Origin of the sequence: Streptomyces lusitanus, from assembly GCF_042647945.1 — a bacterium.
Lineage (GTDB): Bacteria > Actinomycetota > Actinomycetes > Streptomycetales > Streptomycetaceae > Streptomyces > Streptomyces pseudogriseolus.
The window spans coordinates 245420-289708 of sequence record NZ_JBHRWL010000018.1; the positions used below are offsets into that span (position 1 = coordinate 245420).

General features: G+C 72.8%; 35 protein-coding genes (1 of these 35 running past the window's edge). 19 read left to right on the forward strand and 16 right to left on the reverse strand.

Going from position 1 to position 44289, the window contains the following annotated elements; genetic code table 11:
* Positions 1 to 374, forward strand: the 3' portion of a protein-coding gene (locus ACFOSY_RS25285; RefSeq protein ID WP_394310831.1) for a CGNR zinc finger domain-containing protein. Its footprint begins 133 nt before the window's first position; the window shows 374 of its 507 coding nt (coding positions 134–507); its start codon lies off the left edge, out of view; the stop codon is at positions 372 to 374.
* A gap of 102 nt (positions 375 to 476) precedes the next feature.
* Here the strand turns inward: ACFOSY_RS25285 and ACFOSY_RS25290 are convergent, their stop codons facing one another.
* Positions 477 to 1820, reverse strand: coding sequence for a UDP-glucose dehydrogenase family protein (locus ACFOSY_RS25290; protein WP_394310833.1), 1344 nt, complete (start codon positions 1818 to 1820; stop codon positions 477 to 479).
* A 195-nt stretch (positions 1821 to 2015) separates the two neighbouring features.
* On the opposite strand from ACFOSY_RS25290, the gene ACFOSY_RS25295 reads away from it, so the two are divergent.
* Positions 2016 to 3173 (forward strand): acyl-CoA dehydrogenase, encoded by a 1158-nt coding sequence (locus ACFOSY_RS25295; protein WP_031022064.1) that lies wholly within the window; start codon positions 2016 to 2018, stop codon positions 3171 to 3173.
* Between the two features lie 82 nt (positions 3174 to 3255).
* On the opposite strand, the gene ACFOSY_RS25300 is transcribed toward ACFOSY_RS25295, so the two are convergent.
* Both ACFOSY_RS25300 and ACFOSY_RS25305 read right to left on the reverse strand, forming a co-directional pair.
* A complete protein-coding gene (locus ACFOSY_RS25300) occupies positions 3256 to 3900 on the reverse strand; it encodes a dihydrofolate reductase family protein (protein ID WP_394310835.1) in 645 nt (214 codons plus the stop codon).
* 95 nt (positions 3901 to 3995) lie between these two features.
* Positions 3996 to 5159, reverse strand: coding sequence for a phospholipase D-like domain-containing protein (locus tag ACFOSY_RS25305; RefSeq protein WP_394310837.1), 1164 nt, complete (start codon positions 5157 to 5159; stop codon positions 3996 to 3998).
* A 181-nt stretch (positions 5160 to 5340) separates the two neighbouring features.
* Here ACFOSY_RS25305 and ACFOSY_RS25310 point away from each other — a divergent pair, with 181 nt between their 5' ends.
* Complete coding sequence (locus ACFOSY_RS25310) at positions 5341 to 5706, forward strand: four-helix bundle copper-binding protein (RefSeq protein ID WP_394310839.1); 366 nt, start codon at positions 5341 to 5343, stop codon at positions 5704 to 5706.
* Between the two features lie 82 nt (positions 5707 to 5788).
* Here the strand turns inward: ACFOSY_RS25310 and ACFOSY_RS25315 are convergent, their stop codons facing one another.
* Positions 5789 to 7045 (reverse strand): LCP family protein, encoded by a 1257-nt coding sequence (locus tag ACFOSY_RS25315; protein ID WP_394310841.1) that lies wholly within the window; start codon positions 7043 to 7045, stop codon positions 5789 to 5791.
* 119 nt (positions 7046 to 7164) lie between these two features.
* Here ACFOSY_RS25315 and ACFOSY_RS25320 point away from each other — a divergent pair, with 119 nt between their 5' ends.
* On the forward strand, positions 7165 to 7722 hold the full coding sequence (locus ACFOSY_RS25320) for an acyl-CoA thioesterase (protein WP_189408736.1): 558 nt from the start codon (positions 7165 to 7167) through the stop codon (positions 7720 to 7722).
* Positions 7723 to 7993: 271 nt separating this feature from the next.
* Here the strand turns inward: ACFOSY_RS25320 and ACFOSY_RS25325 are convergent, their stop codons facing one another.
* The gene (locus ACFOSY_RS25325) at positions 7994 to 9472 is read right to left on the reverse strand and encodes an LCP family protein (protein ID WP_449343586.1); all 1479 of its coding nucleotides are present in this window, start codon (positions 9470 to 9472) and stop codon (positions 7994 to 7996) included.
* A 128-nt stretch (positions 9473 to 9600) separates the two neighbouring features.
* Here ACFOSY_RS25325 and ACFOSY_RS25330 point away from each other — a divergent pair, with 128 nt between their 5' ends.
* Complete coding sequence (locus ACFOSY_RS25330) at positions 9601 to 10641, forward strand: glycosyltransferase family 2 protein (RefSeq protein ID WP_394310845.1); 1041 nt, start codon at positions 9601 to 9603, stop codon at positions 10639 to 10641.
* A gap of 66 nt (positions 10642 to 10707) precedes the next feature.
* Here the strand turns inward: ACFOSY_RS25330 and ACFOSY_RS25335 are convergent, their stop codons facing one another.
* The 5 genes from ACFOSY_RS25335 to ACFOSY_RS25355 form a co-directional block, all read right to left on the reverse strand.
* Entirely contained in the window at positions 10708 to 12300 is a 1593-nt protein-coding gene (locus ACFOSY_RS25335; protein ID WP_394310848.1) for an LCP family protein, read from the reverse strand.
* Positions 12301 to 12450: 150 nt separating this feature from the next.
* Positions 12451 to 14097 (reverse strand): LCP family protein, encoded by a 1647-nt coding sequence (locus ACFOSY_RS25340; protein WP_394310850.1) that lies wholly within the window; start codon positions 14095 to 14097, stop codon positions 12451 to 12453.
* 97 nt (positions 14098 to 14194) lie between these two features.
* Positions 14195 to 15955, reverse strand: a complete 1761-nt coding sequence (locus ACFOSY_RS25345) for an LCP family protein (protein ID WP_394310853.1) — start codon at positions 15953 to 15955, stop codon at positions 14195 to 14197.
* Between the two features lie 243 nt (positions 15956 to 16198).
* A complete protein-coding gene (locus tag ACFOSY_RS25350) occupies positions 16199 to 17407 on the reverse strand; it encodes an LCP family protein (protein ID WP_394310855.1) in 1209 nt (402 codons plus the stop codon).
* Between the two features lie 278 nt (positions 17408 to 17685).
* Entirely contained in the window at positions 17686 to 18447 is a 762-nt protein-coding gene (locus tag ACFOSY_RS25355) for a TIGR03089 family protein (RefSeq protein ID WP_394310857.1), read from the reverse strand.
* Positions 18448 to 18587: 140 nt separating this feature from the next.
* Between ACFOSY_RS25355 and ACFOSY_RS25360 the strand changes: the two genes are divergently transcribed.
* Positions 18588 to 20066, forward strand: coding sequence for a peptidoglycan recognition protein family protein (locus ACFOSY_RS25360; protein WP_394310859.1), 1479 nt, complete (start codon positions 18588 to 18590; stop codon positions 20064 to 20066).
* A gap of 395 nt (positions 20067 to 20461) precedes the next feature.
* On the opposite strand, the gene ACFOSY_RS25365 is transcribed toward ACFOSY_RS25360, so the two are convergent.
* From ACFOSY_RS25365 to ACFOSY_RS25380, 4 genes are read right to left on the reverse strand one after another with little or no spacing between them, the layout of a single operon-like run.
* Positions 20462 to 21466, reverse strand: coding sequence for a DNA-3-methyladenine glycosylase family protein (locus tag ACFOSY_RS25365; protein WP_394310861.1), 1005 nt, complete (start codon positions 21464 to 21466; stop codon positions 20462 to 20464).
* 50 nt (positions 21467 to 21516) lie between these two features.
* Entirely contained in the window at positions 21517 to 22824 is a 1308-nt protein-coding gene (locus tag ACFOSY_RS25370; protein WP_394310864.1) for a coenzyme F420-0:L-glutamate ligase, read from the reverse strand.
* Positions 22821 to 23780, reverse strand: coding sequence for a 2-phospho-L-lactate transferase (cofD, locus tag ACFOSY_RS25375; protein ID WP_394310866.1), 960 nt, complete (start codon positions 23778 to 23780; stop codon positions 22821 to 22823). The genes ACFOSY_RS25370 and cofD overlap by 4 nt, the downstream gene beginning before the upstream one ends.
* A 41-nt stretch (positions 23781 to 23821) precedes the next feature.
* Positions 23822 to 24355 (reverse strand): cysteine dioxygenase, encoded by a 534-nt coding sequence (locus ACFOSY_RS25380; protein ID WP_394310868.1) that lies wholly within the window; start codon positions 24353 to 24355, stop codon positions 23822 to 23824.
* A gap of 723 nt (positions 24356 to 25078) precedes the next feature.
* Here ACFOSY_RS25380 and ACFOSY_RS25385 point away from each other — a divergent pair.
* The 3 genes from ACFOSY_RS25385 (at position 25079) to ACFOSY_RS25395 (ending at position 30929) form a co-directional block, all read left to right on the forward strand.
* Entirely contained in the window at positions 25079 to 25342 is a 264-nt protein-coding gene (locus ACFOSY_RS25385) for a WhiB family transcriptional regulator (RefSeq protein ID WP_006134669.1), read from the forward strand.
* A gap of 278 nt (positions 25343 to 25620) precedes the next feature.
* Complete coding sequence (locus ACFOSY_RS25390; protein ID WP_394310871.1) at positions 25621 to 29313, forward strand: glycosyltransferase family 2 protein; 3693 nt, start codon at positions 25621 to 25623, stop codon at positions 29311 to 29313.
* On the forward strand, positions 29310 to 30929 hold the full coding sequence (locus ACFOSY_RS25395) for a DUF5719 family protein (RefSeq protein WP_394310873.1): 1620 nt from the start codon (positions 29310 to 29312) through the stop codon (positions 30927 to 30929). Before ACFOSY_RS25390 ends, ACFOSY_RS25395 begins: the two co-directional genes overlap by 4 nt.
* A gap of 19 nt (positions 30930 to 30948) precedes the next feature.
* On the opposite strand, the gene ACFOSY_RS25400 is transcribed toward ACFOSY_RS25395, so the two are convergent.
* On the reverse strand, positions 30949 to 31329 hold the full coding sequence (locus ACFOSY_RS25400; RefSeq protein WP_394310875.1) for a metallopeptidase family protein: 381 nt from the start codon (positions 31327 to 31329) through the stop codon (positions 30949 to 30951).
* Positions 31330 to 31681: 352 nt separating this feature from the next.
* On the opposite strand from ACFOSY_RS25400, the gene ACFOSY_RS25405 reads away from it, so the two are divergent.
* The 9 genes from ACFOSY_RS25405 (at position 31682) to ACFOSY_RS25445 (ending at position 41620) form a co-directional block, all read left to right on the forward strand.
* On the forward strand, positions 31682 to 32104 hold the full coding sequence (locus ACFOSY_RS25405; protein ID WP_006134663.1) for a DUF3499 domain-containing protein: 423 nt from the start codon (positions 31682 to 31684) through the stop codon (positions 32102 to 32104).
* Between the two features lie 129 nt (positions 32105 to 32233).
* A complete protein-coding gene (locus ACFOSY_RS25410) occupies positions 32234 to 33850 on the forward strand; it encodes an L-lactate permease (RefSeq protein WP_394310877.1) in 1617 nt (538 codons plus the stop codon).
* A gap of 72 nt (positions 33851 to 33922) precedes the next feature.
* Positions 33923 to 35287, forward strand: a complete 1365-nt coding sequence (locus tag ACFOSY_RS25415; RefSeq protein WP_394310879.1) for a phosphomannomutase/phosphoglucomutase — start codon at positions 33923 to 33925, stop codon at positions 35285 to 35287.
* A 116-nt stretch (positions 35288 to 35403) separates the two neighbouring features.
* A complete protein-coding gene (locus ACFOSY_RS25420; RefSeq protein ID WP_006134660.1) occupies positions 35404 to 35574 on the forward strand; it encodes a Trm112 family protein in 171 nt (56 codons plus the stop codon).
* Positions 35575 to 35638: 64 nt separating this feature from the next.
* The gene (locus ACFOSY_RS25425) at positions 35639 to 36757 is read left to right on the forward strand and encodes an SIS domain-containing protein (protein ID WP_394310882.1); all 1119 of its coding nucleotides are present in this window, start codon (positions 35639 to 35641) and stop codon (positions 36755 to 36757) included.
* A gap of 99 nt (positions 36758 to 36856) precedes the next feature.
* The gene (gene manA, locus ACFOSY_RS25430) at positions 36857 to 38008 is read left to right on the forward strand and encodes a mannose-6-phosphate isomerase, class I (protein WP_394310884.1); all 1152 of its coding nucleotides are present in this window, start codon (positions 36857 to 36859) and stop codon (positions 38006 to 38008) included.
* Between the two features lie 142 nt (positions 38009 to 38150).
* Positions 38151 to 39131, forward strand: coding sequence for a cation diffusion facilitator family transporter (locus tag ACFOSY_RS25435; RefSeq protein ID WP_394310887.1), 981 nt, complete (start codon positions 38151 to 38153; stop codon positions 39129 to 39131).
* Positions 39132 to 39431: 300 nt separating this feature from the next.
* Positions 39432 to 40889, forward strand: a complete 1458-nt coding sequence (gene ahcY / locus ACFOSY_RS25440) for an adenosylhomocysteinase (protein WP_394310889.1) — start codon at positions 39432 to 39434, stop codon at positions 40887 to 40889.
* Positions 40890 to 41005: 116 nt separating this feature from the next.
* The gene (locus ACFOSY_RS25445) at positions 41006 to 41620 is read left to right on the forward strand and encodes a hypothetical protein (protein WP_394310892.1); all 615 of its coding nucleotides are present in this window, start codon (positions 41006 to 41008) and stop codon (positions 41618 to 41620) included.
* Between the two features lie 20 nt (positions 41621 to 41640).
* Here ACFOSY_RS25445 and ACFOSY_RS25450 read toward each other — a convergent pair whose 3' ends face one another.
* On the reverse strand, positions 41641 to 42576 hold the full coding sequence (locus tag ACFOSY_RS25450) for an RDD family protein (protein ID WP_394310894.1): 936 nt from the start codon (positions 42574 to 42576) through the stop codon (positions 41641 to 41643).
* Between the two features lie 133 nt (positions 42577 to 42709).
* Here ACFOSY_RS25450 and ACFOSY_RS25455 point away from each other — a divergent pair, with 133 nt between their 5' ends.
* Positions 42710 to 43717, forward strand: coding sequence for a stage II sporulation protein M (locus tag ACFOSY_RS25455; protein WP_394310896.1), 1008 nt, complete (start codon positions 42710 to 42712; stop codon positions 43715 to 43717).
* Positions 43718 to 44289: the final 572 nt, after the last annotated feature.

Here is a 44289-nt window from a genome sequence, read left to right on the forward strand (position 1 = left end):
CCGTCGACGACGCCCGCGAGCTGCGCGAGTCGCTGCGGGCCACCCTGCTCGCGCACGCGGGCCACCCCGCCCACCGTCCGGTCGTCCCGCTCGGCGAGCTGCTCGCCCGCGCGCCCCTGGTGGTCACGGTCGACCCCGCCGACGGCTCCGCCGCCCTCGCACCGGTCGACGAGGGGCCCCTGCTCTCCCGGGTCGCCGCCGCCGTCGCCGAGGCGCTCACGGCCGGCACCTGGCAGCGCCTCAAGGCCTGCGAGTCCCCCGACTGCCACTGGGCCTACTACGACCGCAGCCCCGGCGGACGCGGCCGCTGGTGCTCCATGCAGGTGTGCGGGGCCCGCGCGAAGATGCGCCGGTACCGGGCGAAGCGGGGGTAGTCACGGCACGCCCGCGCCGGTTGGGGCAGAATGCGACACGACGCCGGTTCGGCCGACTGAGCCTCGGCCGAACCGGCGTCACCCGTGCGCGACAGGCGCGCCTCAGGCCCCGGGGCGGCCCATCGCCCGGAACCGCCAGCCGGCCCGCCGCCACGCCTCCGCGTCGAGCGCGTTGCGCCCGTCGAGCACCACCCGCTCGGCCACCGCCTCGCCCAGCTCCGCCGGGTCCAGCTCGCGGAACTCCCGCCACTCCGTCAGATGCAGCACCACATGGGCGCCGCGCACCGCCTCCAGCGCCGAGTCGGCGTACCCGAGCGTCGGGAACACACGGCGGGCGTTGTCCATGCCCTTCGGGTCGTACACGGTGACCTGGCCGCCCTGGAGGTGGATCTGCCCGGCCACGTTCAGCGCGGGCGAGTCACGGACGTCGTCCGAGTCCGGCTTGAACGTCGCGCCCAGCACCGCCACGCGCTTGCCGAGGAACGCCCCGCCGCCCAGCTCCTGCCGGGTCAGTTCCACCATCCGCCCGCGCTGGCGCATGTTGATCGAGTCGATCTCGCGCAGGAACGTCAGCGCCTGGTCCGCGCCCAGCTCACCGGCGCGCGCCATGAACGCCCGGATGTCCTTCGGCAGACACCCGCCGCCGAAGCCGATGCCGGCGCGCAGGAACTTCCGGCCGATCCGGTCGTCGTAGCCGATCGCCTCGGCCAGCTTGGCGACGTCGCCGCCGGTGGCCTCGCACAGCTCCGCCATCGCGTTGATGAACGAGATCTTGGTGGCGAGGAAGGAGTTCGCGGACGTCTTCACCAGCTCCGCCGTCGGGAAGTCCGTCACCACGAAGGGCGACCCCTCCTCGACCGGCGTGGCGTACACCTCGCGCAGCAGCTTCTCCGCCCGCTCGCTGCGCACGCCCACCACGATCCGGTCCGGGTGCAGCGTGTCCTGCACCGCGAAGCCCTCGCGCAGGAACTCCGGGTTCCAGGCCAGCTCCGCGTCCGCCCCGGCCGGCGCGTGCTCGGCGAGGTAGGCGGCCAGCCGGTCGGCCGACCCGACGGGCACCGTCGACTTGCCCACGACCAGCGCGGGGCCCTTCAGATGCGGGGCGAGCGAGGCGATCGCCGCGTCGACGTACGACATGTCGCAGGCGTACTCGCCGTGCCGCTGCGGGGTGTTCACACAGACGAAGTGGACGTCGCCGAACTCACCCAGCTCGGCCCAGTCCATGGTGAACCGCAGCCGGCCGGTCGAGCCCTCGATCCCGGCCACGTGCCGGCGCAGCAGCTCCTCGAGTCCCGGCTCGTACATCGGGACCTCGCCGCGCCGCAGCTTGTCGATCTTCTCGGGCACCACGTCCAGGCCCATCACCTCGAAGCCCAGCTCCGCCATGGCCGCGGCGTGGGTCGCGCCGAGATAACCGGTGCCGATCACGGTGATCTTGAGGGCCATGGGGGTGCTCCAGAGGTCTGCGGCAGGCACGTGCGCGCCCGAGCATATCCGGGGCGCCCGCACGCCCCTCGCCCGGTCGTTCGCCCGCTGTCGCTCAGCTCACCTATCCACGAGCATGGCCGAAGGCCTAAAATTTGAGTTACTTAACGGTAGTTAGCGTGACCACCATCGCAGTGTTCTGGAGCGTGAGAGACCTTGGCCGGATCGGCTGACTTCGACCTGTACCGCCCGTCCGAGGAGCACGACATGCTCCGGGACGCCGTCCGCTCGCTGGCCGAGGCGAAGATCGCGCCGCACGCCGCCGCGGTGGACGAGGAGGCCCGCTTCCCCCGCGAGGCCCTCGACGCGCTGACCGCGAACGACCTGCACGCCGTGCACGTGCCCGAGGAGTACGGCGGCGCCGGCGCCGACGCGCTCGCCACGGTCATCGTGATCGAGGAGGTGGCCCGCGTCTGCGCGTCGTCCTCCCTCATCCCGGCCGTGAACAAGCTGGGCTCGCTGCCGGTCATCCTCTCCGGCTCCGAGGCGCTGAAGAAGAAGTACATGGCGCCCCTCGCCCGGGGCGAGGCGATGTTCTCGTACTGCCTGTCCGAGCCGGACGCCGGCTCCGACGCCGCCGGCATGAAGACCCGCGCCGTGCGCGACGGCGACTTCTGGGTGCTCAACGGCGTGAAGCGCTGGATCACCAACGCCGGCGAGTCCGAGTTCTACACGGTGATGGCCGTCACCGACCCGGAGAAGCGCTCCAAGGGCATCTCCGCCTTCGTCGTGGAGAAGTCCGACCCGGGCGTCTCCTTCGGCGCGCCGGAGAAGAAGCTCGGCATCAAGGGCTCGCCCACCCGCGAGGTCTACCTGGACAACGTCCGCATCCCCGCCGACCGCATGATCGGCGAGGAGGGCACCGGCTTCGCCACCGCGATGCGGACCCTGGACCACACCCGCATCACCATCGCCGCGCAGGCCCTCGGCATCGCCCAGGGCGCCCTCGACTACGCCAAGGGCTACGTCAAGGAGCGCAAGCAGTTCGGCAAGCCGATCGCCGACTTCCAGGGCGTGCAGTTCATGCTCGCCGACATGGCCATGAAGATCGAGGCCGCCCGCCAGCTCACCTACGCCGCCGCGGCGAAGTCCGAGCGGGGCGACAGCGACCTCACCTTCCAGGGCGCCGCCGCCAAGTGCTTCGCCTCCGACGTGGCCATGGAGGTCACCACGGACGCCGTCCAGCTCCTCGGCGGCTACGGCTACACCCGCGACTACCCGGTCGAGCGCATGATGCGCGACGCCAAGATCACGCAGATCTACGAGGGCACCAACCAGGTCCAGCGCATCGTGATGGCGCGCAACCTGCCGTAACGGCGGTCGGAGATCGCGCAAGGGCGTCCGGGAACTCCCCGGGCGCCCTTCCGCGTCGTCCGGCCCGCCGTGGTCACCCGCGTCACCTGCGCCAGAACAGGTGGTGCGTCACTCCGCTCGGGCTGGGCACGACCTCCAGGTGGTAGCGGTCGAGCAGGTCCACGGGGGAGTCCCACAGCCGCAGCCCGGAGTGCGCCTTCACCGGCGACACCGCCACGTGCAGGGTGTCCACCAGACCCGCGTCGAGGAACTGCCGCACGGTGGTGACCCCGCCGCCGAGCCGGACGTCCTTGCCGTCCGCCGCCTCCCGCGCCAGCTCCAGCACCCGCTGCGGGGGGCCGTCGACGAAGTGGAACGTGGTGTCGGACAGCGTGAACGACGGACGCGGGTGGTGGGTCATCACGAACACCGGTGTGCGGAACGGCGGCTCGTCCCCCCACCAGCCCTGCCACTCGTGGTCCTGCCAGGGCCCGCGCTGGGGCCCGAACTTGTTGCGCCCCATGATCTCGGCGCCGATGTTGTGCGTGAAGTCACGGGTGAAGTAGTCGTCGAGGCCCCGGGTCCCGCCGGGGTCGGTGCGGTTGGGCCAGCTCGCGGTCGCCCCCGCCCAGGCGAACATCTCGCCGGGATTCAGATGGCCGAAGGGGCGCTCGAGGGTCTGGTCCTCGCCCGCGCCGATCCCGTCGGCCGAGACGGTGAAGTTCTGTACGCGCAGCAGCTGAGGCACGGTCTCTCCTGACCTGGTCTCTCCTGATCCGGTCTCTCCGGACCCGGACGACACAGGGTGGACTCCCCGCGCGCGGCGAACTCATCGCCGTCCGCTCACAGAAATCGCCGGATCGGGGTCACCGCCGCCTCCGCGAGCCGCGCGCGCAGCGGACGGCGCCGCCAGCGGGCCGGGTCGATCGCCTCGCTCTGCTTGCGGTCGGCATCGAAGTCGGCGTCCAGCTTCGCGGTGAAGTCCTCGTCGAGGACGGCCAGCATGACCTCCTCGTCGTGCTCCAGCGAGCGGCGGTTGAAGTTGGTGGAGCCGATCAGGGAGCAGACGCCGTCCACCGTGATGATCTTCGTGTGGAGCATGGTCGGCTGGTACTCGCGCACCTCCACGCCCGCGTCCACCAGCGTCTGGTAGTGCTGCCGCCCGGCCAGCAGACAGGCGCGCTGGTCGGTGTGCGGCCCGGGCAGCAGGATTTCCACCTTCACGCCCCGGCGGGCGGCGTCCGCCAGCAGGCCGATGAAGTACGTGTCGGGCGCGAAGTACGCCGTGGACAGCCGGAACCGCTCCCGCGCCGAGGTGATCACCACGCGCAGCAGGGTCTGCATGTCCTGCCAGCCGAAGCTGGCCGAGCCGCGCACCACCTGGACCGTGGCGGTGCCGGGCTGCTCGTGCCCGGTGAAGCGGTCGTGCTCGTCGTACAGCTCGTCGTGGCACTCGGCCCAGTTCTGGGCGAAGGCCGCCGCGATGCCGTCCACGGCCGGGCCCGTGACCTTGACGTGGGTGTCGCGCCACTCGTCGGGGTTGCGGGCGTCGCCGCACCACTCCTGCGCGATGCCCACCCCGCCGGTGAAGGCGGTGTGCTCGTCGGTGACCAGCACCTTGCGGTGGCAGCGGTGGTTCTGCCGCATCGGCGACAGCCGGGTCGGCTTGCGGAACCAGGCCACGTGCACGCCGGCGTCGTCCATCGCGTCCAGCAGCTCCGGCTCTATCTCCTTGGCGCCGAAGCCGTCCAGCAGCAGCCGCACCCGGACGCCCGCGCGGGCCCGTTCGGCCAGCGCCTCGGCGAACTCGTGCGCGATGTCGCCCCGCCAGTAGACGAACGTCATCATGTCGACCGTGTGCTCGGCGGCGCGGACCGCCTCCAGCATCGCCGGGAAGATCTCGTCGCCGTTGCGCAGCGGCACCAGCTCGTTGCCCTCGGTCGCCGCGATGCCGATGAGCCGTTCCAGCCGTCTGCGCAGCCGCTGCCGCTCCGTCTGTGTCGTCATGGTCCTTCTCCCTCTCCGCCGCCCTGCCGAACGCCCCCTCGGCGCCGTGGCAGGGGCCCAGTGTCCTCCTGTCCGCTCCCCGTCCGGCCAAGCAGCGTCCTGTGGTGGTCATGGACACAGGGGCGTAGGACGGGAGGAGCGGGGGCCGAACGCCGGTCCTTGCCGACCCCTGGGAGGAACCATGACCCAGCAGCAGCCGGCCACGGAACCGCTGAGCAAGGAGACGCAGGACTGCATCCAGGCGTGCATGGCCTGCCACGGCGTGTGCGAGGAGACCATGAGCGCGTGTCTGCAGACGGGCGGGGACGCACAGACGCGGATCATGCGGGCGCTCCTCGACTGTTCGGAGATGACCCGGATGTGCGCGGACATGATGATGCGCCGCTCGCCGCTGGCGAACGAGATGTGCATGATGTGCGCGCAGGCCTGCGACCTGTGCGCGGAGGCGTGCATGTCGATGCCGGAGGACGAGCGGATGACGCGGTGCGCCGAGTCCTGCCGCCGCTGCTCCGAGATGTGCCGCGCGATGGCGGGCGCCCCGATGTGACGGCCGCGCCGGACATGCGCGAGGGCACCCCCGCGGAGGTGCCCTCGTCACGGTGACCGGCCGTGGTGAACCGGCAGCGGCGTCAGTCGCCCTTGACGGTGACCTTCTCGTCGTTGTTCAGCTGCTGGACCAGCTGCTTGACCTTGTCCTTGTCCCACAGCAGGTTGCCGCCGGTGGAGCCGGCCAGCGGCATGTTCATCGAGGTGCCCTCGCCGCCGCTGACGCCCTTCATCGACCAGAACATGTCCGCCAGGTCGAACAGCCCCATGTCCTTGTCGACGATCAGGGAGTCCAGACCCGCGCCCATGGTCGGGTACAGGCGGAAGGGGTTGAGCACGGTGCTCGGGGTGGCCACCTGGTTGGCCAGGGCGGACAGGAACTTCTGCTGGTTCTTGGTGCGGTCCAGGTCGGAGCCGGCCAGCGCGTACCGGGTGCGGACGAAGGCGAGCGCCTCCTCGCCGTCGAGGGTCTGCTTGCCCTTCTTGAAGTCCGCGCCGGACTTGGTGTCCTTGATGTCCTGCGGGATGTCGATCTCCACGCCGCCCGCCGCGTCCACGATGTTCGCGAAGCCGGCGAAGCCGATCTCCACGTAGTGGTCGATGTGCAGGCCGGTGTTGAACTCCACCGTGCGCACCAGCAGCTCGGGGCCGTCCTCGGCGTAGGCGGCGTTCAGCTTCACCTCGCGGCCGGTGCCCGGGTAGGTCTTCCCCGACTCGGAGCCCTTGAAGGTGGGGATCTCCACGTTGGAGTCGCGGGGCAGCGATATGAGGGTCGGGCCGTTGTCCCCGGTGTGCAGGATCATCATCGAGTCCGTGCGCTTGCCCTCGGAGGAGCCGGTGCGCAGCCGCTTCTTGTCCTCGTCGGACAGGCCCTCGCGGCTGTCGGAGCCGACGATGAGGTAGTTGGTGCCCTCGCCCTTCTCGGGCCGCTCGATCACCTTCGACAGGTCGACGTCGCGGTTGAGCTTGGAGTCGGCCCAGAAGTACGTGGCGACGGTGGTGACCACCAGCAGGGTCACCAGGGTGATCGCCGTCCACTTGATGCGGCGCCGCCAGTTCGGCGCGGGGCGCTCGGGGCCGTAGCCGTCACCGCCGCCGCCGCCGCGTCCGCCGCCGTACACCTGGCCGGTGTTGTAGCCGCTGTCGTAGTCGTCGTAGCCGCCGTCGGCGTAGTTCGGCTGCTGCGGGACCTGGCCGTACGGGGCCTGCCCGGGAGGGGCCGGCTGACCCCGCCGGACCTGCCGCATGACACGGGCGCTCTCGGGCTGTGCGCTCCCGCTCCCGCGTCCGTAGCGGCCGCCGCGGTTGTCGTCGGACCATGCCTCGGGCCAATCATTCATGCCAGACAGTGTGCAGGTCCGCAGGGGCGGCGGTACAAGGGTCGTCGGAAAATCAGGGCGCCGCTGTTGCGAAGCTGACACAAAACCCCCGCTTGTCACCTCGGCATAAGGTGGAGGCCATGACAGACCAGGCCCCTGCCGCGCAGACGGACAGTCCGGAGATCCCGGGCAAGCCCGTCTCGGCGTCCCGCACCACCCTCAGCCACATCATGACCCACAACGACACCAATCTTCTGGGCACCGTGCACGGTGGGGTGATCATGAAACTGGTCGACGACGCGGCGGGCGCGGTCGCCGGCCGGCACTCCGGAGGGCCGGCCGTGACGGCCTCCATGGACGAGATGGCGTTCTTCGAGCCGGTCCGCGTGGGTGACCTTGTTCACGTCAAGGCCCAGGTCAACTGGACCGGCCGGACCTCGATGGAGGTCGGGGTGCGGGTGCTGGCCGAACGCTGGAACGAGTCCACGCCGGCCACGCACGTCGGCTCCGCCTACCTCGTCTTCGCCGCGGTCGACGCCGACGGCAAGCCACGCCGGGTCCCGCAGGTCCTCCCCGAGACCGACCGTGACCGCCGCCGTTACCAGGAGGCGCAGATCCGCCGTACCCACCGCCTGTCCCGCCGCCGCGCGATCCTGGAACTGCGCGAGAAGCGGGCTGCGGAAGGCTTCGACGACTGACGCCGTCACCTCCCGGACTCCCTCGGGCGCGGACGCCCCCGCCCCGGCCCGTACACCGCCCACGTGCCCGACCCCCGGGTCCCTGACTCGGCTGCGCCCACGCTGACGCCGGGCGTGACGCCGAGAGGTCCCCGGCCCGGGTGCCTGCGACACCGCCAGCCGAGGTGCGCGCCGGGTCTGGTGCCGGCCGGGCGGCCGGGGCCGGGGGGCCGGTTCGCCGTGCGGGAGAGGGAGCCGCAGGATTCCAGGACGGCTTCCGCCCTGGCGGAGGTCAGCTGCCGCAGTTGACCTCGTCTCCCCGTACCACCCCGAACTCCCCCTGGCCCGGGTCCTTCGGGCGGACCTTGCGGACCTTTTCGAAGTCCGTGCCCGCGATGACCTTCAGGGTGGGGCCCTGGCCCTTCACCGGGCGGAGTTCGCTGCCGGGGAGGGCCGCCGCGAGGGACTTCGCGGACCGGTCCCAGCGGGGGTCGTAGGCGACGACCGTGCGCCGGTGGTCCTGGCGGCCGGCGTTGACGGGGGCCTGGGTGGTGGCGAAACCGGTCGCCGCCAGGGCCGCGTCCACGCGCCGGCCCAGGCCGGGCGTACGGGTGCCGTTCTCCACCTGCACGCGGATCTGCTTCGGGTCGACCGGCACCCGCAGGGCCGCGTCGGCCGAGGGCCGCGTGGACAGCGGCTCGTCGCGGCGCAGCGCGTCGAAGAGCTGCTCGGACTTGTCCGGGTCCCACTTCAGCGTCGAGCCGATGCCCTTCACCACGTGCCCCGGCGTCACCACGGGCACGGTGGTGAACTCCGACGACGACGGCGAGAAGTTCCGCATGGCCCGGCCCAGGTCGAGCAGCTCGCCGGTGCCGAACCCCTCGTCCGCGCGGACCGAGCCCAGTACCGCGCGGGTGACGTCCCGGAACCTCATCGGGTTCAGCAGGATCCCCGACGAGGTGGCGCGCTCCACCAGCGCCGCGAGGAAGTGCTGCTGGCGTCGCACCCGGCTGAGGTCGGACCCCCCGTCGACGTACCGGGCACGGACGTACTGGAGGGCCTCGCCGCCCTTGAGGGTGTGCCGGCCCGGGGGCAGGTCGAGCCCGCTGTGGCTGTCCTTCAGCCGCTGGTCGGTGCAGATCTCCACACCTCCGACCACGTCGACGGTCTTCATGAAGCTGGCGAAGTCGACCTCCAGGTAGTGGTCGATCTTCACCCGGGTCATCTTCTCCACCGTCCGCACGGTGAGCTGCGGCCCGCCCTCCGCGTACGCCGCGTTCAGTTTCAGCGGGTGTCCCTTGTGCCGCTGCCCGCTGACCCGGTCGGTGTGCGGGGGCGTCTCGGCGTAGGAGTCGCGGGGGAGGCTGACGACGCTGGCGCGGTCCCGGTCCTCCGAGATGTGCACGATCATGATCGTGTCGGTGCAGTGGCAGGGCGCCCCGCCGAGCCGGTACCGCTGCCGTTCGTCCTTGCCGATGCTGTCCCGCCCGTCCGTGCCGACCAGCAGGATGTTCATGCCGTGCCCGGCCCGGGGCCGGTTCTTCATGTCGCGGAACGGGTCGACCCGTGCGATGTCGTCGTCGAGCCCGCTGAGCACGGCGTGCCCGATCCCGGCGGAGGCGAGCACCACGACCGACAGCGTGGTGACCGTGCGCATGATCCACCGCGGCCGGCGGCGCGGGGGCGCGGGCGGGCGCGGGCCCGAGCGGGCGGGCCGCGCCGGGCGCCGGTCGGGGGTACGGGGCCGGGGGGAGCGCGGCGGCGTGGGCAAGGGGGGCACCTCCGGACGACGGCCGAGCGGGAATCGTGAGCACCGTAGGCCGATATGATCTGCGGCCCTCCGCACAGCACCCCGGCACGCGCAACCGTGTCCCCCGTTCGCGGTAACGTGAGGCTCCTATGAACGCCAATCCCGACGTGCGGCCCCCGGCCGTTTCCGTGATCATGCCCGTCCTCAACGAGGAGCGGCATCTGCGCGGCGCGGTCCGCGCGATCCTCGCCCAGGAGTACGCCGGCGAGATGGAGGTCGTGATCGCCCTCGGTCCGTCCACGGACCGCACGGACGAGATCGCCGCCGAGCTCGTCGCCGAGGACCCGCGGGTGCACACCGTGCCCAACCCGACGGGCCGCACCCCGGCCGCCCTCAACGCGGCGATCAAGGCCTCGCGCCATCCGATCGTGGTCCGCGTCGACGGCCACGGGATGCTCTCCCCGAACTACATCGCCACCGCCGTGCGCCTCCTGGAGGAGACCGGCGCGCAGAACGTCGGCGGCATCATGCACGCCGAGGGCGAGAACGACTGGGAGCGCGCCGTCGCCGCCGCGATGACCTCGAAGATCGGCGTGGGCAACGCCGCCTTCCACACCGGCGGCGAGGCGGGCCCCGCCGAGACCGTGTACCTGGGCGTGTTCCGGCGTGAGGCGCTGGAGCGGCAGGGCGGCTACAACGTGGAGTTCATCCGCGCCCAGGACTGGGAGCTGAACTTCCGCATCCGTGAGGCGGGCGGGCTGATCTGGTTCTCGCCCGAGCTGCGGGTGTCGTACCGGCCCCGCCCGTCCGTGCGGGCACTCGCCAAGCAGTACAAGGACTACGGCCGTTGGCGTCATGTGGTGGCCCGCTACCACTCCGGCTCCATCAACCTGCGCTACCTCGCGCCGCCGGCCGCGGTGTGCGCGATCGCGGCCGGGATCGTGGTGGGCGCGGCGCTCACCCCGCTGGGCTTCGTGATCCCCGGCGGCTACCTCGCGGCGATCGTCGCGGGATCCATACCCGCCGGCAAGGGACTGCCGCTGAAGGCGCGGCTCCAGATCCCGGTGGCCCTGGCCACCATGCACATGTCGTGGGGCTGGGGCTTTTTGACCAGCCCGCGGTCGCTGGCGAAGAAGGTCATCGCCTCCCGGCGGCCCGCCGTCCGGGCGGAGGACGCCACGGCGGCCTGACGCCCCGACCGCCCGACACCCCGACGTCCGAAGGCCCCTTCCCGCACCGAGAAGGGGCCTTCGCGCTCACCAGGTGAACGCCGGGTTCACGTGCATGCAGGCCGTATCGTCCGCGCCGTTCAGCGCCTGCGCCGACTCGGGCGTGGTGTCGTCGCGCTCGGGGGCCTCGTACCGCGTGCCCTCGCGCCAGTCGGCGCCCACGACGAGCGTCACGCCGGACACGTCCGTGGACCGCTTCACCGCGTCCGCCGGGATGCCGAGGGCCGCGGCGACCCGGCGGGCGTCGCCCTCCAGGTCGGCGCTCGGGTAGCGCACCACGGTCCGCGCCTCGGTGTACGCGCCCGCGGTGTCGGCGGTGGCGCTCGCGAAGCCCCGCTCCTGAAGCTCCCCGGCGATCGCGCCGGCCCGGCCCTGGGCGGGGGCGAGGGTGTCGGTGCGGGTGCCGTTGCGGACCTGCACGGCGATGTCGGCGTCGGCCGCGGCCGGGTCGGCCGGCGGCTTCTCCACGGCCGGCTTGGGCTTCGCGTCCTTGCCGTCGAGGGCGATGTCCTCGCGCACCAGCCGGAACAGCTTCTCGGCGTCCTCCGTGGGCTCCACCCGGGCGCCCACGTACCGGTTGGGCATCGTGGTCATGGTGATGCGCTCCGGTTTCACCTTCCGCAGCTCGGTGGACAGGTCGTACAGCTTCTTCACCGTGTCGAGGCCCGGGTCGACGGTGAGCGCCCGGGTGGCCTCCTCGGCCAGCCGGCGCAGGTTGTTGGGGCTGCTCAGGCTCACGTTCTCCCGCAGCTGCCGGGCCAGCGAGTTCATGTACATGTGCTGCGCCTTGTTGCGCGCGAGGTCGCTGCCGTCCTCGAAGCCGTACCGGGTGCGCAGCCACTGGAGGGCCTGCTTGCCCTTGACCGGGTGGGTGCCCTTCTCCAGCTTCAGCCCGGACCCGTGCCCCTGGGAGTCGCGGGAGTGGATGTTGGCGTCGACGCAGACGGGGACGCCGCCGACCGCGTCCGCCATGGCCACCACGCCCGCGAAGTCCACCATGACGAAGTGGTCGATGTGGATGCCGGTCAGTTCCTGCCAGGTGGCGACCGTGCAGCCCGGACCGCCGTGCCCGAGGCTCTGGTTGGTCATCACCCGGCCCTCGCTCGCCGGGTACACCGTGCCGTCGTCCGGGTCGGTGCACTTGGGGATCTCGAGCAGGGTGTCGCGCGGCATGCTGATCACGGACATGTTGCTGCGGTCCGCGGACAGATGGACCAGCATCTGCACGTCCGCCAGCGGCGTCGAGCCGAACGTCTCGCGGGCGCCGCCGAGTTCCTGGTTCTCCTCGCTGTCCCGCGCGTCGCTGCCGATGAGCAGGATGTTCAGCGGGGTCTGGCCCGCCGCGTTGGGCGTCGGCTCGGCGACCTTGGCGTCGCCGAGGTTCAGCGGGTCCTTCTTGATGTTGTCGTTGAGCTGCCGGTAGTACAGGTAACCCGCGCCGCCGGCCGCGAGTATGAGCAGCGCCAGCACCGCGGCCGACCACTTGAGCATCCGGCGCAGGCGCCGCGGGCGAGGGCCCGTGCCGTCGGCGGGCGGCGCGTCGTCGGCGGGGGGAGCGTCGTCGGGAGCCGGCGCGAGCTCCTCGTCGCGGTCCGTCTCCCGCGTGGCGTTCTGTGTCACTGCCCCGTCCTTCCCACCCCTGCACACACCTCGCTCCGGCACGCAGGCCCCGCCCTGCGTCCTGTTAGACGCACGACAGGCCTGTCAGTTGCCCAGGGAAACCCCTCGATTTGGCCAAGGGGTGGGTGGGAGCCCTGCCCGCCGCGGGCGCTACCAGCGGTACGGCGCGTACACGTCCATGCAGGCGCCCTTCTCGTCCGCGCTGAGGGCGTCGGCGTCGTCCGGCAGGTCGCCCGCCTTCGGCGGCTCCGGCTCCCGGTACGCCTCGCCCTCCCGCCAGTCCGCGCCCACCACCACGGTGACGCCGGAGACGTCGGCCGACCGGCGGACCGAACTCATGGGAATACCGAGGGACTTGGCGACCCGCTGCGCGTCCCCCCGCAGATCGTCCGCCGGGTAGCGCACGACGGTCCGCTCCTCGGCGCCGGCGGCGGAGGTGTCCGGCGCGGCGCGGGTGAAGCCCTTCGCGGCCAGCTCCTGGGCGATCGCGCCCGCCCGGCCGGAGACCGGGCCCTCGGTCGCGGAGCGGGTGGCGTTGCGCACCAGCACGCCGATCTCGTCGTCGGGGGCGGACGGGTCGGCGGTGCGCTCCTCGCGGGGCGCCTTGCCCTTCTTCGGGTTCTTCGCGTCCTTGCCGCCCTTGTCGTCGAACGGCACGTCGTCGCGGAGCAGCGCCCAGACCTGCTCGGCGTCGTCCCCGGCGGGCAGCAGGTGGTTGGCGTTCTGCGGGTCCGGGACGGTCGGCAGGGTCGTCATGGTGATGCGGTCCGGCGGCACCGTCCGCAGCTGCATCCCCAGGTCGTACAGCTTCTTCACCGAGCCGATCTCCTCGGAGACCTTGAGCGACTTCGTGGCCGCCTCCGCGAGGTCGGTGAGCCGGCCGGTGTCGGTGAAGACGTTCTGCCCGCGCAGGGTGCGGATCATCGAGTTCATGTACATCCGCTGCGCCCGGGTGCGCAGGATGTCGCTGCCCCACGCGTGCCGGGTGCGCAGCCACTGGAGGGCCTGCTCGCCCTCCACCTTGGTCCTGCCCGCCCGCAGCTTCAGGCCCGAGCCGCCGGGCACGCCGGGCAGCGCCCGGTCCCACACGTTCTGCCGGACGCACACCTCGACACCGCCGACCGCGTCGGCCATCCGCACCACGCCCGCGAAGTCGATGGTCATCCAGTGGTCGACGTAGACGCCGGTGAGGTTCTCCCAGGTGGCGAGCGTGCAGCCCGGACCGCCGCGCGCCAGCGAGGTGTTGATGATGTCGTTGGTCGCCGGGTACGCCGTCCCGGTGTCCGGGTCGGTGCAGCGGGGGATGTCGACGCGGGTGTCGCGCGGGATGCTCACCACGGCCGCGCTCTTCCGGTCGGCGGCCAGGTGGATCAGCATCTGCACGTCGCCGAGCGGCGGGTTGCCGCGGTTGGCCTTGCCGCCGCCGAGGGCGACGTTGGCGTCGGAGGCGCGGCTGTCGGAGCCGATCAGCAGGATGTTGAGGGGCGTCTGCCCGGCCGCGTTCGGCGCGGACCGCTCCGCCTTGGAGTCGCCGCTGCTGCGCTCGCCCTTCACCAGGTTGTCGTTGAGGTGGTCGTAGTAGAGGTAACCGGCGCCCGCCGTGCCGAGTATCAGCACGGCCAGGGTCGTCGCCGACCAGCGCAGGGCGCGCCGCGCCCGTCCGCCGCGCGGTCTCCCGCCGCCGTCGCCGCCCTCGGGGGTGCCCGGCCCCTCTAGGCGGTCCTCGTCGGGCGGGCCGGACCGGCGCGGGGCGCTGTCCGGCCGCGCCCCCTCCTCGTACACGTCACTTCGCGTCATCGTGCGGTGTTTTCCTCCCCACCCCTGGACCCCCGCCCCTGGACATGGAACGGGCCCGCCTGCGCCCCGTAGGACGCGAGACGGGCCCGTCCGGTGCCTATTCGGCGCACACGACCTTGTCCGCCGTGGACTTCTTGATGTCGTCCGGCGCCTTGTCCGGCGGTGTGAGGGACACGCCCGCACCCTTGAAGTCCTTGCCGAGCGTCAGCGTCATCGCGGGCAGCCCCTGGGAGTTGGTGACGCTCTCGCCCGGCTTCATCGCCGCCCCGGACAGACCCAGGATCTCCGCCAGCCGGCGCGCCTGGTCCGCCTGGTCGGGGGCGTACTCGAGGGTGGTCTTCGCCAGCTCCGCGGGCGCGTTGCCCGCGTTCTCCGACTTGCTGACCCCCTGGTCGACCTGAAGCCAGCTCAGGGTCGACTGGGCGCTTCCGGCGGGCGCGCCGCCGTTGAGGATACGCACCCGCACCTCGGACGCCGGGGCCTTCTCGCCCTTGAGGCGCGCGGCGACGGCGGCCTTCTCCTTCTTCTGCTGCTGCTTGACCTCGGTGAACGACACGTCGTTGCGGATCAGGTCGAAGACCTCCGGCGCCTTCGACTCGTCGAGCACGACGGTCGCCTTGATCTTCTCCGCGGGGTTGTCCAGCACCGGGATCGTCGTGAAGGTGAGGTTCTTGACGTTGAGCTTGCCCAGCTCCAGGCCGAGGTCCTTCAGCTTGTTGATGCTGTTCAGCTGGGAGTCGACGGTGAGCGCCTTGGTGCCCGCCTCGGCCAGCTTGATCATCTTCGACGGGCTGGTGAGCGTGTCGTTCGACTTCAGCTCGCGCATCAGCGAGCTGAGGAACTGCTGCTGGAGCTCGATGCGGCTCAGGTCGCCGCCCAGGCCCACCGAGTGACGCGTGCGCACGAACGCCAGCGCCTGCTCGCCCTCGATGCGGTGCGTGCCCTTGGGCAGATTCAGGTGCGAGTCCGGGTCGTTGATGTCCTTGCCCAGGCACACCTCGACGCCTCCGACCGCCGAGGTCAGCGTCTTCACCGCGTTGAAGTCCGCCACCATGAAGTTGTCCGGCTTGATGCCGGTCAGCTCGGTCACGGTCCGCATGGTGCAGCTCGGCGTACGGCCGTTCTGCCCGAGGCTGGTGTTGAAACGGGCGCCCGTGGAGCCGGGGATGACCTTCTCGCTGCCGTCCTCCTGCTGCGTCGGGCAGTCCGGGATGTCGACTATCAGGTCGCGCGGGATGCTGAGCGCGGTCGCGTTGGAGCGGTCCTTGGAGACGTGCAGCAGGATCGTGGTGTCGGCGTGGCCCTCGCTGCCCTTGTCGCCGTAGCCCTCGTTGCCCGCGCCGGTGCGCTTGTCCGTGCCGATCAGCAGGATGTTGATGGCCTGGTCCTTCTTGAAGCCACCGGTGCTCGCGCCGTCGTCCGACACGGACGTGATGTTGTCGTTCAGATGCTCCAGGTACAGATAGCCGCCGACACCCGTGGCGAGCACCAGGAAGGCCACGGTGCCGCTGGTCCACAGCAGCACCTTCTTGGTCTTCTTGCCCTTCGCCGGCTTGCGCCCGCGGCGGCCCGGAGGCTCCTCGGGCGCGCCCCGGCGCCTGCGCTGCGGCGGCACGTCCCGCCCGGGCGTCTCACGCTCCGGGGAGGCGCGGCCCGGGCGCTCGGGCGCCTGGTCGGGCGATGCCGACCGGGCACGCGGATTTCCCGCACCCGTGTTCCGCGGCCCCCGTGGGGCGGGAATGGGTGACTGCGGTGCGGAAGGGCTCAGTCGCAGTTCGTATTCGCCGGTGTTCGGATTGAGTACCCACTGGTCTGCGGGATCGATGTTCTCTCCCCGCCCACGGCCTTGCGCGTCCACGGTCGCTCGAATCCTCCGTCGGGGCCACGCGGCGCCTTTCCCCTCCCAAGGCGCTCGGGTCTCGGTCACACAGTGCGGGATCTCAGGACGGACCTGAAGGAACGGACGCACCGGAGGGCTCACACTAACCGCCCGGATCGGCCTCGGGCGACGCCGGTGACGAATTCCACGCCTTCACAACGGGCAATCCGCCCATTTCCCTGGACAGGAGTTCGCAGTCTGTGAGCCGCCTTTGACGTTCCTTTACGCGCAGGTGTCCTCGGCGGCGGTGTTCCCGGAGAACGTGGGCGCCGGGGACGCGCTGTCCGCCGGAGCCGTTGTTTCCTTTTCCGTGGCCTTTCGCTCACCGTGCGTATCCACACGGACGGGTTCGTCCTTGCGTAGCCGCTCGAACAGTTTCCCGGCGGCGGGCTGGGCGAGTTGATCCCGATTCACGTCCCCGGCGTAGGACTCCCGTGGCACGGTGAGGAATTGCACACCTTCCGTGGGGATGTCGCGAAGCCCCCGTACGAGTTCGTACAAACCACGCAAGCTGGCCAGTTCGGGGTCGGTGGTGAGGGACGAGGTGGCCGCGTCCAGAACGGGATACAGCTTCACCGGATTCAGCAGGATCTCGTTGCTGCGGACCTTGTTGACCAGCGCGCCGAGGAACCTCTGCTGGCGCTCGATACGGCCGGTGTCGCTGCCGTCCCCGAGACTCTTGCGGGCGCGGACGTAGCCGAGGGCCTGTTCCCCGTCGAGGGTCACCCGCCCCGCCGGCAGGTGCAGATGGGCGTCCTCGTCGTCGATGGGCGCGCTCAGGCACACCTCGACGCCGTCCACCGCGTCGACCATCTCCTTGAACCCCTCGAAGTCGACGACGACATGATGGTCCACGCGGATGTCGGTGAGCTTCTCGACGGTACGGATGGTGCAGGCCGAGCCGCCCACCTCGAAAGCCGCGTTGAACTGCGTGAACATCGGCGCCGATCGCTTCCCGTCGGGGCGGCGGCAGCCGGGCACGTCCACCATCAGGTCGCGCGGTATCGACACCGCCGTGGCATTGCGGCGGCCCGCCGACAGATGCAGCAGGATCACCGTGTCCGAACGCTCGGTGCCCGGGTCGCGCCCGTAGCGGCGGTTCTCCGCGCCCGCGCGCGAGTCCGACCCGATCAGCAGGATGTTGAGGGCGTCCTTCACCAGCGCGGTGGGGCGGTCCTTCTCGTACCGGGCGAGCTCGGCCGCCGCCGCCTCGTCCGGGGTGATGTTCCCCTCCAGCTTCATGTACACCGCCCACCCGGCGGCCGCGGCGCCCACCAGCGCGAGGGACACCCCGAGGCCGGTGCCCCACACCCAGCGCCGGCGCCGGCGGCGGGCCTTGCCGCGCCCGCTCGGCGAGGAACCGGCGCCCGGGCCGAGGGGGCGCCCTGCGGTCCTCTGCCCCTCGGGGGGTGTGCCTGCGGTGTCGCTCATGCCGGTTCCACCCCTCCCTGTGTACGGGCCGGGACGGCGTACGGGTGCGGGCTGTCCGTGTGCCGCGCGGGTGCGTCCCGTGGGGTGCGGGCTGCTCCGCGTGCCGCGCGGGTGCGTCCCGTGGGGTGCGGGCTGCTCCGCGTGCCGCGGGGTGTGTGCCGCTCGGTGCCGCTTTCTACGACTGTGGCCCGGGAGAGGGAGGGGTGGGGGGTGGTGGTGGGCCGAACGGGTGACGGCGGTGTGTGCCGCGTGGGCGCGGGCTGTGCGCCGGCGGCAGGTCAGCGGGAGATGGTTGTGACCCGTTCGCTCTCCACCCGCTTGTCCAGGGCGTCGGCGTCCAGCCGGTCCAGGTTGCGGCACAGCACCACGGAGCCGCCGGTCGCCAGCGGCGCGTACAGCCCCGCGTTCAGCCCTTCCCACGTGTCGTACGGCAGCCCCGACAGGATCCGCGAGCCCGGTCCGGTCAGCCCGAGGCCCGGCGCCTCCGCGCGCGCCCGCTCGACGACCTCCGCGCCCGAGAACTCCCGGCCGGCCACGATCAGCGCCGGGTCCTCCGGGTCGACGGGCGCGTACGGCACGAACCGGTCGCCCTGCCCCGGCACCTCCACGGCGTAGTCGGCGAAGCCCTCCGGCGGCTGCGGGAAGCGCCCGCCGAGCGGCCGCAGCGCCAGCGCGACCCGCGGGCCCGAGCAGGCGCGGGCGGACTCCAGCGACTCCGGCTCCGGGCCGCTCACCACCACGTCCGCCGCGGCCGGGTCGCCGCCGACGTCCGCGACCACGCCGACCGACGCGCACGCCAGCAGCCACACCGCGGTCTGCCAGTGCGCAGGCAGCAGCAGGGTCACCCGGTCGCCCGGTTCGACGGACAGTTCGTCCTGGAGCAGGTTGGCGGTCTTGGCCACCCAATTGGCGAAGGTGGCCACGGACAATTCGACCCGTTCGCCCGTGGCGTCGTCGTAGAAGGTCACCAGGGGGCGTCCCGGGTCCGCGGCGAGCGCGGAACTCAGCAGGTCGGCAGGGGTGCGGTCGGTGGCGTTCACCCCGGCAAGGGTACGCGGCCCCGGCCGCGCGCACCCTCCGCGCGGGCCACACGCGGGCCACCGGTTCGGGGGAACGGCAGCCGACAGACCGTCATATGAGCGATGGACAGATTTGTCTGACTATGTCCAAGCTCAGGGGCATGCGTGGAATTCTTGCTTCCTCAATCGGCGTCACCTGCGCCGCGGCCCTCGCCCTTCCGCTCGCCCCTCCCGCCGCCGCGTCCGCGGGGTCGGGGGTGCCGGTGGCGGGCGTGGCCACGCGTACGGCGGAGACGGCCGACGCCCGAGTCGATGTCCCCGGCAGCACCCAGTCGCTGCCCCTACAGTCCCTCACCCACGACCGTGCCTCCGGCGCCGTCCTCGGCCTGAAGCCCCGGACGGTGCGGACCTTCTCCCTCCTCGGCGTCGTCTGGGACGACCCCTCCGCCGACCTGCACGGCCGCGTGCAGGTCCGCACCCGTGCGGCCGGCACGGGGGAGTGGTCCGGCTGGCAGGACGTCGAGACCCACTACACCGAGCACGGCGCGGACCCGGACTCCCCGGAGGCCGCCTCCGGGCGGGTACGGGGCGCCACCGCGCCGCTGTGGGTGGGGGAGTCGGACGGGGTCGAGGTGCGGGTGCTGCCGGAGACGGGGGCCGGGGGGCCCGGTGGGGCGGTGGAGCGGGGTGCGCCTGAGCCGCAGGGGGATGTGGATCCGGTTGACGTGGGGTCAGGTGAGGCGTCCGCCGCCCTGCCGGCCGGGCTGCGGCTCGATCTGGTGGATCCGGGGGAGGAGGGGGCCGCCGAGGGCGCCGAGTCCGCCGGGTCCGCCGAGGGCGCCGAGTCCGCCGAGGGCGCCGAAGGGCCTCGTACGGGCGTCATGACCGCCGCGGCCAAGGCCGCCTCCGCCGCCAACTCCGCCCTCGTGCCGCTCGGCGCCGTCGAGATCCCCTCCCTCACCGCCGAGGAGACGCGGGAGGAGCTCACCGCCCTGCGCGGCGCCGACCTGACCGAGCAGCAGCGGGCCAAGCCGTACATCGGGCCCCGCCCCGCCATCGTCACCCGGCGCGGCTGGGGGGCGGACGAGAGCCTGCGCGAGAAGAGCTTCGTCTACACGAGCAAGGTCAAGGCGGCCTTCGTGCACCACACCGCCTCCGGCAACAACTACTCCTGCTCGCAGGCGCCCTCCCTGATCCGCGGTTACTACCGCTACCACACGAGGAGCCTGGGCTGGCGGGACATCGGCTACAACTTCCTCGTCGACAAGTGCGGCCGCATCTACGAGGGCCGGGCCGGCGGTGTGGCGAAGCCGGTGAAGGGCGCGCACACGATGGGGTTCAACACCAACACGACCGGCATCGCCGTCATCGGCTCCTACGGATCCAAGAAGCCGTCGTCCAAGGCGGTGAAGGCCGTCGCCCGGCTCACCGCCTGGAAGCTGGGGCTGCACGGCATGAACCCGAAGAAGAAGACGTCCCTGACGTCCGGCGGGGGCAACCTGTACGCGAAGGGCAGGAAGGTGAAGATGAAGGTGATCTCCGGTCACCGGGACGGGTTCAACACCTCGTGCCCCGGGGGGAAGCTGTACAAGAAGCTGAGCAGCGTGCGGTCGAAGGCGGCCAAGTACCAGGGCCGCTGAGCAAGCCGACCAAGGCCGGCCGCTCCGTTCCTGGGCGCAGGGTTGCGGTGCGGTGGGGGCGGGCGTAGCGCCCAGGGTGGGGTGGTGGTGCGGGGTCGCGCTGGGGGTGGACGTCCTCGGTCTGGCGCGAGAGTGCGCACTGGTAAGTGAACGGCGCGGACGCGCCAGCCGCTGCGGGCGCCCACCCCCACCCCGCCCCCTCCCCGCCGTCGGCGGCTAGCCGCGGGCGGTCGCCCGCCAACCGCGGGCATTCGTGCCGCCTAGGGCGGCACGGGTGGGCGCGGCGGCACCTCGCCGGCGCCGAGTTGCGCAGACACCCCCCGGCCCACACCAACGCCGGGTCACCAGAAAGCAAGGCGTGCCCCGCACACGTACGGCACCCCCCGCACGGAGTGCTAAAGACTCGCGATGTCACCGTGAGGCATCCGAGGCGCCCGCCGCGCAGGCGTCCTCCCACTCAACAGAATCAACCGCACCGCACGGTGCCGCTGCCCCGCATACGGCTCCAGCAACGCCAGCATGACGGAGTCGTCCGCATCCCGGTCCCCCGCCAACGCCCACCCCACGATCCCCGGCAGATGCAGATCCCCGACGGTCACCGCATCCACCGCCCCATGACTGCGCTGCACCGTCTCCGCGGACGTCCACGGCCCGATCCCCGGCACCAGCTCCAGCCGCGCCCGCGCCTCCTCCGGCGGCATCCGCGCCGCCTCCTCCATCCGCGCCGCGACCCGCACCGCGCGCAGCACGGTCGAGGCCCGCTTGTCGTCGACGCCGGCGCGGTGCCACTCCCAGGAGGGGATCAGCGCCCAGGTGCGCGGCGCCGGCATCACCGCCATCCGCTCGGGCGCGGGCCCCGGCGCCGGCTCGCCGAACCTGCGGACCAGCAGCCGCCACGCCCGGTACGCCTCCCCGGTGGTGACCTTCTGTTCCAGGATCGACGGGATCAGCGACTCCAGCACCAGCCCGGTGCGCAGCAGCCGCAGCCCCGGCAGGCGGTGGTGGGTGTGCGCCAGCAGCCGGTGCCGGGGAACGAAGGCGGACGGGTCGTCGGCGGCGCCGAGCAGTTCGGGGAGGCGGTCCAGGAGCCAGTCCGCGCCGGGGCCCCACGCCTCGCCCCGGACGGCGTCGTCGACGCGGGTCACCCGGAGCGTGCCGGGGCCCACCGGGGTCAGGCTGGTGCGCCACGCGGCGCCGTCCGGGGTCGTGCGGAACGTCGGGTCGCCGGTGCCTCGGCGCAGCGGGCCGAGGACCAGGCCCAGGTCCAGGGGGCCGTCCGGGATCCAGGTGCGGGTCCGGGGGGAGGCCGGTGCGCTGTGCGGTGCGCGCGGCGACGGCATCGCCACATGGCCGCCGCGCACGGTGGTCCGTGTCGGGCGGGGAGCGAAGCGTCCGGCCACGAGGTCCCCCGGGGTGAGAGTGAAGAGCTCCTACGAGGGTAGGGCCTCGCTCACCGCACCTCGGTGAACCGGGCGGCGTCCCGCTCGGGGCGGGGGCGCGGCGCCTCGGCCGGGTGGCCCACCGCGACCGCGCCCATCGGGTCCCAGTCGGCGGGCAGGTCCAGGACCTGGCGGACCACGTCGCGGCAGAACATCGTCGACGACACCCACGCCGAGCCGAGCCGCTCGCCCGCGAGGGCCACCAGGAAGTTCTGCACGCCCGCGCCCGTGGCGACGACGAACATCTCCCGCTCCGCGCCGTCCCGGCGGGCGTCGCCGTAGTGGTGCGAGCCGTCCATGACCAGGCAGGGCACGACCAGGTAGGGCGCGTTGCGCAGGACGTCGCCGCGGCGGATCCGCTTGGCGATGGACTCCTCCGACTTGCCGTCCCGGCGCAGGTCCGCGATCCAGGCGTCGCGCATGGCGTCGAGCAGGCGCGTGCGGGTCTCGGGGTTCTCGAGGAGGACGAAGCGCCAGGGCGTCGTGTGGTGGGGCGCCGGGGCGGTGACGGCCGCGGCGACCGCGCGGCGTACGGCACCGGGGTCCACCGGCTCGTCCGTGAAGGACCGCACCGTACGGCGCTGGGTGACCGCCTGGCGCACCGCCTCGGACGTGCCGAGGCGGAACATGTCGTCGCGCGCGCCGCGGACCAGGGCGCGGGCGCCCTCGGTGTCGTCGGATGCTGTCGTGTGCGGCAGGCCGCGGACCACCGCCACGGGGAGGCCTGTCGCCTTGCCCTTGACCAGGTCGCCGGCGGCGGCCAGCTCGTCGGCGGTCGCGACGACCGTCGCGGCGAGCGGGTTGCCGTGCGCGTCGGTGCCTCCGCGCAGGTCGTCCAGCACGCGGACGCCCGCCGCGCCGATCGCCACGTCGGTCAGGCCCGCCCGCCAGGGGCGGCCGAAGGTGTCGGTGACGATCACGCCGACCTCGACGCCGAGCGCGTCGCGGAGGCCCTCGCGGATCGCGCGCGCGGAGGCGTCCGGGTCCTCGGGGAGCAGGAGAACCGTGCCGGGGGCCGTGTTGGAGGCGTCGACGCCGGCGGCGGCCATGACCAGGCCCTGCCGGTTCTCGACGATGCGCAGGGGGCCGCGCCGGGCCACCACCCGTACGGTCTCCGCGTCGATCGCGGCCTCCCGGTCGGCGGCCTCGACGATCCGGCCCTCCGCCTTGGAGACGATCTTCGAGGTGACCAGGAGGACGTCGCCGTCGGCGAGGTCGGGTGCGGCCGACGCGATCAGCTTGGCCAGGTCGTCGCCGGGACGGACCTCGGGCAGGCCGGGGACGGCCCAGACCCGGTAGGCGGGGTGCGCCTCGCTCATGCCGTACGGACCTCCTCGGCCAGGGCCAGCGCCTCGCGGGCCATCCCGGCGGCCGCGTCCACGTCGGTCATCATCAGCGGCACGGCCCGGCAGCGGATGCCCGCCTCCTCGACCCGCTCCACGGCCGCCGCGTCCACGGTGTCGACCAGCCAGCCGTCCAGCAGCCCGGAGCCGTAGTGCTCGGCGACCGCGGCCGCCGTGGACTCCACGCCGACGGCGGCGAGCACCTTGTCGGCCATGCCGCGCACCGGGGCGTCCCCCACGATCGGCGACAGGCCGACCACCGGGACGCCCGCGTCGGCGATGGCCTCGCGGATGCCGGGCACCGCGAGGATGGTGCCGACGGACACCACGGGGTTGGACGGCGGGAAGAGGATCACGTCGGCCTCGCCGATCGCCTCCAGGACGCCCGGTGCGGGCTTGGCCTGCTCCGCGCCGACCGGCACGACCGCCTGGGCGGGCACCGAGGCCCGCAGCCGCACCCAGTACTCCTGGAAGTGGACCGCCTTGCGCTCGCCGTCGAGCTCGACCGCCACGTGCGTCTCCACGCGGTCGTCGGTCATGGGGATGAGGCGCACACCGGGCTGCCAGCGGTCGCACAGCGCCTCGGTGACCGCGCTGAGCGGGAAGCCGGCGCCGAGCATCTGGGTGCGCACGATGTGCGTGGCGAAGTCGCGGTCGCCCAGCCCGAACCAGTCCGGGCCGACGCCGTAGGCCGCGAGTTCCTCCTTGAGGTGGAAGGTCTCGTCGCTCCGCCCCCAGCCCTGCTCCTCGTCGATACCGCCGCCGAGCGTGTACATCACCGTGTCGAGGTCCGGGCAGACCTTCAGCCCGAAGAGGTGGATGTCGTCGCCGGTGTTGCCGATGACCGTGACGTCCGCGTCCGGCACGGCCCGCTTCAGACCGCGCAGGAAACGGGCACCGCCGATGCCGCCTGCCAGAACCACAATGCGCATGGGGCCATCCTCGCAGGCCGCTACGACATCGCGTCAGCCAGTCACCGGACCGTTGCCGGGCGTGCCTCGCAGTGCGGGGCGGCGGGGGAGGCGGCGGCAGGGCGGAGCCGGGACGGCGGACGCATCGGCATCTCGGTCAGGCCCGGGTAGTAGATGTGCAGGCTGACGGCGGGTTCGAGGGTGTCGTTGACGACGTCGTGCGCGTAGCCGGGCGCGAAGACCCGCTGCGCCCCGGAGGCCAGCACGCGCGTGGCGCGGTCGGTGCGCTCGGTCAGCGCCCCGTCCAGGACGGTGAGCACGCCGGAGGAGCGGCCGTGGTCGTGCGGTCCGCTGCCCTGGCCGGGCACCCAGGACAGCAGCCACACCTCGTAGCCGGGCCCGGTGCGCAGCCGGTGGTACCAGCGGGTGGTGGCGTCGTAGCGCACGAGCGGTTCCCACTGGGCGCGGTCGGCGGCGACGGCGCGGGCCAGGCCGGCGAACTCGGCCACGGTGGCGGGGTGTTCACGCTCGGGCTGGAGCAGGTGCGGGACTTCGAGGATGTCGCCGGCGATCTGGAGGTCGCTGTCGCTGTTCATGGGTACGGGGGTCCTCGGCGCGGATGAGGCGGGGCGGTGGGGGTGTGGCGCCGCGTGAGGCCCGGGTCGCGGGCGGGCGGCAGGGGGCGCCCCGGTGGGAGCGGATCAGCAGGGGGAGGCCGGGTCCCTGAGGGACGCGGCGGCGGCGGGAGCGCGGTGGCTCAACAGCCGGTACAGCGACAGCTACAGCGAGCGCGGGCAGCACCGAGGAACCCGGCGGAGCGGGTCGAGGTGAGTGCCGGATTCGCGAGCATGCCCACAAGGAGAGCGGTTCACACCACCGAAGTCAACTCGACGCCCGGTATGTGGGATCCGGTTCACCTCATCCGGTGCATCTGGCAGGTGAAAGGTTTGCTCACCCGGCTGCCGGGACACAAGGTGCGCACGGCCGGGCGCCCCGTGCGCCGTTGCGATCCTGTGATCCGACTGTGATCCGGATCGCCGCGGCAGGGGTGTCGGAACGAGATCGATCCTCTGGGCGTCCTCTCTTACGAGGCTCTGCGTGGGGTCGGACGCCCTCGCGGGTCCCGTACGTGTGTCAAGGTTTAGGGTGATTTGAACACTTTCCGCTCGGCCTTGGTTCCGCAGAGTGAATAAGGGGCTCAATAGCAGATCTCGGCTTGACTCGCCCGGAGCAGCACACTTGTAATTTCACTCGTGTCGTTCAGCCGGAATCGGTAACGGCCACATCACGGGGACGCGAAAGACGGACGAGGGGCGCACATGACCGAGCTGGTGCAGCAACTGCTGGTCGACGACGCGGACGAGGAACTCGGCTGGCAGGAGCGCGCGCTGTGCGCCCAGACCGACCCCGAGTCCTTCTTCCCCGAGAAGGGCGGCTCCACCCGGGAGGCCAAGAAGGTCTGCCTCGCCTGCGAGGTCCGCTCCGAGTGCCTCGAGTACGCCCTCGCCCACGACGAACGCTTCGGCATCTGGGGCGGCCTGTCCGAGCGGGAGCGCCGCCGTCTCAAGAAGGCCGCCGTCTGACGCGCGGCGCCCGGGGCGCCCCGCGGCGCACTCCCGATATCCACACACTTCTTCGTACAAACGGCACTTAAGGCCCGTCGCCGGTGGGTTGTCCACAGGCGGCGGGCCCCCTTGTTGTGCAGCCGATAGTGTGGGCGCTCGTCCGAGACGCCCCGTCGCCCCCATCGGGCACGGGCGTCCCCACAGTCCACCGAACCGGGGCCCGTACCTCGATGTCCGTGCACAGCCACACGGCAGCCCGTCAGGATTCCGCTGCCGCACCAGAGTTCCCGCGTCACGTGGTGACCGCGGTCCTCGTCTCCCACGACGGCGCCCGCTGGCTCCCGGACGCCCTCGCCGGCCTGATCGGCCAGGAGCGCCCCGTCCAGTTCGCCATGGCCGCCGACACCGGCAGCGCCGACGACTCCGCCCGGCTGGTCACCGAGGCCCTCGGTGACGACCGCGTCCTGCACCTCGCCCGGCGCACCGGCTTCGGCCAGGCCGTCGAGGAGTGCCACCGCGGCGCCCCGCACCTCACCCCGGACGACCTGCCGTACCTGAAGCGGCCGAGCGGCTGGGACCCGGTCACCCGCCAATGGCGGGACGACGCCTACGACCTTCCCGAACTGCCGTACGGCGAACCGGTCGAGTGGCTGTGGCTGCTGCACGACGACTGCGCCCCCGAGCCCGACGCGCTGGCCGAGCTGCTGCGCGTCGTGGAGAACGAGTACGAGCTCGGCCGTGAGGACGTCGCCGTCGTCGGCCCCAAGCTCCGCGGCTGGTACGACCGCAGACAGCTCCTCGAGGTCGGCGTCTCCATCGCCAACTCCGGCCGCCGCTGGACCGGCCTGGACCGCCGCGAGCAGGACCAGGGCCAGCACGACCACGTACGCCCCGTGCTCAGCGTGTCCACCGCGGGCATGCTCGTCCGCCGCGATCTCTTCGAGCAGCTCGGCGGCTTCGACCGGCACCTGCCGCTCATGCGCGACGACGTCGACCTGTGCTGGCGGCTCAACGCCGCCGGCTACCGGGTCCTCGTCGCGCCCGAGGCGGTCGTCCGGCACGCCGAGGCGGCCTCCCGCGAGCGCCGCACGGTCGACTGCGTGGGCCGCACCGCCGCCTCCCCGCACAAGGTGGACAAGGCCGGCGCCGTCCACACCCTCCTCGTCAACACCCGCACCGCCGCCCTGCCCTGGGTGCTCCTGAGGGTCGTCCTCGGCACGCTGCTGCGCACCCTCGCCTACCTGGTCGGCAAGGTCCCCGGGCAGGCCGTCGACGAGATCCGCGGCCTCATGGGCGTCCTGCTGCGCCCCGAGCGCATCCTCGCCGGACGCCGCGACCGCGGCAGCCCGCAGGTGGACAAGGGCGAGCTGCGGCCGCTGTTCCCGCCGCCCGGCGCGACCGTCCGCGTCACCGTGGAGCAGGTCGCGAGCAACCTCGTCGGCCGCTCCGACCCCGAGGCCGCCTCCGGCGCCGGCCGGCACGGCAGCGCGATCGAGTCCGGACCCGGCGGCGACGACGCCGACTTCCTCGAGATCGAGCAGTTCGCCCGCCTCAAGCGCATCGCCCGCCGTCCGGGACCTGTGCTGTTCCTGACGCTGCTGCTGGTCTCGCTGGTGGCATGCCGTCAGCTCCTCGGCGGGGGCGCGCTGGCCGGCGGCGCCCTGCTGCCCGCGCCGGCCGCCGCGGGCGACCTGTGGGCCCGCTACACCGACGCCTGGCACGCGGTCGGCGCCGGCGGCACCGGCACCGCACCGCCCTACCTGGCGGTCGTCGCGGCGCTCGCGACCCTGCTGCTCGGCTCCACCGGCCTCGCCGTCACCGTGCTGCTGGTCTGCTCGGTGCCGCTGGCCGGCTTCACCGCCTACTTCGCCTCCCGCCCGCTGGTCGAGTCCCGTCTGCTGCGCGCCTGGGCGGCCGTCGCCTACGCCTTCCTGCCCGCCGCGACCGGCGCCCTGGCCGCGGGACGTATCGGCACGGCCGTGCTCGCCGTGCTGCTGCCCCTCCTCGCCCGCGCCGGCATCGCCGCGAGCGGCCTCACCGCCCCGGACGGCCGCGGCAGCTGGCGCGCCACCTGGGCGTACGCGCTGCTGCTCACCCTCACCACGGCCTTCACCCCGATCGTGTGGCCGATGGCGCTGATCCTCGGCATCGGCGTGCTGGCCCTGCGCAGGTCCGACCTCAAGGCCTACGGCCCGCGCTTCCTGGCGCAGTTCGGCAGCCCCCTGCTGGTGCTCGCCCCCTGGTCGCTGTCCCTGCTGCCGTTCGGCTTCTTCACGGAGGCCGGACTGCCGTACGGGCCGTCGGCCGCGTCGCCGCTCGACCTGCTCGGCGCGAGCCCCGGCGGGCCCGGCACGAGCGGCGGGCTGCTGCTGATCGGCCTGGTCCTCGCCGCGCTGGCCGCCCTGCTGCGCGCCGAGCGCCGCACGGCGATCCTCACCGCCTGGGCGGCCGCCCTGGTGGGCCTCGTCTTCGCGGTCCTGTCCAACAACTCCGCCTGGGCAGGCCCCGCCACCCTCGTCCAGGGCATCGCCCTGCTGGCGGCCGGCACGCTGGGCGCCGACGGCGCCCGCGCGCGGGTCGCCGAGCAGAGTTTCGGCTGGCGCCAGCCGGTCGCCGCGCTGATCGCCCTGGCCTGCGCCGTCGGCCCGCTGATCCTCGCCGTCGGCTGGATGATCCGCGGCGCCGACGGACCCGTCGAGCGGCGCGACCCGGTGCAGGTGCCGGCGTTCGTCGCCGAGGAGAGCGCCACCCGCGACCAGGCCCGCACCCTGGTCCTCGACACCGACTCCGCCGACCGCGTCGACTACGTCCTGGTGCGCGGCTCCGGGGCCCGCATGGGCGACGCGGAGATCGCCGCCCAGGACGGCGAGAACGACCTGCTCGACAAGGTCGTCGCCAACCTCGTCGCCGGCTCCGGCGCCGATCAGGCCGACCAGCTCGGCGGCTTCGCCGTCCGCTACGTCCTGGTGCACTCGGGCGCCCCGCGCGAGGTCACCCGGGTGCTGGACGCCACGCCCGGCCTGAGCCGGCTCAGCCAGCAGGCGGGCGGCGCGCTGTGGCGGGTGGACCGGCAGGTCGCCCGCGCGGCCGTGGTGCCCGCCGAGGGCAAGGGCGAGCCGGAGCCCGTGGCCGCGGGGCCGGTCGAGATCCACACCGAGATCGAGGACGGCGCGGAGGGCCGCGTCCTGCGCCTGGCCGACTCCGCCGCCGAGGGCTGGACCGCCACCCTCGACGGCGAGCCGCTCACCCCGACCACGGTCGACGGCTGGGCCCAGGGCTTCGAACTGCCCGCGTCCGGCGGCGCCCTGGACGTCACCTACGACGAGCCGTTCACCCACACCCTGTGGATGTGGGCCCAGGGCCTGCTCGCCCTGGTCCTCGTCGTCATGGCGCTGCCCGGCCGCAGCCGTGACATCGACGACGACCTGCCCGAGGAGGCGCCTGTCCCGGCCGAGGCCGTGGCCGGCGAGGGCCGCCGGGCCCGCAGGCTGCGCGCCCAGGCCGAGGCGGAGGCCGCGGCGGCGGCCGCCGCCCACGGCACGGACGGCGACCCGGAGCTCGTGGACGCCGCGGACGGCATGGACGGCACGGACGCGGAGTCCGACCTGCCCGCCCCGCCGGAGCACCTCCCGGCGTCCGTCCCGCACCAGGCCGGCTACGGCGACTGGGACCAGGGGCAGTACCGGAACGCCGAGTACGACGAGAACACCGGCTACGACGAGAACGCCGGCTACGACGAGAACGCCTACGCGGCCGCGCCCTACCAGCAGCAGTACCCGGCGGACGCCTACGGCGGACAGCAGTACCCGGCGGAGGGCTACCCGCAGCAGGACGGCGCGTACGACCCGTACGGCTACGGCGCCCCGCAGCAGGGCTACGACCAGACGTACGCGCAGGGATACGACGGGACGGCGTACCCGCAGGGCTACGACCCCGCGTACGACCCCAACGGCACGGGCAACGAGCGTCCTGACGGGAGCCAGCAGTGAACCGCACCACCCTGTCCCTGATCGCGGGCGCCACCGCGCTCGCCGCCGTCACCGGCTTCGCCGCGGTCTCCGCGCCGGACCCCGGGTCCGCCGAGCAGCGGACCGGGGCGGCGGCCACCCTGCCCGTGGAGCGCACCGGCCTGCTGTGCCCGCAGCCCAGCACCTCCGACCTCGCCGAGACGACGTACACCTCGTTCACCCCGGTCACGGAGGGCGCTGACGACAAGGGCACGGCCGTCCTGCGGGCGGCCGCGCAGCAGTCGGTCCCGGGCGAGGACGCGGACGGCAAGAGCGAGGACGAGAAGGACGGCGAGAACGCCGACGACGGCTCGACCGGCGAGAACGGCGAGAACGGCGACAACGGCGAGAACGGCGAGAAGGACGAGCAGGGCGGAAAGGACGCGGCGAAGGACGACAAGGCCGACAAGCCCGTCCTCCAGCTCCAGGCGCCCGGCAAGCCCGTGACCGTCGAGGCCGACGGGTCGGACGCCCCCGCCCTCGTCGGCACCGCCGACGGCCGCTTCGCGTCCGGCTGGGCCGCGCAGCAGACCACGGAGGTCGCCGCGGGGACCGGCCGCGGGCTCCAGGGCGTCGCCTGCTCCGCCGCAGACACGCAGTTCTGGTTCCCCGGCGCCAGCACCGACGACAGCCGCACCGACTACATCCACCTGACCAACCCGGACGACTCCGCGGCCGTCGTCGACATCGAGCTCTACGGCAAGGACGGGGAGCTGGAGACGACGGTGGGCGAGGGCGTCACGGTCAAGCCGCGCTCCGCCGAGCCGCTGCTGCTGTCCACGCTCACCGCCGAGAAGCAGACCGACGTCACCGTGCACGTGGTTGTGCGCAGCGGCCGGGTCGGCGCGGCCGTGCAGGCCCTGGACGACGAGACGGGCGGCGACTGGCTGCCCGCGTCGGCCGACCCGTCGGGCAGCCTGGTCCTGCCCGGCATTCCGAAGGACGCCAAGGCGGTGCGCCTGGTCGCCTTCACGCCCGGGGACGCCGACGTCGACCTGAAGGTGCAGCTCGCCTCCCCGTCCGGCCTGATCACCCCGGCCGGCAACGAGACGCTGCACCTGAAGGGCGGCATGACCGCCGGCTTCGACCTGGGCGACCTCACGCGCGGCGAGGCGGGCTCCCTGGTGCTGACGGCGCCGGGCGGCTCCGTGCCGGTGGTGGCGGCGGTGCGGGTGCTGCGCGGCGAGGAGGGCAAGCAGGAGTCGGCGTTCGTCCCGGCGGCCCGGCCGCTCGAGACGCGGGCGACGGCGCTGGACAACACCGCCAAGGGCACCACCCTCTCGGTGACCGCGCCCGAGGGCGGCGCCGAGATCGAGGTGACGGCCTCGGCGGGCACCAAGGGCGGCACGCCGCAGACGAAGACGTACACCATCAAGTCGGGCACCACGCAGGACATCGAGGCGCCGGTGCCCGCGGGCCTGAAGGGCAGCTACGCGCTGACGGTCGAGACGCGGTCGGGCGGTCCGGTGTACGCCTCGCGCACCCTGGCCTCGACGGAGGGCGGCGTCCCGTTCTTCACGGTCCAGCCGCTCCCGGACGACCGGGGCATGGTGGCGGTGCCGGACGCGAGCGAGGACCTGTCCGTGCTCCAGAAGTGACCGCGCGGACCCCGGCGCCTCAGTCCTCGCCGTACCGGGGGTCGACGGTCTCGGGGGTCAGTCCCAGCAGGTCGGCGACCTGTTCGACCACGACCTCGTGGACCAGCGCCGCCCGCTCGTCGCGGCCCTTGCAGCGGATCTCGACCGGCCGCCGGTAGATCACCACGCGCGCGGGGCGGCCGTCGCGCGCCGTCACGGTCCCGCCCAGCGGGACCGTCTCGTCCCAGCCGGGCCCAGCCGCGCCGTCCAGCCGGGGGACGTCCTGCACCAGGAAATCGATGTCGGCGAGCTGCGGCCAGCGCCGCTCCAGCCGCTCCACCGAGTCCTGCACCAGGTCCGCGAACGCGTCCGCGCGGCTGGCGGCCAGCGGCACCTGGGGCGGTGCGATCGGGCCGCGCATGCCCCGGCCGTGGCGGTCACGGCGTCGGGGCCCGGGGCCTGCGGAGCGAGGAGTCACGGGGCTGTCCATCACTGCGAAGGGTAGCCGCCGTGCCGCCGCGCCGCCCCACGCCCACGCGCCTTCCGGCCGACCCGCGCGCCATGTCAGAACGTGACCATTTCAGCCAAGGTTGGGCTCGATTCCGTATCTCTCCCTGACCGAAGACCTCAAGGCATTTGACGGTGTTTATGCCGACTGGTGACCGGAATCAGAACCGGCCGAAAGCCGCCGTTCCGGCGTACCGCCTGGTCACAGAGGTGTGCTTCCTGGGGTATGTGGGGCGTTTCACACCCCGACACGGGGGAGTGACCTGGTGGAGAGTCGTCGCGGCCCGCTCAAGAGTGCGGTACCGTCCAACGTCGTGAGCCCTGTACGTCGCTGTTCGCGCACCGCTTGCGGCCGTCCCGCCGTCGCGACGCTGACGTACGTCTACGCCGACTCGACCGCGGTCCTCGGCCCGCTCGCCACCTACGCCGAACCCCACTGCTACGACCTGTGCGCCGAGCACTCCGAGCGTCTCACCGCGCCGCGCGGCTGGGAGGTCGTCCGCCTGCTCGACGGGTCCGCCCCGGCGCAGCCCAGCGGGGACGACCTGGAAGCGCTCGCCAACGCCGTGCGCGAGGCGGCCCGCCCCCAGGAGCGGGCGGCCGGAGCCGGCGGCGGCGCGCGCGGCGCCGACCCGATGGAGGTCGCCCGCCGCGGCCACCTGCGGGTTCTGCGCTCCCCGGACAACTGAGGCCGCGCGCCCGGTCGCCCCGTCACATCCCTTCACCGCACACCCATTGACGCCTGCTTGGCGCGGACACGACCATTCCGGTGACCCAGCGAGAAATCGCTTTCGCATGGCGGAATCCGGGAGGCGCTCGTGTACGTCCAGGAACTGGAACCCGTCGCCGGATCGCTCGGCCTCTCCGCCCTCGTGGCGGCCCTGCCGCTGCTGACCGTGCTGGTGCTGCTCGGCGGCGTCCGCATGAAGGCGCACCTCGCGGGCCTCATCGGCCTGGCGGCCGCCGTCGCGGTGGCCTGGCTGGCGTACGGGATGCCGCTCGGCCAGACGCTCTCCAGCGGCGTCCAGGGCGCGGTCTTCGGGCTCTTCCCCATCATGTGGATCGTCGTCAACGCCCTGTGGATCTACCGCATGACGGTCCGCACCCGCCACTTCGACATCCTGCGCCGCTCCTTCGGCCGCCTCTCCGACGACCCCCGCATCCAGGCCCTCGTCGTCGCGTTCTGCTTCGGCGCCCTGCTGGAGGCCCTGGCCGGATTCGGCGCCCCCGTCGCGATCTCCGCCGTGATGCTGGTCGCCCTCGGCTTCGACCCCGTACGCGCCGCCGTGGTCGCGCTGGTCGCCAACACCGCGCCGGTGGCGTTCGGCGCGATGGGCACGCCCGTCGTCACACTCGCCCAGGTCACCGGGCTGCCGCTGGACTCCGTGGCGTCCGTCGTCGGCCGCCAGACCCCGCTGCTCGCCCTCGTGGTGCCGCTCGTGCTGGTGTGGCTGGTCGACGGCCGGCGCGGGCTGCGCGAGACCTGGGTGCCGGCCCTGGTGTGCGGCGTCGCCTTCGCCGTGGCGCAGTTCGTCGCGTCGAACTTCGTCTCCGCCCAGCTCGCCGACATCGGCGCCGCGCTCGTCGGCGCGGGCGCCCTGATGGCCGTGCCCCACGCGCGCGTGCCCGCCGCCGAGTCCGTACGTGCCTCCGTGCTCACCGGCACCCGCAGCGAGGAGCTGGACGCCGAGGACCCGCGCGGCGAGGTGGTGCGGGCGTACACCCCGTACGCGCTGATCGTCGCGATCTTCGCCGTCGCTCAGATCCCGGCCGTCAAGGACTGGCTGGCCGGCGCCACCCGGACCTGGAACTGGCCGCTGCTGGACGTCGCGAACCCGGACGGCGAGCCCGTCTCCGGCAACATGTTCAGCCTGCCGCTCGTCTCCACCGGCGGGACGCTCGTGCTGTTCGCCGGGCTCGCCACCGCCGTCGTCCTCGGCGTCCACGCGCGCGTGGCGGTCAGGGAGTGGCTGGAGACCGTGCGCGAACTGCGCTTCGCCCTGCTCACGGTGACCAGCGTGCTCGCCCTCGCCTACGTCATGAACCTCTCCGGCCAGGCCGCCACCATCGGCCACTTCGTGGCGGCCGCCGGAGCGGGCCTCGCCTTCCTGTCCCCGGTGCTGGGCTGGTTCGGCGTCGCCGTGTCCGGCTCCGACACCTCCGCCAACGCCCTGTTCGGCGCCCTTCAGGTCACCGCCGCCCAGCAGTCCGGCCTCTCGCCCGAACTGCTCGCCGCCGCCAACAGCTCCGGCGGCGTGCTCGGCAAGATGATCTCGCCGCAGAACCTCACCATCGCCTGCGCGGCCGTCGGGCTCGCGGGCCGCGAGGGCGACCTGCTGCGCAAGGTGCTGCCCTGGAGCCTCGGCCTGCTGCTCGTGATGTGCCTGATCGTGGTGGGCCAGAGCACGGCGGTGCTCGGCTGGATGCTGCCGTGAACCTCCGCGACGGCCGTGCCGGACGCTACGGGTAGTTTGTGGTGACCGACAGGACTTCCGGAAGGGCTGGCCGTGGCTGCTGATCTCTCGCAGATCGTGAAGGCGTACGACGTGCGCGGGGTCGTCCCCGACCAGTGGGACGAGTCGCTCGCCGAGCTCTTCGGCGCCGCCTTCGTCCGGGTGACCGCCGCGACCGCCGTCGTCACCGGCCACGACATGCGCCCCTCGTCCCCGGGCCTGTCCGCCGCCTTCGCGCGCGGCGCGGCCGGCCAGGGCGCCGACGTCACCGAGATCGGCCTGTGCTCCACCGACCAGCTCTACTACGCCTCGGGCGCGCTGGACCTGCCGGGCGCGATGTTCACCGCCTCGCACAACCCGGCGCGGTACAACGGCATCAAGCTGTGCCGCGCCGGCGCCGCCCCCGTCGGCCAGGACACCGGCCTCGCCGACATCCGCGCCCTCGTCGAGGAGTGGAGCAGCACGGGCGCCCCGGAACCGGCCGCCGCCCCCGGCGCCGTCACCCGCCGCGACACCCTCGAGGACTACGCGGCCCACCTGCGCTCGCTCGTCGACGTCACCGGCATCCGCCCGCTGAAGGTCGTCGTCGACGCCGGCAACGGCATGGGCGGCCACACCGTCCCGACCGTCCTCGCCGGACTGCCGCTCACCGTCGTCCCCCTGTACTTCGAGCTCGACGGCACCTTCCCCAACCACGAGGCCAACCCGCTCGACCCGGCCAACCTCGTCGACCTGCAGAAGCGGGTCCGGGAGGAGGGCGCCGACCTCGGCCTCGCCTTCGACGGCGACGCCGACCGCTGCTTCGTCGTCGACGAGCGCGGCGAACCGGTCTCCCCCTCCGCCGTCACCGCCCTGGTCGCCTCCCGCGAACTCGCGCGCAACGGCGGCAAGGGCACCGTCATCCACAACCTGATCACCTCCCGGTCCGTGCCCGAGGTCGTCCGCGAGCACGGCGGCACCCCCGAACGCACCCGCGTGGGCCACTCCTTCATCAAGGCGGAGATGGCCAGGACCGGCGCCATCTTCGGCGGCGAGCACTCCGCCCACTACTACTTCCGCGACTTCTGGAACGCCGACACCGGCATGCTGGCCGCCCTGCACGTCCTCGCCGCGCTCGGCGAGCAGCAGGGCACCCTGTCCGCGCTCGTCGCCGCGTACGACCGCTACGCCGGCTCCGGCGAGATCAACTCCACCGTCGACGACCAGGCCGCCCGGCTCGCCGCGATCCGCGCCGCCTACGAGGGCCGCGAGGGCGTCACCCTCGACGAGCTGGACGGCCTCACCGTCTCCGCCGCCGACTGGTGGTTCAACGTTCGCCCCAGCAACACCGAACCGCTGCTGCGGCTGAACGCCGAGGCCCGGGACGAGGCCACCATGATCCGCGTCCGCGACGAGGCACTCGCCCTGATCAGGCAGTAACCGCCCAACCATCGGCCACCGGGGCGGCGGACGCTTCGCGCACCCCGCCCCGGACCCGCCGCGCGGCCCTCACCGGCGGTACCCTGACCAGCACATCCACCAGCGAAGGGACCCTCATGCCTCTCGAAGCCGGCCTCCTGGAGATCCTGGCCTGCCCGGCCTGCCACTCCCCCCTCGAGGAGCGGGACACCGAGCTGGTCTGCACCGGCCAGGACTGCGGACTCGCCTACCCGGTCCGCGACGGCATCCCCGTCCTCCTCGTCGACGAGGCCCGCCGCCCCCAGTAGCCGCAGCCGCGCGCCCGGAGCCCCCGCGTACCGCCGACGCCCCGCCGATCGGAGCCTGTCGCCCATGCTCGACGAATCGCTGCTCGACTCACCGGAGGGCCTCGCCGAGGCCGACCACCGCGCCCTGCTCCGCGGCACCGCCGAGGCCGGCGCCCGCGTCCGCACCGCGGCACGGCACGCCGCCGAGGCCGGCGTCGGCGACCTGAAGCCCGACGGCCGCCCCCGCGCCGTGCTCATCGCCGGGCCCGGCGCCGCCGCCACCCAGACCGCCGACCTGCTCGGCACCCTGGCCGGCGCCGGCAGCCCCGTCACCCGCCTCGCCCCCACCGGCGTCGCACCCGCCGCCGGCGCCCTGCGCTGGGAACTGCCGGGCTGGACCGGGTCCGTGGACCTGCTGCTGATCGCGACCCCGGACGGCACCGAACCGGGCCTGTCCCTGCTCACCGAGCAGGCGTACCGCCGCGGCCTCACCGTCGTCGCCGTCGCCCCCGCCGGCACCCCGCTCGCCGAGTCCGTCTCCGGCAGCCACGGCCTGTTCGTCCCCATGGCCACCGCGCCCTACGACCACGACGAACCCCTCGCCGCCTCCGCGCCCGGAGTGCTGTGGGCGCTGCTCACCCCGCTGGACCGCACCGGCCTGCTCACCGCGCCGCCGGACGCCCTGGAGAAGGTCGCCGACCGCCTCGACGCCGTCGCCGAACGCTGCGGGCCCGCCGTCGCCACGTACAGCAACGCGGCCAAGACCCTCGCCGCCGAACTCGCCGACGCGCTGCCCGTCGTATGGACCGAGGGCGTCTCGGCGGGACCGGCAGGACGGCGGTTCGCCGCCGCGCTCGCCGAACTGTCCGGCACCCCCGCCGTCGTCGCCGAACTGCCCGAGGCCCTCGCCGCGCACAGCGCCCTGCTCGCCGGTCCGCTCGCCGCCCGGGCCGACCCGGAGGACTTCTTCCGCGACCGCGTGGAGGAGGCGCCCGCCCTGCACGCGCGTGTGGTGCTGCTCCGCGACCGGCCCCTCGGCGGCCTCACCGCCGCGCCCGCCGCCCGCGAACTGGCCCTCACCCACGACACGCCGGTCAGCGAGCTGGAGCCGGAGGAGGGCGGCGAACTGGAGACCCTCGCCGAGCTGATCGCCGTCACCGATTTCGCCGCCGTTTACCTGGCGCTCGCCTCGGCACCCCGATGATGCCGAAGACCCCCTGACCCCCCGCGCGGGCGCCCGGCCCGGCGCGCCCGCACGAGAACCGGCAGCACGAGAACCGGCAGAAGGAACGCGACAAGCCCCATGGACCGCCTCGACAACACCGTCCGCCCCTACGCCTGGGGCTCCGTCACCGCCATCCCGCGGCTGCTCGGCACCGAACCGACCGGCGAACCGCAGGCGGAGATGTGGATGGGGGCCCACCCCGGCGCGCCCTCGCGCACCGGCCGGGGCACCCTCGCCCAGGTCATCGACGCCGACCCGGAGCGGGAGCTCGGCGCCGCCGCGGTCGCCAGGTTCGGGCCCCGTCTGCCGTTCCTGCTCAAACTCCTCGCCGCCGGCTCCCCGCTGTCCCTCCAGGTCCACCCCGACCGGGCCCAGGCGCAGGCCGGCTACGAGGACGAGGAGCGGCGCGGCGTCCCTGTCACCGCCCCGCACCGCAACTACAAGGACGCCAACCACAAGCCCGAACTGATCTGCGCCCTCACCGAGTTCGACGGCCTGTGCGGCTTCCGCGACCCGCTGCGCGCCGCGGAACTCCTCGACGGCCTCGGCGTGGACTCCCTCAAGCCGTACGTGGACCTGCTGCACGCCCACCCCGAGGAGGCGGCGCTGCGCGAGGTGCTCACCGCCGTCCTCACCGCCGACCCGGACGAGACGGCCCACACCGTCACGGAGACCGCCGCCGCCTGCGACCGCCTCGGCGGCCCCTACACCCCCTACGCCGGCATCGCCCACCACTACCCGGGCGACCCCGGCGTCATCGCCGCGATGCTCCTCAACCACGTCCGGCTCCAGCCCGGCGAGGCGCTGTATCTCGGCGCCGGCGTCCCGCACGCCTACCTCCAGGGCCTCGGCGTCGAGATCATGGCCAACTCCGACAACGTCCTGCGCTGCGGCCTCACCCCCAAGCACGTCGACGTCCCCGAACTGCTGCGCATCGTCCGCTTCGAGGCCGCCGACCCCGGCGTGCTCCGCCCGGAGGCGGGCCCGGACGACGAGGAGGTCTACGAGACCCCCACCGACGAGTTCCGGCTCTCCCGCTACGTCCTTCCCGAGGGCGCCCCCGCCCACGACCTCACCCTCGACGCCCCGCAGATCCTGCTCTGCACCGCCGGCGCCGTCCACACGGGCGAGCACGACCTGACGCCCGGACAGTCCGTGTTCGTCCCCGCGGGTGAGAAGGCCGCGATCTCGGGTACCGGCACCCTCTTCCGGGCCACCGTCGTCCTCTGACCGGGCCATGACGGCGACCTGACGCGCCGTCGCAGGGCGCGGCTGCAACAATGGCCCACCGTCACAGCACGGGCACCGGCCCGGCGGCAGGCACCCACGCCTGCCTCGACCTCAACGGCGTACGAAGGGACAACGCGAACACATGAGCGCGTCAGGCGGCACCAAGGCGATCGTGGCGGCACTCGCCGCCAACCTCGCGATCGCGGTAGCGAAGTTCGTGGCGTTCGTCTTCAGCGGCTCCTCGTCGATGCTCGCCGAGTCCGTGCACTCGGTCGCCGACTCCGGCAACCAGGCACTGCTGCTCGTCGGCGGCAAGAAGGCCCAGCGCGAGGCCACCCCGGAGCACCCCTTCGGCTACGGCCGCGAGCGGTACATCTACGCCTTCCTCGTCTCCATCGTGCTGTTCTCGGTCGGCGGCATGTTCGCCCTCTACGAGGGCTACGAGAAGATCAAGCACCCGCACGAGCTGGAGCACTGGTACTGGCCGGTCGGCGTGCTGGTCTTCGCGATCATCGCCGAGAGCTTCTCCTTCCGCACCGCCATCAAGGAGTCCAACGTCACGCGCGGCCGGCGCTCCTGGAAGGAGTTCGTCCGCCACGCCAAGGCGCCCGAGCTGCCGGTCGTCCTGCTGGAGGACCTCGGCGCGCTCGTCGGCCTGGTCCTCGCCCTCGGCGGCGTCGGCCTGGCCCTCGCCACCGGCGACAGCGTCTGGGACGGCATCGGCACCCTCTGCATCGGCGTCCTGCTCATCCTGATCGCCCTGGTGCTCGCCGCGGAGACCAAGTCGCTGCTGCTCGGCGAGTCCGCGGGCGTCGAGGAGACCCGCAAGATCGAGGCCGCCGTCGTCGACGGCGACACCGTCACCCGCATCATCCACATGCGCACCCTCCACCTCGGCCCGGAGGAGCTGCTGGTCGCCGCCAAGATCGCCGTCCGGCACGACGAGACCGCCGCGGAGATCGCCGCCGCCATCGACGCCGCCGAGGCCCGCATCCGCGACGCCGTGCCGATCGCCCGGGTGATCTACCTCGAGCCCGACATCTACAGCGAGGCCGAGGCCGCCAAGGGCGCCGACCCCGAGGCCACCCCCGGCGGACCCACCCAGCCGGACGCGGAGCACTGACCCTCCCCGGTCACGCCGTCAGGCCGTTCCGGGACCGCACCGCGGCCCCAGAACGGCCTGATGTGTTCGGAGGCGGACTGGGGCCCGCCGGGCGGGTCGGTGTAGCTTGGGACGGAGCCAGACGTCGCTGCTGATGGCGGTCGGGCGGTCCCACCGCGGACCGGCCGAGGGAGAGAGGGCCTCCGACGGACTGCGCTGCGCGTACGCGGGCATGCCTGTGCCCTCCTCGGGCACCCCTGTGTCCGCCGTCGCGCAGACCAGCCGTACCCACCTCGACCCCAATCCGAGGAGCAGCCCGTAATGACGACTGTCGACAACCGACAGGACTTCAAGGTCGCCGACCTCTCCCTGGCCGAGTTCGGCCGCAAGGAGATCACCCTCGCCGAGCACGAGATGCCCGGCCTGATGGCGATCCGCAAGGAGTACGCCGACGCCCAGCCCCTGGCCGGCGCCCGGATCACCGGCTCCCTGCACATGACCGTGCAGACCGCCGTCCTCATCGAGACCCTGGTCGCGCTCGGCGCGCGGGTCCGCTGGGCGTCCTGCAACATCTTCTCCACCCAGGACCACGCCGCGGCCGCCATCGCCGTCGGCCCGGACGGCACGCCCGACAACCCGCGGGGCGTCCCCGTCTTCGCCTGGAAGGGCGAGACGCTCGAGGAGTACTGGTGGTGCACCGAGCAGGCGCTGACCTGGCCGGACAGCCCCACCGGCGGCCCCAACATGATCCTCGACGACGGCGGCGACGCCACGCTCCTCGTCCACAAGGGCGTGGAGTACGAGAAGGACGGCAAGGCGCCCTCCCCGGACACCGCCGAGTCCGACGAGCACCGGGTCATCCTGGAGCTGCTCAACCGCACCCTCGCCGAGAGCCCGCAGAAGTGGACCCAGCTGTCCTCCGAGATCCGCGGTGTCACGGAGGAGACCACGACGGGTGTGCACCGCCTGTACGAGATGCAGCGTGAGGGCACGCTCCTCTTCCCGGCGATCAACGTGAACGACGCCGTGACGAAGTCGAAGTTCGACAACAAGTACGGCTGCCGGCACTCGCTGGTGGACGGCATCAACCGCGCCACCGACACGCTGATCGGCGGCAAGACCGCCGTGGTCTGCGGCTACGGCGACGTCGGCAAGGGCTGCGCGGAGTCCCTGCGGGGCCAGGGCGCGCGGGTCATCGTCACGGAGATCGACCCGATCTGCGCGCTCCAGGCGGCGATGGACGGCTACCAGGTCACCACGCTCGACGAGGTCGTCGACAAGGCCGACATCTTCGTCACCACGACCGGCAACAAGGACATCATCATGGCCTCCGACATGGCCAAGATGAAGCACCAGGCGATCGTCGGCAACATCGGCCACTTCGACAACGAGATCGACATGGCCGGCCTCGCCAAGGTCCCCGGCATCGTCAAGGACGAGATCAAGCCGCAGGTCCACACCTGGACGTTCCCCGACGGCAAGAAGATCATCGTGCTGTCCGAGGGCCGCCTGCTGAACCTGGGCAACGCCACCGGCCACCCGTCGTTCGTGATGTCCAACTCCTTCGCGGACCAGACCCTGGCCCAGATCGAGCTGTTCACCAAGCCCGACGAGTACCCCACCGGCGTCTACGTGCTGCCCAAGCACCTCGACGAGAAGGTCGCCCGCCTCCACCTGGACGCGCTCGGCGTCAAGCTCACCACGCTGCGCCAGGACCAGGCCGACTACATCGGCGTGAAGGTGGAAGGACCGTACAAGTCCGACCACTACCGCTACTGAGCCGGCCGCTCCTCACCGAGCCCGAGCCCCGAGGCAGGCCCCCGCACCCCCGTGCCGGGGGCCTGCCCCGTTGTCGGACCGGTGACCCGGCCCCGCCCTCACGACCCAGGACCCCCATGCCCCGCGGCCGCTATTCGCTCCACGATCCGCACGATCACACCCCCCTCGCGGACGAACACTTCCACTGCGCCCCCGGCCCTTCCGGCTGGCGCTACGTCGCTCAGCTGACCACCCCCGCGGGCGATCACAGCGGCTCCGTCGATCTCGCCCTGGACGAGCTCGGCCGCCCCATCCGCCTCGAACTGCACGCCGGCGGCTGGCAGGTACGCGGCGCCGCCCTCGACGGCGTCACCTGGGTCCGCACCGACACCACCGGGACCCACGCCACCGAAGGCAATGTGCGCGCCCACGCCTTCACCGGCCCGTCCCCCGCCTTCCTCGTCGCCACCGCCCGTCTCCTGCGCCTCACCCCCTCCGCCGCGGCCACCCGCGTACGCCTCGTCGCCTTCACCGACCCGGTCCTCGCCCCCCGCACCGTGGACCAGTCCTGGGCGCTGGTCGACAGAGAAACACACACCACTGACAACGGCCCCCTGACCGTGGACGCGTACCAGGTCACAGCCCTGGACACGGGCGAACAGCACACCGTGCACCTGGCCGGCGACGTCGTCCTGTCCGCGCCCGGGATCGAGCTGGAGGACCTGGACTCACCCCCGTCGGACCTCGGCTGAACGACCGCCCCCGCCGGCGCTCACGCGGGCGGCACGAACCCCGTCGCCGGCCGCCCGGCGGACGCGCCGCCGCCCGGTACCGGATTCCCGGCGGCCTGGGTGGTCGCGGGCGGCACCATCGGAGACACGCCGGCGGGCGCATGGGCGGGCGGCGGCAGCACCGGCACACCCGCACCGGCGGGAGCAAGGGGAGCACCAGGAGCGGCGGGGCCGCCGAACGCCCGCTGCGCCTCCCGCGTCTGCCGCTCGTGCAGCACCGCCGCCAGGAACATCGCGGGCGGCACCCCCGGAGGCACCGGCGCCCCGGTGCACCCGGCCACGTCCGCCGCCAGCCGCTCCGCCATCGACGAGCCGACCCGCGGATCGAGCTGCCGCATCCGCGTCAGGTACTGACGGACGGCGAGCCACAGACCGTCGGGCACCGCCGACAGGTCGAGCCCGGAGAAACGTCCTACCAGCCACGGCGGGGGCGGCGGCACGAAACCGCCCTGCCCGGCCGGCACCCGCTCCCGCACCACCAGCGTCCCCGCGAACACGTCCCCCAGCCGCCGGCCGCGCGCCGACACCAGGGAGGCGACACAGGCCACCACCCCGAACGTCATCAGGATCTCGATCACCCCGAGCAGCCCCCGCACCAGCGCGTGCCGGAACCGGATCGGCCCGCCGTCGTCCCGCACCACCCGCAGCCCGCACGCCAGCTTCCCGAGCGACCGCCCGTGGGTCAGCGTCTCGACCAGGATCGGCCCGCCCACCAGCACCAGCACGAACGTCGCGATCGACACCGCCGTCCGCGCCGCCTCGTCCAGAGAGGCCGTCGCCGCCACCAGACCGAGGGTGACCACGACATAGACGGTCACGGCCGCCGCCAGATCCAGCAGCACGGCCAGCCCCCTGCTGGGCAGCTTCGCGGGGCGCAGCTCCAACGCCACCGCCTCGCCCGTCACCAGCTCACTCACGCCCGCCGCCCTTCCTGGTCTGCCCCGGACACCGCCAGTCTGCCAAGCTGATGCCACATCGCACCGCAGTACGAGCAGTACGAGCAGCCCGACAGCGCGACCGCCGACGATCAGCCGAGGAGCAGGCACACCGATGGACCTCGACGTCTTCGTCTCCGCCCACCGCGCGGAGTGGGACCGCCTCGACGCCCTGCTCGGCCGGCGCCGTCGGCTCACCGGCGCGGAGGCCGACGAACTCGTCACCCTCTACCAGCGCGCCGCCACCCACCTCTCGGTGATCCAGTCGGCCGCCCCCGACCCCCAGCTCACCGGCCGGCTCAGCCGGCTGGTCGCCCGCGCGCGCAGCGCGGTGACGGGCACCCGCCGGGCGTCCTGGCGCGACGTCACGCAGTTCCTGACCCACGGCTTCCCCGCGGCGGTCTACCGCGCGCGTCACTGGTGGGTGCCGACGGCGCTCGTCTCCACGGCTGTGGCCGCGCTGCTCGGCTGGTGGATAGGCACCCACCCCGAGGTCCAGGCCTCCATAGCGGCGCCCGCGGAACTGCGCGAGATGACCCGCCCCGGCGGCCAGTACGAGACGTACTACTCGAGCAACCCGGCGACCTCGTTCGCCGCACAGGTGTGGACGAACAACGCGTGGGCCGCGGCCCTGTGCCTCATCCTCGGAGTGTTCCTCGGCCTGCCGGTGCTGTGGATCCTCTTCCAGAACATGCTCAACCTGGGCGTCGGCTTCGGCCTGATGTCCTCCGCCGGCCGCCTCGACACCTTTCTCGGCCTGGTCCTCCCGCACGGCCTGCTGGAACTCACCGCGGTCTTCGTCGCCGCCGGCACGGGCCTGCGTCTCGGCTGGACCGTCGTCGACCCGGGACCGCGCACCCGGCGCACCGCGCTCGCCGAGGAGGGCCGTGCCGCCCTCGCGATGGCGATCGGACTCGCCCTGGTCCTGTTCGTCTCCGGGGCCGTCGAAGGATTCGTCACCCCGTCGGGCCTGCCCACCTGGGCCCGCATCACCATCGGCGTCGTAGCTGAGCTGGCCTTCCTTGCGTACGTCTACCTCGTGGGCGGACGAGCCGCCCGCGCCGGCGAGACCGGGGACCTCGAGGCATCCGGGCGAAGCGCGGACGTGCCCACGGCCGCCTGATGTGCGACGGGCCCCGGCGAGCTGCTAGTGTCCTCTTCGCCCCACAGGAGCCGTTGACGCGGAGCCGGTGGGGAGGTAGATTTGAACAGTTGCCTGGAGATGGGGTTCTGACCCTGAAGGCGACGGTGAACATCTACTGGCTTCCCGCAGGGACACAGATTCCGCGGAAGCACCCCCGACAAGTCGGAAATCGAAGGCCGGTCAATCCGCCCCGAAACTTCTGATAAAGTCGGATCCGCCGGAAAGGAAAGCGCGAAAGCGTCGACCTGGAAAGCACCGAGGAAATCGGATCGAAAAGATCTGATAGAGTCGGAAACGCAAGACCGAAGGGAAGCGCCCGGAGGAAAGCCCGAGAGGGTGAGTACAAAGGAAGCGTCCGTTCCTTGAGAACTCAACAGCGTGCCAAAAGTCAACGCCAGATATGTTGATACCCCGTCCGTCCGGATCTCCGGATGGTCGAGGTTCCTTTGAAGAAAACACAGCGAGGACGCTGTGAACGTCAGGATTATTCCTCCCGACGTTCCGCTCTCGTGATGTGTGCACCGGAGTACCGGTAAACATTCACGGAGAGT

Excerpts from the sequence above, each read along its gene's own strand:
- ACFOSY_RS25290 (WP_394310833.1), bottom strand. The coding sequence starts at position 1,820 with ATGGCCCTCAAGATCACCGTGATCGGCACCGGTTATCTCGGCGCGACC.
- ACFOSY_RS25305 (WP_394310837.1), bottom strand. The coding sequence starts at position 5,159 with ATGACGACACAGACGGAGCGGCAGCGGCTGCGCAGACGGCTGGAACGG.
- ACFOSY_RS25310 (WP_394310839.1), top strand. The coding sequence starts at position 5,341 with ATGACCCAGCAGCAGCCGGCCACGGAACCGCTGAGCAAGGAGACGCAG.
- ACFOSY_RS25315 (WP_394310841.1), bottom strand. The coding sequence starts at position 7,045 with ATGAATGATTGGCCCGAGGCATGGTCCGACGACAACCGCGGCGGCCGC.
- ACFOSY_RS25320 (WP_189408736.1), top strand. The coding sequence starts at position 7,165 with ATGACAGACCAGGCCCCTGCCGCGCAGACGGACAGTCCGGAGATCCCG.
- ACFOSY_RS25330 (WP_394310845.1), top strand. The coding sequence starts at position 9,601 with ATGAACGCCAATCCCGACGTGCGGCCCCCGGCCGTTTCCGTGATCATG.
- ACFOSY_RS25340 (WP_394310850.1), bottom strand. The coding sequence starts at position 14,097 with ATGACGCGAAGTGACGTGTACGAGGAGGGGGCGCGGCCGGACAGCGCC.
- ACFOSY_RS25350 (WP_394310855.1), bottom strand. The coding sequence starts at position 17,407 with ATGAGCGACACCGCAGGCACACCCCCCGAGGGGCAGAGGACCGCAGGG.
- ACFOSY_RS25360 (WP_394310859.1), top strand. The coding sequence starts at position 18,588 with ATGCGTGGAATTCTTGCTTCCTCAATCGGCGTCACCTGCGCCGCGGCC.
- ACFOSY_RS25370 (WP_394310864.1), bottom strand. The coding sequence starts at position 22,824 with ATGAGCGAGGCGCACCCCGCCTACCGGGTCTGGGCCGTCCCCGGCCTG.
- cofD (WP_394310866.1), bottom strand. The coding sequence starts at position 23,780 with ATGCGCATTGTGGTTCTGGCAGGCGGCATCGGCGGTGCCCGTTTCCTG.
- ACFOSY_RS25380 (WP_394310868.1), bottom strand. The coding sequence starts at position 24,355 with ATGAACAGCGACAGCGACCTCCAGATCGCCGGCGACATCCTCGAAGTC.
- ACFOSY_RS25385 (WP_006134669.1), top strand. The coding sequence starts at position 25,079 with ATGACCGAGCTGGTGCAGCAACTGCTGGTCGACGACGCGGACGAGGAA.
- ACFOSY_RS25400 (WP_394310875.1), bottom strand. The coding sequence starts at position 31,329 with ATGCGCGGCCCGATCGCACCGCCCCAGGTGCCGCTGGCCGCCAGCCGC.
- ACFOSY_RS25420 (WP_006134660.1), top strand. The coding sequence starts at position 35,404 with ATGCCTCTCGAAGCCGGCCTCCTGGAGATCCTGGCCTGCCCGGCCTGC.
- ACFOSY_RS25425 (WP_394310882.1), top strand. The coding sequence starts at position 35,639 with ATGCTCGACGAATCGCTGCTCGACTCACCGGAGGGCCTCGCCGAGGCC.
- manA (WP_394310884.1), top strand. The coding sequence starts at position 36,857 with ATGGACCGCCTCGACAACACCGTCCGCCCCTACGCCTGGGGCTCCGTC.
- ACFOSY_RS25435 (WP_394310887.1), top strand. The coding sequence starts at position 38,151 with ATGAGCGCGTCAGGCGGCACCAAGGCGATCGTGGCGGCACTCGCCGCC.
- ahcY (WP_394310889.1), top strand. The coding sequence starts at position 39,432 with ATGACGACTGTCGACAACCGACAGGACTTCAAGGTCGCCGACCTCTCC.
- ACFOSY_RS25445 (WP_394310892.1), top strand. The coding sequence starts at position 41,006 with ATGCCCCGCGGCCGCTATTCGCTCCACGATCCGCACGATCACACCCCC.
- ACFOSY_RS25455 (WP_394310896.1), top strand. The coding sequence starts at position 42,710 with ATGGACCTCGACGTCTTCGTCTCCGCCCACCGCGCGGAGTGGGACCGC.